General features: G+C 42.7%; 36 protein-coding genes and 1 pseudogene. 16 read left to right on the top strand and 21 right to left on the bottom strand.

The genetic code is table 11. The features are described 5' to 3' along the window. Nucleotides 1–1,594: hybrid sensor histidine kinase/response regulator (locus DP117_RS16070; RefSeq protein ID WP_169219299.1), on the top strand; the 1,594-nt coding region annotated here is incomplete at its 5' end. 497 nt (nt 1,595–2,091) lie between these two features. Here DP117_RS16070 and DP117_RS16065 read toward each other — a convergent pair. Continuing rightward, a complete protein-coding gene (locus tag DP117_RS16065; RefSeq protein WP_169219298.1) occupies nt 2,092–4,548 on the bottom strand; it encodes a hypothetical protein in 2,457 nt (818 codons plus the stop codon). 764 nt (nt 4,549–5,312) lie between these two features. On the opposite strand from DP117_RS16065, the gene DP117_RS16060 reads away from it, so the two are divergent. Then, complete coding sequence (locus DP117_RS16060) at nt 5,313–11,204, top strand: translocation/assembly module TamB domain-containing protein (RefSeq protein ID WP_248277681.1); 5,892 nt, start codon at nt 5,313–5,315, stop codon at nt 11,202–11,204. 115 nt (nt 11,205–11,319) lie between these two features. Here DP117_RS16060 and DP117_RS16055 read toward each other — a convergent pair. Then, a pseudogene (locus DP117_RS16055) lies at nt 11,320–11,844 on the bottom strand (MoxR family ATPase); the annotation flags it as partial. A 236-nt stretch (nt 11,845–12,080) separates the two neighbouring features. Here DP117_RS16055 and DP117_RS16050 point away from each other — a divergent pair. Next, complete coding sequence (locus DP117_RS16050; protein WP_169219297.1) at nt 12,081–13,370, top strand: RNA-guided endonuclease TnpB family protein; 1,290 nt, start codon at nt 12,081–12,083, stop codon at nt 13,368–13,370. A gap of 311 nt (nt 13,371–13,681) precedes the next feature. Here the strand turns inward: DP117_RS16050 and lepB are convergent, their stop codons facing one another. Beyond that, nucleotides 13,682–14,332, bottom strand: a complete 651-nt coding sequence (gene lepB, locus DP117_RS16045) for a signal peptidase I (RefSeq protein WP_169219296.1) — start codon at nt 14,330–14,332, stop codon at nt 13,682–13,684. Nucleotides 14,333–14,588: 256 nt separating this feature from the next. On the opposite strand from lepB, the gene DP117_RS16040 reads away from it, so the two are divergent. From DP117_RS16040 to DP117_RS16025, 4 genes are all read left to right on the top strand, one after another. Continuing rightward, nucleotides 14,589–15,911 carry a dihydroorotase gene (locus DP117_RS16040; RefSeq protein WP_169219295.1) on the top strand — a complete coding sequence of 441 codons (1,323 nt, stop codon included), beginning with the start codon at nt 14,589–14,591 and terminating at the stop codon, nt 15,909–15,911. Between the two features lie 48 nt (nt 15,912–15,959). Continuing rightward, complete coding sequence (locus tag DP117_RS16035; RefSeq protein ID WP_248277680.1) at nt 15,960–16,232, top strand: WD40 repeat domain-containing protein; 273 nt, start codon at nt 15,960–15,962, stop codon at nt 16,230–16,232. Nucleotides 16,233–17,014: 782 nt separating this feature from the next. Further along, the gene (locus DP117_RS16030) at nt 17,015–17,620 is read left to right on the top strand and encodes an HMA2 domain-containing protein (protein WP_169219294.1); all 606 of its coding nucleotides are present in this window, start codon (nt 17,015–17,017) and stop codon (nt 17,618–17,620) included. Nucleotides 17,621–17,786: 166 nt separating this feature from the next. Continuing rightward, nucleotides 17,787–18,899: a phosphatase PAP2 family protein gene (locus tag DP117_RS16025; protein WP_169219293.1), complete on the top strand. Its 1,113-nt coding sequence runs from the start codon at nt 17,787–17,789 to the stop codon at nt 18,897–18,899. On the opposite strand, the gene tsaE is transcribed toward DP117_RS16025, so the two are convergent. Both tsaE and DP117_RS16015 read right to left on the bottom strand, forming a co-directional pair. Then, a complete protein-coding gene (tsaE, locus tag DP117_RS16020) occupies nt 18,886–19,347 on the bottom strand; it encodes a tRNA (adenosine(37)-N6)-threonylcarbamoyltransferase complex ATPase subunit type 1 TsaE (RefSeq protein ID WP_169219292.1) in 462 nt (153 codons plus the stop codon). The two genes, DP117_RS16025 and tsaE, sit on opposite strands and share 14 nt — an antisense overlap. Before the next feature lie 143 nt (nt 19,348–19,490). After that, the gene (locus DP117_RS16015; protein ID WP_169219291.1) at nt 19,491–20,858 is read right to left on the bottom strand and encodes a gluconeogenesis factor YvcK family protein; all 1,368 of its coding nucleotides are present in this window, start codon (nt 20,856–20,858) and stop codon (nt 19,491–19,493) included. Between the two features lie 175 nt (nt 20,859–21,033). Between DP117_RS16015 and ruvC the strand changes: the two genes are divergently transcribed. Both ruvC and DP117_RS16005 read left to right on the top strand, forming a co-directional pair. Beyond that, complete coding sequence (gene ruvC, locus DP117_RS16010; RefSeq protein ID WP_169219290.1) at nt 21,034–21,525, top strand: crossover junction endodeoxyribonuclease RuvC; 492 nt, start codon at nt 21,034–21,036, stop codon at nt 21,523–21,525. A gap of 164 nt (nt 21,526–21,689) precedes the next feature. After that, nucleotides 21,690–21,845 (top strand): hypothetical protein, encoded by a 156-nt coding sequence (locus tag DP117_RS16005; protein ID WP_169219289.1) that lies wholly within the window; start codon nt 21,690–21,692, stop codon nt 21,843–21,845. Nucleotides 21,846–22,607: 762 nt separating this feature from the next. On the opposite strand, the gene DP117_RS16000 is transcribed toward DP117_RS16005, so the two are convergent. Further along, nucleotides 22,608–22,982, bottom strand: coding sequence for a DUF4870 domain-containing protein (locus tag DP117_RS16000; protein WP_169219288.1), 375 nt, complete (start codon nt 22,980–22,982; stop codon nt 22,608–22,610). A 354-nt stretch (nt 22,983–23,336) separates the two neighbouring features. Between DP117_RS16000 and DP117_RS36255 the strand changes: the two genes are divergently transcribed. From DP117_RS36255 to DP117_RS15985, 3 genes are all read left to right on the top strand, one after another. Next, a complete protein-coding gene (locus DP117_RS36255) occupies nt 23,337–23,525 on the top strand; it encodes a type II toxin-antitoxin system HicB family antitoxin (RefSeq protein WP_248277679.1) in 189 nt (62 codons plus the stop codon). Nucleotides 23,526–23,730: 205 nt separating this feature from the next. Continuing rightward, nucleotides 23,731–23,832, top strand: coding sequence for a hypothetical protein (locus DP117_RS36250; RefSeq protein ID WP_339381266.1), 102 nt, complete (start codon nt 23,731–23,733; stop codon nt 23,830–23,832). A gap of 418 nt (nt 23,833–24,250) precedes the next feature. After that, complete coding sequence (locus tag DP117_RS15985) at nt 24,251–24,517, top strand: hypothetical protein (RefSeq protein WP_169219269.1); 267 nt, start codon at nt 24,251–24,253, stop codon at nt 24,515–24,517. A gap of 22 nt (nt 24,518–24,539) precedes the next feature. On the opposite strand, the gene DP117_RS15980 is transcribed toward DP117_RS15985, so the two are convergent. From DP117_RS15980 to DP117_RS15940, 9 genes are all read right to left on the bottom strand, one after another. After that, entirely contained in the window at nt 24,540–25,205 is a 666-nt protein-coding gene (locus DP117_RS15980; RefSeq protein WP_169219287.1) for a CAP family protein, read from the bottom strand. Nucleotides 25,206–25,281: 76 nt separating this feature from the next. After that, nucleotides 25,282–25,446 carry a protease complex subunit PrcB family protein gene (locus DP117_RS36245; protein WP_169219286.1) on the bottom strand — a complete coding sequence of 55 codons (165 nt, stop codon included), beginning with the start codon at nt 25,444–25,446 and terminating at the stop codon, nt 25,282–25,284. 283 nt (nt 25,447–25,729) lie between these two features. After that, nucleotides 25,730–26,233: a ribonuclease domain-containing protein gene (locus tag DP117_RS15970; protein ID WP_169219285.1), complete on the bottom strand. Its 504-nt coding sequence runs from the start codon at nt 26,231–26,233 to the stop codon at nt 25,730–25,732. Between the two features lie 77 nt (nt 26,234–26,310). Then, nucleotides 26,311–26,703: a protease complex subunit PrcB family protein gene (locus tag DP117_RS15965; RefSeq protein WP_169219284.1), complete on the bottom strand. Its 393-nt coding sequence runs from the start codon at nt 26,701–26,703 to the stop codon at nt 26,311–26,313. Nucleotides 26,704–26,752: 49 nt separating this feature from the next. After that, complete coding sequence (locus DP117_RS15960) at nt 26,753–28,453, bottom strand: S8 family serine peptidase (protein WP_169219283.1); 1,701 nt, start codon at nt 28,451–28,453, stop codon at nt 26,753–26,755. Between the two features lie 177 nt (nt 28,454–28,630). Beyond that, a complete protein-coding gene (locus DP117_RS15955) occupies nt 28,631–29,212 on the bottom strand; it encodes a hypothetical protein (protein ID WP_169219282.1) in 582 nt (193 codons plus the stop codon). Nucleotides 29,213–29,565: 353 nt separating this feature from the next. Beyond that, nucleotides 29,566–30,180, bottom strand: a complete 615-nt coding sequence (locus DP117_RS15950; protein ID WP_169219281.1) for a hypothetical protein — start codon at nt 30,178–30,180, stop codon at nt 29,566–29,568. Between the two features lie 280 nt (nt 30,181–30,460). Then, nucleotides 30,461–30,985, bottom strand: a complete 525-nt coding sequence (locus tag DP117_RS15945; protein WP_169219280.1) for a hypothetical protein — start codon at nt 30,983–30,985, stop codon at nt 30,461–30,463. Between the two features lie 651 nt (nt 30,986–31,636). Then, entirely contained in the window at nt 31,637–32,173 is a 537-nt protein-coding gene (locus DP117_RS15940; protein WP_169219279.1) for an AraC family transcriptional regulator, read from the bottom strand. Between the two features lie 400 nt (nt 32,174–32,573). Here DP117_RS15940 and DP117_RS15935 point away from each other — a divergent pair, with 400 nt between their 5' ends. The 3 genes from DP117_RS15935 (at nt 32,574) to DP117_RS15925 (ending at nt 33,840) form a co-directional block, all read left to right on the top strand. After that, complete coding sequence (locus tag DP117_RS15935) at nt 32,574–32,768, top strand: hypothetical protein (protein WP_169219278.1); 195 nt, start codon at nt 32,574–32,576, stop codon at nt 32,766–32,768. A 68-nt stretch (nt 32,769–32,836) separates the two neighbouring features. Continuing rightward, the gene (locus DP117_RS15930; protein ID WP_211176144.1) at nt 32,837–33,310 is read left to right on the top strand and encodes a tetratricopeptide repeat protein; all 474 of its coding nucleotides are present in this window, start codon (nt 32,837–32,839) and stop codon (nt 33,308–33,310) included. A gap of 269 nt (nt 33,311–33,579) precedes the next feature. Continuing rightward, entirely contained in the window at nt 33,580–33,840 is a 261-nt protein-coding gene (locus DP117_RS15925) for a hypothetical protein (RefSeq protein WP_169219277.1), read from the top strand. 154 nt (nt 33,841–33,994) lie between these two features. On the opposite strand, the gene DP117_RS15920 is transcribed toward DP117_RS15925, so the two are convergent. Then, on the bottom strand, nt 33,995–34,627 hold the full coding sequence (locus tag DP117_RS15920) for a hypothetical protein (protein ID WP_169219276.1): 633 nt from the start codon (nt 34,625–34,627) through the stop codon (nt 33,995–33,997). Nucleotides 34,628–34,997: 370 nt separating this feature from the next. Then, nucleotides 34,998–35,324: a YbjQ family protein gene (locus DP117_RS15915; RefSeq protein ID WP_169219275.1), complete on the bottom strand. Its 327-nt coding sequence runs from the start codon at nt 35,322–35,324 to the stop codon at nt 34,998–35,000. 662 nt (nt 35,325–35,986) lie between these two features. Between DP117_RS15915 and DP117_RS15910 the strand changes: the two genes are divergently transcribed. Beyond that, nucleotides 35,987–36,607 carry a tetratricopeptide repeat protein gene (locus DP117_RS15910; RefSeq protein WP_169219274.1) on the top strand — a complete coding sequence of 207 codons (621 nt, stop codon included), beginning with the start codon at nt 35,987–35,989 and terminating at the stop codon, nt 36,605–36,607. 7 nt (nt 36,608–36,614) lie between these two features. On the opposite strand, the gene DP117_RS15905 is transcribed toward DP117_RS15910, so the two are convergent. From DP117_RS15905 to DP117_RS15890, 4 genes are all read right to left on the bottom strand, one after another. After that, nucleotides 36,615–37,466: an ABC transporter ATP-binding protein gene (locus DP117_RS15905; protein WP_169219273.1), complete on the bottom strand. Its 852-nt coding sequence runs from the start codon at nt 37,464–37,466 to the stop codon at nt 36,615–36,617. A gap of 115 nt (nt 37,467–37,581) precedes the next feature. Beyond that, complete coding sequence (locus DP117_RS15900; RefSeq protein WP_169219272.1) at nt 37,582–37,767, bottom strand: hypothetical protein; 186 nt, start codon at nt 37,765–37,767, stop codon at nt 37,582–37,584. 120 nt (nt 37,768–37,887) lie between these two features. Continuing rightward, a complete protein-coding gene (locus tag DP117_RS15895; RefSeq protein WP_169219271.1) occupies nt 37,888–38,763 on the bottom strand; it encodes a substrate-binding domain-containing protein in 876 nt (291 codons plus the stop codon). 26 nt (nt 38,764–38,789) lie between these two features. After that, nucleotides 38,790–39,638 carry a 3'(2'),5'-bisphosphate nucleotidase CysQ gene (locus tag DP117_RS15890; RefSeq protein WP_169219270.1) on the bottom strand — a complete coding sequence of 283 codons (849 nt, stop codon included), beginning with the start codon at nt 39,636–39,638 and terminating at the stop codon, nt 38,790–38,792. Between the last annotated feature and the right edge of the window lie 1,405 nt (nt 39,639–41,043).

Raw genomic sequence — 41,043 nt, 5'->3', positions numbered from 1 at the left:
CAGTTTTTCGCGCTTTATTAGCCCAACCCTTGCGGACATTTGTTTAGTTGATGTGGTTGAACCAAACTCGCTTGTGTTTGGTGAACCGATTGTGGCAGCATCAGAGCCAGCGCAAACAGCATTGCTCCTCGAACTTAGACGACGTTATCCACCACCTGCCGATGCAGATTATGGTTGTGCCAAGGTGTTACGCACGGGGCAATCCGAGTTAAGAACTGATATTGCTAACTCAGTCTTTGAACAAATTGCCCAAGATGCAGACCATCTTAATCTACTTCAACAGCTTGGGATCAAAGCCGAAATCATCGTGCCGATGATGATATCTGAGCGAAAATTTGGTATGATTGCCTTCGTCTTGACAAAGGCGAACCGTCGTTACGATCGCGCTGATTTGGAAATGGCTGAAGAATTAGCACGACGAACAGCGATCGCACTGGATAATGCCCGATTGTATCAGGAAGCCCAACAAGCGAATCGGGTTAAAGATGAGTTTTTAGCGATCGTTTCCCATGAACTGCGAAATCCGCTCAACTCAATGCTGGGGTGGTCTAAACTGCTGCGAAAGCGGCAATTTGAAGACCCAATTGTGAGTCGAGCACTCGAAATTATTGAGCGTAATGCTCAGCTTCAGAACAAGTTGATTGAAGACCTTTTAGACGTTTCTCGCATTATTCAAAATCGACTGCAAATTTCACGGGAGCCAGTTTATTTAGTTCCTGTAATTGATGCAGTGATTGAGACCTTACAGCCCAACGCCACAGCTAAAGCAATTCAAATTTCATCTCTGCTTGATCCCTGTACTAGACAAGTACTAGGCGATGCTTATCGATTAGAACAAATTGTGTGGAATTTGCTATCAAATGCTATCAAATTCACTCACTCTGGTGGACGGGTTGACATTCGACTCCAACAAGTCGGTTCTTTGGCTCAAATCACAGTGACTGATACTGGACAGGGGATACGTGCAGACTTCCTGCCGTTTATTTTCGAGCGGTTTCGTCAAGCCGATGCTTCTAGAACACGAGCACAAAGTGGTTTAGGATTAGGTTTGGCGATCGTCCGTCACTTGGTTGAACTGCACGGTGGTAGTATCTATGCTGCTAGTGCAGGCGTTGGAAAAGGCGCTACTTTTAGCGTACAACTCCCGACTCAAGAACCTTCAATCACCGCTGTTGAAGATTCAGCAACAGGGTCTCAAGAACTTCCGACATTGGTTGGGCTACGAATTCTGGTGGTCGATGATGACTTGGATAACCGAGAGTTTATTGCTTTTGTTTTGGACCAACAGCAAGCGCAGGTGACAATGGCAGCATCTGCGGCTGAAGCCTTCGATATTGTTTCGAAATCAGACATTGATATCTTGATTAGTGATATTGGGATGCCGGACGAGGATGGTTACTCACTGATCCGCCGAATCCGAGGACTCCAAAGAGTACCAAAGTGGCGTATACCTGCGATCGCCCTGACAGCCTTTGCCAAAGAGGAAGACCAGCAGGAAGCAACGGCGGCAGGATTTCAACGACATCTCTCAAAACCTGTTAACCCGGATGACTTGATTGAAGTGGTTGCCAGCCTCGCTAGCATCTTGCAGTAGTTGAGGAAAATATGAGGATATGAACGTCACATTCTGCTATGCACAGGTATAAGAACAACTGGTGACGCTTGTTGTTTGAGTACAGATGGTGAGAAAACTTGGAAATACTTGGGAAAGAGACTCAAAGAACTCGAAAAGAATGGATGCTACTTTTATCGAACACAAGCGGAATGTTTAATGTTTTGCAAAGGTGGACCACTTGCCAATACGGTTCGGATAAGCACCCGGACCGCAAACCCGGTAACTTTCGCGAAACCGGCTTTCTAAGCACCGAACTACCCTTAACCGAACCGTATTGGACCACTTGCTATCGTTTACCCAGAGGGTACATGGTATTATAGCGTTACACCTGAAGTATGTGAACGTATCATTCAAGAACACTTACTAAATGGTAAACCCGTTGAAGAATTTGCATTCGCACAAAATTCACTGATTCAAGTTGAAATGCGTTCAACAATAGAGGAAGACGAAGAACAAAGCTAAGAAAGCGAAGTGACTCACGGTTTCACTTCCTTCAACACCTCATCCATTGGATAATTTGGGTTATCAAACGCGAGCGACACTTCACATCTAGTTAACGGGAAAGGTTCCAAAAGCTTACCCTTTTCCCAACTTTCCAATCGCCACCAAAGAGTTTGTACAACTATCTCTTTACCATCAACAAATTCAAAAGTGATTTCACCGATGTTATTTAATCCTACAACTTCTTTACCTTTCCCTTTCTTACCTATATAATCGCGATAATTACTTGCCATTGCCAGATATTGTTCTAAAGGTTGCTTGCGGTCTTGTCCTGGTAGAGGTGCTTTGACAGAATATAATTGCTGGGGATTGTAGTTTCTGGGTTCATTAATTTCTTCTGGTTTCGCTGATAAAAAATCAATCCGATACCACCATTCAGGTTGTCTGGTGATTTGTAATGCTCTCAAAAAATCGCGTTCTTGCACTAAATCTACTTTAGCCGGACTACATTTTATCCTCCAAGGAAGATGTTGAACTGTTTGATCTACAAGAGTATAAAACCCACCAATTTTGAGTTCCTTTCCTCCTTTATTTTCCCAGCCGAGAATCTCTGCTGTTGGTAGAGACTTGATAATCCCAAAAGGAACAAAACCTTTTTTATGTAATGAATGACTTCCACCAAAACCCTTGACTTCATTCTTAAACGAACTACTCGTAAATTGAGCAACAATAAGTTCAGTTTTGAGATTTTTGGAACTTTGGAAAGGACGTATTGCTGAATATTGTAAGCGCGCTGCAAAACTATAATGAACATCACCAGATAAAATAATGACACGATTTTGCCTTGCAGATGATGTTCGTAGTGCGAGTCTAGCAAGCAGCCTTTCAAAAGCTGTTTCTTCTAAACCCCAAGCTTCTGGATCGAAACCCCAAGCAGCAGCGCCTAGTGTTTCTGCAACACTTTTCGCAATCTTTTGTACAGTTTCTAAAAAAGGTAAACCAATGAAGGGACCAGGTGATATAACTAAAGTGACTCGTGTATTTTGGGGACGAGCGACTTTTGATATTTGTTCATCACATCCTTGCGCGCTTAAAAGTCCGGGAAAATCAAAATCTTTGCCTGGAAATTCCCTCCATGTTCGCGTATCCAGAACTAAAACTTCATATTCTGGACCAGTCACAGTATAGTGCCATTTTAAAGAACTTTCTTGATGGGTGACTCGCCTTGGCTGACTTGTTCTAATATCTGCAAGGGATGGTAAACCAATACGTAAGGCAATTTCTTGTTCCTGCTGTGCGTTTATACTAAAAGAAGCTGACCACGCTTCGGCTGCTTTGAGTAGTGCTTCTCCTGGGTTTCCTTGTTCAAACTGTTCTGGTGTATTTCCCCAAGCTTGACAGATAGCACAAGCAAGTAAACCATTTTGCAGTACACGCCTACCGAGGGGTTTATTGAGAGTGCGATCGCACCACGCGATATTTAAAAACCAGTCATCTGTAATTTCATGATCATCAAATATCATGTATGTGGGAACATTTGCTAAAGCACGTCTAATCTCCTTCAGCGTTGACTGAAAATCTTGTAAATAGCCAACGTCTTCTTGAAATGAAGTTTGAACTCCTCTAGATTTTGGTGCATCGGGATGAACATCTTCAAATGTTGGAAAATCTTCGGGTTTTGTCCACAGCACATCACTCCAAGCAAATAAATACATTGCCAAGAATTCACCGAATGTGAATAAATGACTTTTGGCAAGATTAGAAATCGTGTTCATTTTGCTCAGACTTGCTGTAAACCCAGCGGTATGTGTTGCTAAATCATTACGCTTTCCTGAATTTAACTCGTCAATATTTTTGACATCTGGTAATGTTTCCGTCCATCCCAAAAGCGTGTGACTCGCATCCATCAACATGAAAAGTAAAGCATCAGCGACATCATCTACATAAATTTGGTCACCTGTGAGAAAGAGTTGATGCGGTCGTTTTTTTGGATCTACTTCTAGCGCTTCTCTAATCATTTTGTCTACTGTTGCAAGCGCATCAAGACTTTCACCGTGAGGCTTGCGACAGGAACCGTGAATAATTCGCACATCGTTTAAATGACTTGGTACAAGTGCGAAACTTGGCAAGTCATAGGTCGAATATGTAATGTCTTCAATTGACCCTTCTGGAGTTAATACACCAGGCTGAGTCAGCGTTTCTCCATGACCAAAATATAAATTGTAAAGATAATTTACTCCGTTGAAAAGTAGATTTGATGATGTTTTGGCAGTAACAGCAACGATGTGCAGATAAGTCCCAAATCGAGTCGTTCTTCTACTCCCACTAAATAATCTTTTTTTGTTAGTATCAAAGATTTCTAAGGTAACAGTACGACTTTCTTTCAAAGCCACCCATACTGTTACAGCATTGGGTTCTGTGCGTCTAAGAATTGGTCCGGCGAGAACAAGTGGCAGTTTATGAATCCGTTCTCTTAGAGGTGTCCATGTCATGGATTTTCTGCCATTAATAGTACACTTTGAGCATCTTTTTTCCCTAAAATATGTTCCCTTTAGAGAAGAGATATTCTACAATTGTAGGACGCAACGGCGAAAGAACTCTACGAGCAAATGCCAGCGTCCATCAATTTGTTCAACAACATCATGACGCCTCAGGGTATTCAGCGCTTTTTGTAAAGGGGCAATTTTTATGTTTATACGATGACATGACACCTCAATGGGCGCTTCATGCCTCTGGCTTATCGCCTTAAGTATCGCCTGCTAAGCAATAGCACTGCACCCCGTCTGACCCCAAACACCATCAAAGTAGTGGCGTCCCCTTGTATCATTCTAGAGGATTTAGACAAACAAGGGCACTTGAAGCGTCAGAAACCTCGCACTTAGCAACGCAAAGTGCATAGGTAGTTCATAAATAATTCTTGTTTCAGTGATCAATGAACACTGTTAAGTCTTCCTTCTGATAGTATCAAAATACTTCGGAAGTCAGATTTCTTATAAGATTTTGAATTTGACCACAAAATTTGTACCATTTCAGCTTGTCTTCTCGCTATAGTCGTTTCAGTATTGATATCATCACCGAACTTCGTCATCTTCATCAAAACTCGTAAATGTAGTTTCATAAACACGAAACTTTCTAGTAATATAAATTCTGTATTGTTTTAGAACCAAAACTTGAAACCATAGCTTTTGACTTGCTCTTGAAAACTGTAAATTGCTAATTTGACTGCCCACTTCAGCTAACAATACTGGTAACGACTATGACGCGTTCCCCAAATTCAGGAAATGAGCAGGAGCCTAAAAATCGTCGTTTGTGGCTCCTTGTGTTAGGAGGTACTGGTGTTGTTTTCGGAGCTGTTTTGATAGCTGGAATTATCGGTGGTTTTTTTTGGGCGAGGAATTATGTATATAAAAATTTAGCACCTTTGGTTGAAAAAAATCTTCAGGATCTGCTAGGAAGACCTGTTAAGGTGGGAACTGTTGAGCGGTTTTCGCTGTCTAGTATAAGATTTGGTTCACTTTCCATTCCAGCAACTCCCACTGATCCAGACAGAGTTGCAGTCAAAGCTGTAGATGTAGGATTTTCCCCCTTGCGACTCCTCACCAATAGAACATTGGCGTTAAATGTAACTTTAGTTCAACCGGATGTTTATCTTGAACAGGATAAGCAAGGAAGCTGGATAAGTACTACAATTAAGACGGGAGAAGGAAAAGGCGTTATTCAAACTGAGTTGCAGACAATCAGGGTTCAAAATGGAGATGTGGTGTTAGTACCAAATCCTACACCAACGAAGCCCAAAGGCTCAGTCACGTTAGACCAAGTGAATGGAACTGCCCGACTTTTGCCTCAAAATAAAGGAATAAACTATGATATTGGTGCTCAACCAACCACAGGAGGAACACTCAAAATAGCTGGAGAAACACAATTACCAACACTACAAACGAACCTCAAGCTGCAAACACAAAATCTACAAGCATCTGATGTCAGTCGGTTAATTGAGCTACCAATTGTTTTGGAAACAGGTCGTGTGGATGGTGATTTAGCAGTACAATTACAACCTGATCAAGAACAACCACAAAAGCAGGACATTGCGATTAATGGAACTGCTGTTGCGAATCAAGTCACGGCTCAAATTCAAAACGTTCCCCAAAAGTTTATCAATTCCAACGGGAGATTAATCTTCCAAGGGCAGACAATTGCCCTTGAAAATCTGAGTACGAATTATGGCAAAGTTCCCACTCTGGTTAATGGAGCTCTCAACACTCAAACAGGTTACAATATTACGGCTCAGGTAAAACCAGTCAGTGCGAAAAATGTCTTAGATTCGCTCAAAGTTAATTTACCTGTTCCAGTGACTGGAGAAGTACAATCAAACATTCAGTTGCAAGGACCAATTCAACAACCAATCTTGAGTGGAACCGCAAGCAACACAAAACCTGTTCAAGTTGACCGTGTTCTCTTTAACACTATTAGCACTGGCTTTCGTCTGAGTGTATCTCAAGCAGCATCTAGTCTTGCAGTTTCTAATCTACAGTTAATCCCTGCTACAGGTGGACGAATTGCAGGTAGCGGTCAAATTCCACTCGGAGCGAATTCCCAACAGGGTGGAGTGAAATTTGATATCCAAGCCGAAGGTCTCTCAGCAGATTTACTGGCAAAAAGTTACGGCTTTACTCCTCCCACAAGTATTGGTCCTGTATCGGCAAAAGCAGAAATTTCTGGTTCCCCTGGTGGTAAACTGCCTTTAGCAATCAATATTGCCAGCATTCAAGCGACACCACCAGCGGGAGGGCAAATTATCGCAAACGGTCAAATTCAACTTGCTCCTCAAGGTAACGTTTTGTTAAATGTGCAAGCTCAAGATTTACCAGGAAATGCGATCGCCCAAGGTTATGGCGTTTCAGTTCCCTTCAATATTGGTGGTATATCAGCCAACGCCAAAGTCTCTGGTTCTCTTGGTAAGCAACCGTTACAAGTAGATATCGCCAGTGTTCAAGCTACTCCAGAAATAGGAGGAAAAGTCACCGCAAACGGTCAAGTTCAGTTAGCACCTGGGGGTAGAGTTTCGTTAAATGTTCAAGCTCAAAATTTACCAGGTGATGCGATCGCCAAAGCTTACAAAGCTTCACCCAATTTTACCATTGGTAATGTATCGGCAAACGCTAAGACTTTTGGCTCACTCGGCAATCTGCAAACAGTCGCACAAGTACAAGCACCCACAGCCACTTACCCCACCACTGGACAAGTTGTTGTGAATCAACGAGGACAAGGCCTTGTACTCGCAGATGCTCTTGTGAAACTAGCAGGTAGTACAATTAGGGGGAGAGGTCAGGTAGCACAAGGTCGCTGGCAAGCTTCGGTTGATGCCAAGCTTATTCAATTAAGTCGTTTTGCACAGGTACCACCGCAGCTTCAAGCTGGAGTCTTAAGCAGTGAATTGAATTTATCCGGAACGACTGCTTCTTTCCAACCTTCAACCATTCAAGCTTTTGGACAAGCAAACCTTAGTGGTGTCGCAGGTGGTACGGTAAATATCAGAAATATTAATCTGAATAATGGTCGTTGGCGAGCTTTTGTTAATGCTCAACAAATTCAATTAAGCCGTTTGGCACAGGTACCATCTCAGCTTCAAGCCGGAGTCTTAAGCAGTGAGTTGAATTTATCGGGAACGACTGCTTCGTTTCAACCATCAGACATTCAAGCTTCCGGACAAGCAAACCTGAGTGGTGTCGCAGGTGGTACAGTTAATGTCAGAAACATTAATCTGAATAATGGTCGTTGGCAAGCAGTTGCGAATATTTCCCAAGTTCAACTCAACCGTTTCTCCGAACAACTGCAAGGGCGACTCAATAGCAGCTTGGGTTTAGCAGGAACAACGAAATCTTTCGCGCTTTCCAATATTCGAGCCGCCGGACAAGTAAACTTATCACAAGGATTATCGCTGCTTGCACAACCAATCACAGCACAAGTTCAGTGGAATGGACAACAGATTATTCTTCAACGCGCCACATCTCCCGGATTAAGTGCTAACGGTGTTGTTGCTGTTCAAGTACCGCAAACAGGTACACCTCAAGTCACTGGTTTCAACCTCAATGTCCAAGCGCGGAATTACAATTTACAAAGAGCGAGCTCGAACCTTCCTAATAATGTCGCCTTAAAAGGGCAACTTGATTTTACAGGACAAGTCAGAGGTACCCCAACAACACCTCAGGCTTTTGGAAACATTCGTCTGGAAAATTTGAATGTCAATGGTTTAGCGTTTGACCCTGTGTTGGCTGGGAATGTAAGATATCAGGGAGGGCAAGGCGGACAATTGCGACTGGCAGGTAAGCAAGACCAAGTTGCAGTTGATATTAGTGCGAACAATCGCCCAACTTCATTTTTATTCCGACGTGGTGAAGCAGTTGCAACCGGGAGAACAGAGGGAGACAACTTGCTTGTCAATGCGCGCAGTTTTCCTGTCGCTCTTGTTGAGGGACTCATTCCTAACGATACTTTGAAACCTCTCGCAGGACAAGCATCTGCCAACTTGACTGTGAATCTGAATAACTATAGTGCGGCGGGAGATGTGGCGATCGCCAAACCTCGCGTCGGTAGAGTCACAGCAGACGAATTTCGAGGTAACATCAGTTATGCCGATGGTACTGCGAGCTTAACGAATGGTCAATTGCAAATAGGAGACAGCAGTATAGCCCTGAGTGGAAAAGTGCAAACAGGAAACAATCCTCAATTTCAATTTCTCGCTAGTTTTGACCAAACCAGAATCCAAAGACTCCTACAAGCATTCAACATCTATGACTTTCAGGATTTTGGTGGAGGATTGCAGTCTCCGGAATTAGCAGGCGCTGAAGTTCTGAAAACTCAGCCTGTCAGTTTACCAGACACAGATTTGCTCACACAGATAGATTATTTCTTAAAAATTGCAACCCAAGTCAGACAACAGCAAGCACAGCAAAAAGAACCAACGACTTTACCTACACTTGCAGAATTACGAGGTGTCTTGAGTGGAGCGATTGAAGTAGCTGGCTCTTTACAGTCGGGGTTAAATGCCAGCTTTAATTTTCTGGGTAACAACTGGCAATGGGGTAACTACTCTATTAAGGATGTCATAGCTAGAGGCACTTTTGCAAATGGTGTTGTGACATTATCACCATTCAGTGTGGATTTGAATCCAGGAGTTTTGGCTTATTCCGGACAATTAGGAACAGAACAACTTTCCGGACAGTTGCAACTGACAAATTTACCTTTATCACTTGCACAGCCTTTCATTGATAGATTACCAGTTGATGTCACAGGTCAGTTGAGTGCAGTTGCGAACCTAGGTGGTAATCTCAAAGACCCCAGTGCTTCAGGAGAACTGACGCTGGTGGATGGTACGATTAATGAAGAACCAGTGCAGACAGGACGAGTTAATTTTAATTATGACAAAGCTCGTTTGAATTTTGCCAGTACCCTGTTGTTGACTGGGACACAACCTGTGAATCTTACAGGAAACATACCTTTTGCTTTGCCCTTCGCTTCAGTTCAACCAGATAGCAATCAAATCAGTATTAACGCCAAAGTGCAAGATGAAGGCTTAGCGCTGTTAAACTTATTGACTAATAAGCAAGTGACTTGGGTGGGTGGTCAAGGACAAGTCAATGTCGATATCCAAGGGACTTTAGACCAGCCAATTATTAACGGAGTCGCCACAGTCAATAATGCGACTTTTGAAGCTGAAGCTTTAGCCGACCCCTTGACAAATGTCACAGGAACTCTCCAATTTAACGGCGATACGCTGACAGTTGAAGGTATTCAAGGGCTATATAATCAGGGTAACGTGACTGCTGCGGGAATTCTTCCGATTTTTGCAAATCAAGCAGCACAGCAGCAAGCCTCCGCAAATCCCTTGACTGTATCAGTGAACAATCTGAATTTGAATGTTCAAGGATTGTATCAAGGAGGTGTCACGGGTGATGTTGTGATTCGTGGAAGTGCGCGATCGCCTGACATTGGTGGCAAAATTCAGCTAAATAATGGTCAAGTTGTCATCGGACAATCCAATACAGCTGATGCAAAATCATCAGCGACAAAAAAGACAACCGATAATGCAACCAATAATACAACAAAAACTTTCAGCGTACAACGAACAGAAACAGAAGAAGCTAGTACACCTGATAGCGCAACAACGACTTTTGACCTAGAACCAGAAGGTACAGAAGGTAACGCAGCAGCCGGTGCGACTCCACCAAAGCTACCCATAACGTTTAACAATTTACAGATTGTTCTAGATAAAGGTGTTCGTGTCTCCACTCAGCCGATACTCGGCGGCTTTGTACCAGGAGGCGAACTCAGTCCTTCCATACTTAGCTTTGATGCAAAAGGTGATTTGACTATCAACGGTCCATTAGCCAAGCCTCGTCCTGAAGGAGTGATTCGTCTGACAGGAGGACAAGTCAACTTATTTACTACTCAGTTTACCTTAGAACGGGGTTATGAACATACTGCGGAATTTACCCCCAGTCGAGGACTTGACCCCGATTTAGATGTCCGACTTTTAGCAATTGTACCAGAAGCAACAGGGGTAACAGCTAATCGCGTTTTGGCTTCTCCTTTTTCTAGCGAAATTAGCGATGTTTCTGCAACTAACCTTGGAACTTTACGTACCGTTCGTGTTCGTGCCAGAGCAACAGGACCAGCGAGTCGATTATCTGATAATCTAGAATTAACTAGCGAACCTAACCGCTCTGAAGCAGAAATTATTTCCCTCTTAGGTGGTTCAATTATTAATAGTCTTAGTAGCTTAGGGCAATCAGACGCAACAACTGGAATTGCTAGCTTAGCTGGTTCAACTATATTTGGTAGTTTGCAAGGAACTATTAGTTCGGTTGGACAGGCGATCGGTTTTAGTGAGTTTCGTATTTATCCTACCTCTGTTTCCAACCAGGGGAAAAAAGAACAAGAAGCATCAACTTCAGTTCTCGGTTTGACAGCAGAAGGTGTGTTTGATTTAAGTCGGAATTTCTCCCTTTCCCTCTCGCGGGTTTTCTTGACTGATGAGCCTTTCCGTTATAACGTTATCTATCGAGTCAATGATGATGTTCTTGTGCGAGGTTCAACCAGTTTATCAGACGACAGTCGTTTGCAAGTTGATTATGAGACACGATTTTAACCGTTTCAGTTCACACGGCAGCACACGCAACACGAAAACCGCAGTAGCTGATCCTGACGCCCGCATCGACGTAGATACGACAAGCCGAACGGCAGAACGCGGGAGAGCTTCTAGCCCCTTCTTCAAAGATGTGCAGTAAGTCATTAGGTAAATCGATATCGCTTTTGTCAATTTCATCAATCAGCAATATTCGCGGCTTTTCCGAGGGAAGTAGAGCTGTTCCCAGTGGACCTAAGTCAATATACTTACCAATTTCTTCCAGATGATCTTGAACTGCACCTTTTGCATCCTGCAACCGCCCGATCGCATCGTAGCGATAAAGCCCATCCTTAAGTGTAGTCCGATTTGTAATCGACCAGTGTAGCACTTCTCCCAACTGCAGTTCATGAGCAACTGCATAAGCTAACGATGTTTTACCAGTTCCTGGTTTACCAGTCAATAATAAAGGTCGTCGTAAATATAAAGCTGCATTGACTAATTCAATTTCTTCAGGACGTCCTTGGAATGTCTCGCCCCGTCTTTGCTTTTTACTAGCCCCGCCGTCAGTATCGCTGCTGAAATTTCGCCAACTTGGTGGTTCTGGAAGTTTCCAGTCTTCATGTTGCTTTCCGTCTCCCTTAAAGATTTTCCAATCATTCATAAATTAGGACACAGATTGTGGTAAAGAATAAAAGTATTCTGCATCAGGAGTCAGACGCTCAGGGTCTTCCCAAACCAAGGAAAGATGATGTCCTATCAAAAACAATATGGGAGAGTGAGAACCCCTGGTTTGAAACCAGGGGATGAAACTCGACGCAACAGGTTTTAACCTGTTGTTTCTCTTTAGTCTACTAACTCCTACAAAATATGGTATTATTTTGTAGGAGGTGAGGAACAGTGTTAACTTTAACTTACGAGTACAAAGCAAATCCCACAAAAGAGCAAATTAACCTGATTGAACATACATTAGATGTGTGTCGTAAAGTCTGGAACTTTGCTCTGCGTGAACGCAAGGATTGGATCAATTCTCGATCTGGTCCTGTTAATGCTTGTTCTTTAGTCTCTGAGTACATCATTCCAGCAGACGAGCCATATCCAAATTACAACGCTCAAGCTAAATCTCTGACCTTAGCTAAGAAGCAATATCCAGAACTTAAAACTGTTAATGCTCAAGTGCTACAACAGGTATTGAGAAAACTGGAAACTGCATTTATCGATATGAAACGCAAAGGAATGGGTTTTCCTCGTTTTAAGAATCGGTACAGAATGCGTTCTTATGTGTATCCTCAATTGGGAGAAGGTCAGATTCTAAAAGGCAATCAAATTAAGTTGCCTCAAATTGGGTGGATGGAGTATGTAAAATCGCGTGAAATTCCTGATGGCTTTACAGTTAAACAAGTTCGTGTTGTTCGCAAAGCTTCTGGATATTTCCTGATGCTCACGTTGGAATGCAATGTTGATGTCCCTGATATAGTTCCTGCTGGGCATCCTGTAGGTTTGGATTTGGGACTAGATAAATTTGTTGCAACTTCTGATGGTGCTTTGATTGAACATCCTCGTTTTCTTCAAACACTACACCGCAAGCTTAAATTGCTGCAACGTAGATTGAAGAATAAGCAAAAAGGGTCAAGAAATAGGCACAAATTAAATAAAAAGATTGCAAGATTGCATCAACGCATTTCTGATACTCGTAAAGATTGGCAATTTAAATTAACTCACAAACTTTGCGATGATATTGGGATGATTTTTGTTGAAGATATTGATTTCCGTGTATGGGCTAAGGGGATGTTTTGTAAACATACACTTGATGCTGGGTTTGGGCAATTTGTCTCAATTCTGCAACGGGTATGTTGGAAGCGAGGAGTGTATTTCGCGAAAGTGAACAAAGACTACACCTCGCAGGTTTGCCCCCAATGTGATGCTCACACTGGGAAAAAAGAATTAAAGGACAGGATTCACTCTTGTCCTGAGTGCGGCTACACAACACATAGAGATGTTGCTGCTGCACAAGTGATCCGAAACAGAGGAGCCAGTGCTGTGGGCGGGTCTCCCGACTTGAGGCATCTGGCGTGGATCAACGCGCTGGGACGCAGCGTGGATCAAATTGCCTGTGGAGACGGTCTGACGGGGACTGGCAACAGTCTAGTTAAGAGTCAAAGAAGCAGGAAGAAAGGTGGAGAGGCATGACTTTAGTCTGCCTCGTAACATCTTTTAAGAATCCCTGTGCATTTATGCCAGGGAGTACGTCAAAGTGATACCAATTTGCGTTCTGTTGTAGTGTTCAGGTTTATGAGATTGCTTCCTTCCACTTTGTTCCAGTCGCAATGACAGGATACCATGTTTGACTGCAACTTGGTATGAATTCAGGAATTTAACTAATTCCGCGAAATTCCCCATCCGCCTGTTCTGAATGAGAAATTAAAGTTTTTAACTGTCATCTGGTGTATGCGCTTTGCGCACGCGTCTGCAGGACATATTCTGGCTCCTGAATTCTTAACTTACTGCGGATACAAGGGCTCCTTATCTATTGTCCCAATTCTCTGAACAGGCCAAAAGCGAACAATTGCACGTCCTATGATATTTTCACGGGGAACAACACCCCAGCAGCGGCTATCATAGCTGCTTTTACGATTATCCCCTAACACTAAGTATGAATCAGCAGGTATGGTGACTGGTTGCGCCAGAAAAGACGGTTGCTGACCTGAAATGCAAACATCCATAACTGCTGTACGTTGTTTTTGTGCTAAATATTTGCTTTCTGGCAATGGTTGATTATTGATATAAACTTGACCATTTTTCAGTTCTACTTTTTCTCCTGGTAAGCCAATCACACGCTTAATAAAAGCATCTTGAAACTGTTCTTTTTGTAGCTCTTTAGTAGGAGAAAATACTACAATATCTCCGCGTTTCGGTTCAGAAAACCTGTAACTTAATTTATCGACAATAATTTTGTCTGCTTCCAACTGATTTGGATCACCATGCAAGGTTGGTTCCATCGAACCAGAAGGAATCCAACGAGCTTCGGCAACAAATGTACGAATTCCTAATGCTAGAACTATGCTTAATATAACTGTCCTACTAAGTTCTGCAATCCAAGAGTTATTGGGTTGTTTCTGGCTAGAGTTGTTATCAGACACTTGATTTTGCATGAAATTACAAAAGTAATTGCTTGAGATGCGCTTTATTGACTTGCGGCAATAGGGATGCTGTGTTTGTTTATTTTAACTTTACAAATTAGCGATTGAGATCTGTAATCATTTTAACTAAGTATTTCCGAACATTATGAATCATCAACTTTATTTGTAACAAAAGACACAAAACCTCCGCAAAGAGTCCAACTAAGTTTAACCTATTATAAATAGTGATCTCTCACACTCAGTCCTTTGTTTAAACGCAGTTAACCCGATGTCATCTTCTATGAGTTTACTGATTCGTCGCGCGAGAATAGTTTTACCCAATGGTGAATTACTTGTTGGGGATGTGTTGATGAGCGATCGCACGATAGTCGAAGTCGCACCAGAAATTTCTGCCACACCCTCAACTACAGAAATTGACGCAGACGGGTTAACTTTGTTGCCAGGAGTAATCGATCCACAAGTCCACTTTCGCGAACCAGGACTGGAACATAAGGAAGACTTATTTACCGCCAGTTGTGCTTGTGCCAAAGGGGGAGTGACTTCCTTTTTGGAAATGCCGAATACGCGTCCTTTAACGACTACCCAGCAAGCTCTTGATGATAAGCTACAACGAGCCTCACAAAAGTGCTTGGTTAATTATGGCTTTTTTATCGGGGCAACTGCAGACAATCTGCCTGATTTACTTTTGGCAAAGCCAACTTGTGGAATCAAGATTTTCATGGGTTCAATGCATGGACAGTTACTGGTTGACCAAGACGCTGCCTTGGAGGCTATATTTTCTAAAGGCGAACGTTTGATTGCTGTTCATGCTGAAGACCAAGCCAGAATTAACGAACGTCGCAAGGAATTTGCCGGAATTCATGACGTAGCAGTTCATTCTCAAATTCAAGATAATCAAGCAGCGCTACTCGCAACGCAGCAAGCATTAGGACTTTCTAAAAAATATCAACGTCGTCTACATATTCTGCATATGTCAACAGCAGAAGAAGCAGACTTACTGCGTCAGGATAAACCGAGTTGGGTGACAGCAGAAGTGACGCCCCAGCATTTGTTACTCAATACCAGTGCATATGAGAAGATTGGTACCTTAGCGCAGATGAATCCACCTTTGCGATCGCCTCACGATAACGAAGTCCTTTGGCAAGCTTTACGTGATGGAGTTATTGATTTCATCGCCACAGATCACGCGCCGCATACTTTGGAAGAAAAAGCTCAAGAGTATCCAAATAGTCCCTCTGGAATGCCTGGTGTAGAAACTTCTCTACCTCTGATGTTAACCGCTGCAATGCAAGGACAATGTACCGTTGCTCAAGTCACTGAGTGGATGTCACGAGCCGTAGCTAAGGCATATGGTATCCCAAATAAGGGGGCGATCGCTCCTGGTTATGATGCCGATTTAGTTCTTGTCGATTTAAATACTTATCGTCCTGTGTTACGCGAGGAATTGTTAACCAAGTGTGGTTGGAGTCCTTTTGAAGGCTGGAATTTAACTGGATGGCCTGTGTTAACTATAGTAGGTGGTCAGGTTGTGTATGAAAAAGGCAAGGTACTAAAAGAGGTGCGAGGTCAAGCTTTAACTTTTAGTCATTAGTCAAACCATTGTGGTTTGCTCTGTAGAATTAAGAGTCGATATAAACCTTTGGCAAAAGGATTATATCGACTGTCAGCAATGCCTGATACTTTTTGGACTAGCCTCTTTGGGCATACAAGCACGGTTTTTGGCACTCGCTTCAGCCCGGATGGCAAAATGCTGGCAACGGCAAGTGGTGACAAGGCGGTGAGACTGTGGAGATGGAATTTTGATTATTTACGTAGGGAGGGGTGTGCGTTCATGGGTGAGTATTTCAAAACTAACCCCAATGATGCCGATGCTGAAATTAGCAGTATGTGCGATCGCACAGTCAGTCGTTAGGAAGCAGGCTGAAAATGTTTACAGCAATTTTCAGGTAAATAGATCACAGTGATTAAACCAGCCAAAGGTATTATCTTCTGTAATACAATGACGTATATACTCAGCTTTCTGTCAATGTGTAAGTCCTAACTTCTACTGAACAAATCTCAGTTTTTGCAATACAACTAGGAGATTAATGTCATCAAAACGTTATTGGTAGAGTATGACTCAATACGGTTGCTGTTAAAGATTGTTTTCGGAGATTTCACAAGTGTAGAGACGTTGCATGCAACGTAAGATTGCATTGGTTACCGTTCTTGCCAATTATCTTATCAGCAACTGTATTAGAGTATGACTACAGTTAGATATAGCAATGCTTTTTGAGTTGTAAGATAGGGTGTTATGGTCGTTATTTGTCCTTTGTTTTGAGTTCTCTGTAGCTAGAAATTACAAATGATAAAGGACGAAGCCGATGCAATTAGTAGGTAGGTCAAAGTTAACAAAACTATGTAAAGATTTCTTAACTAGGAAAAAAGCTTAATTTAAGTTAAGCTAAGTAAGTCGGCGTAAAAATTTCAAGGTATGTCCGCAGCGAGTGGAACGCAGTGAAACGAAGCAATCACAAGGATTTGGCGTACTTTACATTCTGTTACATGCTTCGGTTTCTTTGTGCCGACTTACTTAAAACTATTTATAAAACTAAACATAGTTGGCTTTTGTAACACTTACCAACTTTATGACAAATTATAAAAAATTAGAAATTTCAAATATCTTGTTTCCTTTTTTAAACTGAAACTTTTAGTATGACTTCTAGAAAACGCTCTAATTCCAATAAGCATCAACAAGCGAAAAAGACAACCTCAAGTGTAGCTCAAAAAACAGCGCCACCTGAAGAGGTATCTTATAGCGTTGCCCATGCAATTCCTGGACGAATTCGTTTTCGTATTCCTCGGCTAGTCAAAGATTCTGAGTATGCGAATAAACTCAAGCAGGTGATAGAATCTGACTCTAGGATTACGAATGTCCGTGTTAACCCGACAGCTGCATCTATTGTCGTCAGTTATCAACGAGGCGTGATTTCAGATAACCAAATGCGATCGCATCTGGTCAATGTTATTCAAACCGCCCCAAATATAGTTTTGCCACCACAAGTAACAACAAAATCTATTATGAGAGCTATCTTTGATGCTCTCATCAACCTAATTGACAGTACACGTAACATCAACCAAGCGCGTAACGCTATTGTGTATCGGCGGTTTAGGACGGACATTTGGGAACGACTGCTCAAGAGCGCGAAAAGCATGATCAAGAGACTAAAATCTGCTACCATGTTTATCTTGCCTAACAAGCGATGGCGATTGCCTTCTCCGGATGGAGACGCTACGGGAACAGCACTGCGTTCCGCGTAATCGCAAAGCATAACGAATCAAGGGTAAGCCGTGCGTAGCGCGGCTTCTCACAGAGTAGCTGGCGTTGTGTCGTTTTTGCCAACACAGTTACCATTGACATCGTTTCCGGTTCATGTCCCACCTGTCAAATTTAGATACAGTTTGACTGAAATCATAAGTTAGAAAAATGAGCATTCATTTCCATAACCACCTCAATCAAAATCCTTTAGTTCGGGCAATACACACTGCTGTTAAAGGAAGAGCGAGATACAAAGTCAATGGACTTTATGGTTCGGAAAATCTCAAAAAATATCTGGAATCGAAATTATCACAAAAGAAAGGCATTGGACAAGTTCGTGCCAATCATGATACAGGAAATGTTCTTGTTCTTTTCCATTCAGATTTCAGTCCAAATGCTATAGCCTCGCTTCTTGAAAGAATTGTCTTGGATTACAGAAAACAAGGCACAAAATTACCTGTAAGGACAACTTACATAAGCACAGCGCCAGAAGAAGCAAAAATTTTACCTATAAACAAAAGAAAATTAAATCAGCTGACAGCCAGCGTTCAGAAACAAGAAAGCACCCAAACGCATGTGAAAAAACAATTAGAGCAAGCGGGCAGTCAACTTATTTTAGTATCAGGAACTGCTGTTTCTACTCTTGTTCTATGCACAGGGCTGCTACACAGATATGGACTTGACGAACGCATTTTACTAGCAATTCAGAAGCTACATACGCCACTTCTTGATCGCATCATGCTTGGTATCACTTTTCTTGGCGATCCAACCTTTTTGCTGTTGATTTGTTTGGGATTGGGAACAGGACTGCTGCGTTATAAACGTCGCACTCAAGCAACGACCTTGAGCATCGCTGCAATTGGTGCTGTAAGCTTAAATTGTTTTTTAAAACTGCTGTTTGGTAGAGCACGTCCAGACCTATGGGACTGGATAATTAATGTAGGTCACCACAGCTTTCCTAGCGGTCATGCAATGGTGTCAATGGTGATTTACGGCTTTTTAGGCTATATTTTGGCAAAGGAATTTCCGAAATGGCGAGGACGAATTTTTGCCTTGACGGTTGTCTTAATTGTTGCGATAGGTTTTAGTCGGCTTTATCTTGGTGTACACTGGCCTACTGATGTGGTAGCTGGCTATGCTGTAGGTTTAGTGTGGTTGCTTGCCTGTATTAAAAGGTTGGAACTCAGGGAAAAATACCACTCATCAGCTATATATTTACACACAATATCAGGACTTATACATTCACAAAAAACAGAGAAAGTACAAACTATATACGCATAGTAGCGATTTCTTCGCTGAGAGCGCAATTATACGGTGTTATTTCCACATTCCGAGTGTTTTCATCTCCATAAGTTAAGCGTACGCTAAAATAGCTATCTGGTTTATAGGGCATACGTTGGGCCCACTCAATTGCGACAATTCCTGGTGTCATCTCAACACCTTCCCAATAAGTTTCTAGATTTAAGGCGGTGACTTCATTGGGTTCCAAACGATATAAATCCAGATGGTAAAGAGGAAGGCGTCCTTCTGTGTACTCGTTAATGAGGGTGAAAGTTGGGCTAACAATTGGATCACTGATACCCAAACCTTCCCCAATACCTTGCACCAAAGTCGTTTTGCCAGCACCCAAATCACCTTGTAGTAGAATGACACTACCAGCCTTCAGCGATTGACCAAGAATAATTCCAAGTTTTCGCGTTGCGGTTGTATCTGCCAGAAAAAATTTCATTATCAGTCACCCCCTTGAGGGGAATTCAAAATCATGAATATGTCCTATGGGGCGCTACGCGCAATTCGCATTTCCTCCACATATTTTTTTTGACCTTTGAATTTTGAATTTTGAATTTTGAATTTTGAATTGGTTTGTCCTCCTCACTTTTTATGATGCGCTCCACTATACCACCGCCACAACACTCGTGCTAGTCGTTGGGAGTTGTGACGCACACAACCTGTTTCATCTTCATGCATAACATTCGCGATCACAATTCGCCGTCCCAACTGGGCTATGGCTTCTCTATCTAAGAAGACAGGATGGGACTGTTGTTGGGCGTAGCGGATCAGTGCGCGGGCACTAGGAGATTTTTTGTGTACCAGTACAGCATTAAATAAGGGTCTACCGCAAGCAGTATCAATCGCCCTGATATGGTCAGCTACAGTGTAGCCCTGAGTTTCTCCAGGCTGTGTCATGATGTTGCACACGTAGATACGTGGTGCTTCTGAGGCGGCGATCGCATCAGCAATTTCTGGTACCAACAAATTGGGAATCACGCTGGTGTAAAGACTACCAGGACCCATAATAATGTAATTAGCTTCTTTAATTGCTTTAATAGCTGCTGGCAAACCAGGCGGATTTGCAGGAATGCAGCCAATCTTGACAATAGTACCACCCGCTTCAGTAATTTTAGATTCCCCTTCTATACGGCGACCATCAGCTAACTCAGCCCAGAGGCGCACATCGCTAAGGGTTGCTGGCAAAACTTGTCCCCGGATTGCTAGGACTTTAGAACTGGCGGCGACACCTCTTTCTAAATCGCCAGTAATGTCACTCATCGCCGTCAAGAACAAATTGCCAAAACTATGACCAGTTAAACCATCCCCAGCTTTAAAGCGGTACTGGAACAGTTCTGTCAGTAACTTTTCTTCGTCAGCTAGTGCTGCTAAACAATTGCGAATATCTCCTGGTGGTAGCACACCAAATTCCTGGCGTAACCGTCCTGAAGAACCGCCGTCATCGGCTACAGTGACAATGGCGGTAATATTGGCGCTGTAAACTTTCAAACCTCTAAGCAATGTGGAAAGTCCCGTACCACCACCAATAACTACAATTTTCGGTCCCCGGTACAAGCGGCGATGTGCTAAAAGAACATCAATAAGCTCTTCATCACCTTCTGATCTCAATACCTGAGTAATTGAACTTACTGTCCGAGTTTGTCCCCATAAAAGCAACAACAAGCCACCTACTACCACCAAAGGTCCGCTAATGTAGTACGGTACAATCTCGGTGATGACTCCCAGAATGCTCCTCAAAAACTTAATTGCCCAAAAAATTGGCGTTAGCCTAATCGAGATCGCAAATCCCAGACTTGCTAAAAGTACGCCTCCAGCACTAATGAGCAACCACCGTTTCACCGATAGCCCAGGAGATAACCATTTGAACCACTGGTTTACTCGATGGGAAGTGCGAGTGCGTGACTGCTTTTGCAGGGCTTTAAGGGCAAGTCTTAGAAAACCAAATGACATACCTGATCCACAGCAGTACTACTAACAATGTGATTAACAGAAAATGTACACCACCTGGTTGAAATCCAAGTGTGGAATTGTTACACTTTTCAATCCGATTGGATCAAAATGCGTAGTCTAAATTGCCAGTATACCGAGTCAATAGCCTTTTTGGTCAAAAAAAAACAACAAGTCAATGGAACAGCGAATTTTAGGAATAGATCCGGGACTAGCAATTTTAGGATTTGGAGCGATTATATGCCAAAAACATCAAAACAGGGTGCAACATGATTCTGTAAACCTACTAGATTTTGGTGTTATCAATACGCCAGCTAATACGGAAATCGGACAGCGGCTATGTACGTTGTACGACGATTTGCACACCCTGATCAAAGAGTTTCAACCCGATCTGGTAGCAATCGAGAAGCTCTTTTTCTATCGTATGGCAAATACTATCCTCATTGCGCAAGCGCGGGGAATAGTCATGTTGGTGTTGGCGCAGCATCATTTACCAACAGTGGAATTTAACCCTGCCCAAATTAAACAGGCGTTAACGGGATATGGTAACGCCGAAAAACACGAAGTTCAGCAAGCAGTGGCGCGGGAGTTGGATTTAGACTACATTCCCCATCCGGATGATGCGGCGGATGCATTGGCTGTGGCGCTGACTGCTTGGTTTCAGATTTAGAGTAGACCTCTCCAAAAATGGCTATGAAACCTTTACGGCGCTTGCACTAAAAATCGATTTTTGGAGAGGTCTATTTGCTAATTGGGCGCTTGCCTCAATCTGGTGCTGATCAAGTGAATGCAGATATGATGATTCAACTTTCAAAACCATAAACACCCAAAATTATGCCAGCGTACAAAACTCCTGGCGTTTACGTAGAAGAGATTTCAGTTTTTCCACCCTCAGTAGCAGAAGTGGAAACAGCTATTTCGGCTTTCATTGGTTGTACCGAAATTGCCAACAAGAATGTCAATGATGACCATGACCTGACGCTGATTTGAGATTTCGGATGGAGGGGCGATAGCATCCAGGAAATAAGTTAGTCGGCACGTTCAAGCAGTACACAGTACACAGTACACAGTAAACAGTAAACAGTACACAGTGAAGGAGTCAGGAGGAGCCAGTGCGGTGGACGGTGACGACAACAGAAGTGCGGGAGGGGAGCCACTGCGTTGGACGGGTTTCCCGGCTTAAAGCATGTGGCGTTTTCCCGACAACAGGCAACTGGCGGAACGCGCAGCGAGACCGGAGGTCTTCCCCGAAGGGGTCCCACAGGCTACAGCACCTGGCGTTCAGGAGTCAGGAGCGGAGCAAGGAAAGCTCCGCCTCCGGTCAGGAGTCGCAATTCTTTATTTATTTCTTCTGAATACTGAATTCAGAATTGCTGTTAGCGTAGCGGGGCGTTTGCGCAGCGCCCCCTAAGGGGGCTAGCCCATTCTTCTTCAAACTGATAACTGATAACTGATACTGCGGGTACTTGGTAACTGGATAAAACCAATGTATGTTGAGTTTTGTAAAACCTGTTAAATAACGAGGCATTTTTATGCTATGTGCTTATGTTACATTTTGTAACGTAAGTTGATTTTTTAACGCCGACTTACTTACAGCAGCAATTTTTGAGCGTTTCCCCTACCTACTCCGGAGTTCCACTCAGCAGAATATGCCCAGAGGCACAACACGCAAGCGACAGAAGTAAAAATGGCTTTCTGCCTGGCTTTTAGACAAAAGTGCTGTACCTCAATGACTTGCAATGCGCTGTATGATTAGAAAAGTCGAAAAATAAATGGATAACGAAACGGTTCATCAGATTTGGTGAAGCAGTGCAACAGCGCCCAAATTGTCAGTCCCCAGTGCAGTGCAAAGCCAAAAGCAACAACGGGAAAGAACAAAATTCCGCCAATGCCAAAGGTGAGCCAAGATAGAATTCCAATTGGAACTCCAATTAGAATTGCCCAGAACCAAACATTGAAGTGAAAATTAATTGATTCTTTAGCGTTGCTTTTAACAACTGGATCGTCAGAAATTAAATTAATTGCAATTGGAATCCCAATAGACAACAATGCTGTACTAAAGAAAATCGCCCCATGACACAGAGATGATAGCAGTTTGCGTTTATCAGAATCGTATGTCACTTGCATTTTGGTGGCTCCTCAGTTTACTTTTTAGTTTTAATTTTAACGGTTACATAGTAAATTTAGCATTGCAGATTACCGTACTTAGAAAACTTCAGGTTTTTCCTTGAGTATAGATTAACTTTAGAATGCGACTCAACAACTGCTTTTGTATCGTTGCCATCAAAAATATCTTCAGTGCCTTTGTCTTTAAATAAAATGCTCATATCAGCATGATATTCGTGTCATCATGCTACAAGCAACAAAAATGCTGTAACCTTCCCTATATCTTGGCAAGGTGTGAAATATGCATCCATTTCAAATGCTATTGTATGTGCGATCGCCGTTTGTTGAGTTTCGGGACATTAACCCAAACTACAAATGAGCGATCGCACTCCTGTAATCGTGAGAGAATGGAATAAAAAGCAAGGGCAGCTAATCATGAAGCGAGAATTTAATGTGATTATCGAGCGACATGCGGATGGCTACTTTGTCGCTTCGGTTCCAGTTCTTGCAGGATGTCATACGCAAGCCAAATCTTTAGATGAGTTGATGGAAAGTATCCCTTGAAGCTATCGAACTCTGTTTGGAATTTGAGGAAGAACAGGATTCATTGGATTTTGTGGGCGTCCAACGAGTTGCGGTTGAAGTATGAGCCAACTGCCAAGTTTAACAGGACGCTAGTCAATTGCAGCACTTGGTAAAATAGGTTTTGAAGTTGCTAGGGTGCCTTGGAAGTCATCATATTTTGATACATAGTGATGGGCGTCGAACGGTGGTTCCAGAACATTCTGGTGAAACAATTGGTCGGGGTTTACTAGCACAAATACTGCGCGATTGCCAGATAACCCGTAACGAGTTTAAGTCCCTGTTATGATATAAAGCGAGCGCCCTTGGACGAACAGACATCGCACGCTCATCAACCTTCCTACACTCGCTTTCGCCTGACTTTTAAGATAATCTCGGCAAAATTAGCGCTCGCACTTGGACGAACAGACATCGTACGCTCATCAACTATCATACACTCGCTTTCGCTTGACTTTTAAGACTGTCGCTACAAGAAAGCGCGATCTGCTTGCAGCAGCGCTTCGCTATCGCACTCTTGAGAACATACATCGCACGCTCATCAACCGTCCTACACTCGCTTTCGCTTGACTTTTAACACAGTCCCTACAAGAAAGCGCGATCTGCTTGCAGCAGCGCTTCGCTATCGCACTGTAAGAGCAGACATCGCACGCTCATCATCCTTCCTACACTCGCTTTCGCATTCCTTTTAAGACTGTCTCTACAAGATCATGCGATCTGCTTGCAGCAGCGCTAGCCCCGATAGGCGAAGCCGTGCCGTTAGCGGAGCGTGTCCGCAGGACATAGGCATAGGGGGCGCTACGCAAACGCTATCGCACTTGGACGAATATCCTGAACTGGCTCAATTGCGGTCTTTTAGTCGTTTTGGAATAAATTTGCAATTTGTTGAACCAGATAGCATCTTGCAAGATAGTGATGAGGTGGTATCAGCTGCTAGTAAGTGGCGGTTTATGAAATCCGTAACGCATTATTATTAAGGGTTTGGTGCGTTACCACCGCTCAAAAAACTTTTTGCCCCGAAACATTCCCCGCTGGATTGTAGTGACAAACTAAATAATCTTGTCCATGACGACTAGCCAAAGCGCAACCTACTTCTGTCGTGTTTCTCCAAACTATTTGGGTGTAGTGACCGACATCTCCGAATTTACCAGTAGTGGAGAAATTGGGGCTAGGACGGTTGACAAAATATTTCTTTTCATTACCCCAACTATTTATCATCTGCGTGTAGGAAAAACGTCCTGAGGGTCTTCCGCTCCAGAGGTTCTCTCCAGACCTACTATGTTGAAGACCTGAACCTCTTGAAGCCAGTCGATTTGCCCATTGCTGAGCGCTTCTAGCCAAAGTGTCTGACCATTTGAGGGGAGGAACACCTACCTCTGATCGATACTTATTATGAGCTGCTAAAATCTCTTGAATGTTGAGTCTCGATTGGGCCGTTGCTGGCCTCACCGGCCGACCTGGCCGACGCCGTGCCTCCAACCCAGCTCCTTCAACACCTCCCTCGAAATAAGCTTCCAGGTCTTTGGCTACTTCCTCGAAAGATATACTGTCCAAGTCGGGAACTCGCTCTGCTTCAATGGCTTCTAATTCCTCTGGCACGAACTCTAGGCTCTCGAGTTCTGCTTCTGAAAAAGCCTCAACTTGTTCGACTATCTGTGCTTTCATGATTTTTGCTCATGTTGTTGATGTGTATTGAATTGGGATCGGATGACGGTGATGCCCTTGCAAACGACGTGCTTGGTTAAATGTGTTTAAGGACGACCTTGCCATCAATTTTGGCAATCCTAATCATGTGATACGGATAGGTAAGCGCCTCTGTCACCAAGTCTCCAGCTTTAGGCTGGCGATACTGAACGGTAATCGCGATCGCCGGTTGCTCCTGAGTTTGGGAGCCACTGGTTTCCACAAAGATGGTAGTGGGAGCATCTTGCTCCCCGTCCTACACTCGCTTTCGCTTGACTTTTAAGACTGTCTCTACAAGATTAGCGATCGCTCTTTTGTGTTGGTTGGGTTTCGCGATCACGAAACCCAACATTAAGTTACAATTTGATTTCTCTACAATCCACCGCCATATAAGACGATAGTTGGTTTGTTGAGTTTCGTGCCTTAACCCAACCTACAAGATCAGGCGATCGCACTACGAAAATCTGTAGTTTAATTAACTGAAAATAGCTGTAAATACGCTGATTTTACCTGATTGGAGTAAAGGAAGTGTAATGATTGTTGGTGTAATACATTTTTTCGACGGATCTTCTGTCTGAACCGATCAATACAACGAGACGGTGCTTGCCACGCGAACCATCATTAGCTTGACCAAGATCGTACTCTCGATATTCCTGCCCCTTTCGAGCGGGAGTTAATCGAGTACCCCCATGACCTCCTGCATTGTTATATACTCTGCCACCAAGTCTACCGTTTGTAATATTGTCTTTGATATCTCTGATTTGATTTCGTTCAGCTGGACTAGGTTTGCCCTTGCCGCCACGCCTGCCGCCACGGCTTTCTAACGCAGCCTCTTCAACGCCTCCCTTGAAGTAAGCTTCCAAGTCTTCAGCAATATCCTCAAAAGATATACTTTCCAAATCAGGAACGCGCTCTGCTTCAATGGCTTCTAATTCCTCTGGCACGAACTCTAGGCTCTGGAGTTCTGCTTCGGAAAAAAGCTCAACTTGTTCGACTATCTGTGCTTTCATGATTTTTGCTCATATTGTTGATGTGTATTAAATTGGGATCAGGTGACGGTGATGCCCTTGCGAACGACGCGCTCTCGTTAAATGTCTTTAAAGACGACCCTGTTTGCATCAATTTTAGGAATCCTAATCATGTGATATGGGTAGGTAAGCGCCTCTGTCACGAAATCTCCAGCTCCAGGCTGGCGTTGCTGAACGGTAATCGCGAGTTGCTTCTGAGTTTGGGAACCACTGGTTTCAACACTCAGAATCTCAACCGAGTAACCGCCAGTCGGCTTCTCTCCAGCAAAGACAGCAACTACGCTGTAACGGGTAAAATCCACTTGAGGAACGGGTGGCGGTGGTTCAGTATTATAGGTGTGCTGTTGCCAAAGATCGATCCATTGCTCTGAGTTATTAATCACCATTATTTGACTGGCGCTTTGATAACCACTATCATTACCCCGTGCAATAGTGGTGAAACTGATGTTCATTTTGAATTTGAACCTCCTTGTTAAGTTTTCGTTCTGCTGACACAACGTTCTAGCGCCGAAGACTGGGAACTTGATGCGTTAGCTTGTAAGAGCAAGTCTTCTTCTTGCCACTTGGTGTCGTGAAATTGAGGTTTAAAGTCAGCTTGTATTGAGGCGACTTGAACTTTGAAGGCACTTCAATTCCAAAGTCGCGGGTTGTCTCTGCACCGACTCGCAACGTGCCATAGTCTTGTTCGGCACTCGTCACTTTAATACCTAATGGTCCAACTAAGCTCGCTTTCACGGCTTGCATTGTTTCATCCCCCGTATTTCGCACGGCAATGTTGACCTGCTCCAGCAGTTTCCATTCTTTAACCGATGGTCTAGGCGTCACCTTCTCTGCTTCTGCAAGCGGTTGTCCTGCAATCTGCAACGCTTTAACGGCATCCACCAATCCTACCCCTTGGGCATTTTCATCGAACTCAGAAGAAGCCAGTTTCTTGGCAGATTGCATCAGAATTCTCTTGACCTGCATAGGTTGAAGCTTTGGATAACGCTCCAAAATCAAGGCAGCTATCCCGGCAATATGGGGAGATGCCATACTGGTACCCGACTCCCTCCGATAGCTGCCACCAGGCTTGGCAGACGTAATCAATTCACCAGGAGCCAAGATATCCGGCTTGGGTCGCCCGTCGCTCGTTGGACCCCGGCTGCTAAAAGGCATGACCTTTGTACTATCACGGTTAGACGCTCCTACCACAATCACATCACCTCTGGCATCTGCCGGGAGAGTAATGCTTCCGGGTCCAGGTCTTTTAGTACCATCATTGCCTGCGCTTTTCACTAGCACTAAGCCTATTTTCGTCGCTCGTTCAGCGGTTTCGGAAACAACGCTATTGCCATCAAGTGTTGGGCTGGGCGATCCCCAACTACAGTTAGCAATCCGTAATCGTTTCTCTTGCTGCATATCCTTTACGACATCTTCAATCGCATCAGCACCCCTCGATTCGGTCGATTCTCCAGGTTGAGTAGGGAAAATTTTATAGTTCCAGATTATTGCCCCCGGTGCCATGCCTTTGTACTTGGAGCCGTTACCTGCAATGATGCCCGCCACATGAGTTCCATGGGGATGAGGATTGCCCCACTCTTCGTTGGTGTAGTTCCGCTTGTGAACTACACGACCCTTGAGGTCAGGATGGTTAATATCAACTTCTCCATCTAGAACAGCAATGATCACGCCTTTGCCTGTGCCAACCAGTCCTTGGATTCTAGCATCAACCACACCCACGGCTGTAGCACTCTGGTCGAGTTCCAAGTTCAGTGGCTTATCAAATTCTATTTGTTCTACATCACTACGACTAGCAATTTGTTTAATCTGGGCAGGGGTGAGGTTTGCAACGACAGCATTCCCCAACCTTAAATGTTCCCCAGTCTCTGCGTTTGGCAACTCTTCCAAGAGTGACTCAATCGATTCATTTGCTAAGCTTTCAAATTCATCGAACACTTGGAATTCAACGTCTTCTCCGCGTTTCTGATATGAGTCCTCCAAGTCCTCGAACTCGTTCAGGCAATTGTCGAACGACTTAGTTGGTTTATAATGAATAATCACCCGTTGGCGCTCAGTAGACTCAATTGCGCCTTCTTCAGCCAGGATCTGATACTCTAAGAGATTTTCAAGTTTGTCGTCAATCTCGGCTCCCCACTGGTCGCGGACTTTGTTTGAAGCGCTATCGAGTTGCTCACCTGTTAAGTAAAAATCATCTAAACTCATAGGGTTTTACTTCTTGTATTGATGAAAGAAAATCAGATCTCAGCCTCCAACTTCCTAGATCGGGAGAGGAATCGGAGGGCGGATGCAATGCACTCAGTCGTCAGCCCTCGCCTCCTTCAGGGAAGGCAATTAGTTTGTTTCAAGCAAGGCGAGGGCTGGCGTAGAGTGAGTCAAACCTCATTTTTGACGACGAGGGATAAGCGATGGTATTGTTGAAAGAAAACTCAACAACAAAGGAAGAAATTCTGGCTGTGCTTCAACTTCCTCTGCTTTGACTCCGACCTGTTGGCAAATGGGGTAGAACAGGGCAAGAGTAACCGGAGGGACGTAAATAGGAGCCATCCAGCGGAAATACGTTGGCAATACCTTAGCCACGCTGGGTGTAATCAGTTGAGCAACCGCAGTTGGACCTTTGCGAGTGGCAGCTTGCAATTTGATACGAGTTCTAGAGTTGCTCATGATTTTCTTCACCAATTTCTTGATGATAATTGTGAAGGTCTTCAGCAACTGCTTGTTCACATAACTGCTAGGATTGGGGCGGGTATAGCCATTCCCATAGCCATTTGCTTCTGCTCCTTCCGCTCCCTCCATCAAACCCTCCAGCGATTCGGCTACGCTCTCAGGCTTGACATCTTCCAAGCTGGTGCTCTCCATTGACTCAGCTTCAAGACCTTCCATGTCTTCGGTCATGAATTCCAGGCTCTCAGCATCTGCTTCAGTAAATTGTTCTAGATCTGCTTCGATTGTGTATGTTGCCATGATTGTCTCCTTTGAGAAATTGAGGATTTGTGACAAGTCAAGTTTAGGAAGCTGTTGACTCATCCTGTTTATCATTAGAAAAAAGCGGCTCCCTGGAGCTCCTGCCTCTTGAGGGCTTGGGGAAACTTAGACAAAATTGGACAACCTTCCCCCACGAGTACTCGTGGAGGCTTCACAAGTACTCGTGGAGGGGGCGAAAAAGGCGGTTATTCTCAATTATTTTTACTTGTTGACATAAAAAACCGCCTTTTTCGCCCGATTCGTAGCGTTGCCGTTAGGCAATAGGTTGTCCAATTTTGGAAAGGATTAATGAAGCGGCTATGTCAGGGAGAATTCAGTTGCGATCGGGCTGATTACTTTTGCCCAGGCAAAAATTTGGTACCTATATCAATAGCCGTCAAGAGATTATTGACGCGATCCGATGTAGGTTTGGGGAAGCGCCGTTTTTTAGCTGCTTCTAATTCTTTTACTTCTTCTACTTTGACCCCGACCTGTTTGCAAATGGGAACGAACAGGGCAACAGTCACCAAAGGGACGTAGATAGGAGCCATCCAGCGGAAATAACTGGGCAACACCTTAGCCACGCTGGGCGTAAGCAGTCGGGCGACCGCAGTTGGACCTTGGCGAGTGGCGGCTTGCAGTTTGGTACGAGTTCTAGGGTTGCTCATGATTTTCTTCACCAATTTCTTGACGATAATTGTGAAGGTCTTCAGCAACTGCTTGTTTACAGAACTGCTAGGACTACGGCGGGTATAGCCATTCCTATAACCATTTGCTTCTGCTCCTTCCGCTCCCTCCATCAAACTCTCCAGTGATTCGGCGACGCTTTCAGGCTTGACATCTTCCAAGCTGATGCTCTCCATCGACTCAGCTTCAAGACCTTCCAAGTCTTCCGTCGCGAATTCCAAACTCTCAGCATCTGCTTCAGTAAATTGTTCTAGATCTGCTTCAATTGTGTATGTTGCCATAATTGTTTCCTTTTTTCAGTTAAGTTTTTTGCAGGTTAATTTGGGACTGACACAACGAAATGTCATTCTTTGTTGAACAGAAAATTCAGTGATGATAGTTTCTAGGAAACGGGCAACAGAGCTAAAAACCTTCTAGTTCTGTTGCCCGTATTGAGGGAAAGATGCTTCCCTCTCTTCAAAAGGGTAGTTGAGGTAGAGTAGTGCAGACGGTGTTAAGTCTAACTGAAGCCTTAATCGGCAAGGCGTTTTAATTACCCTTTTTTATCCCTCGTCCTGAGCCTTAGAAGTTGCCAAAACCATTCCACTCAGGCGCTGCTTCAACTTGCTCTGCTTTGACCCCAGCCTGTTTGCGGATAGGGCTAAACAGGACGCGAGTAACCGGAGGAACGTAAATAGGAGCCATCCAGCGGAAATAGCTAGGTAATACCTTAGCCACGCTGGGTGTAATTAGTTGGGCGACCGCAGTTGGACCTTTGCGAATGGCCGCTTGCAATTTGGTACGAGTTCTGGGGTTGCTCATGATTTTCTTCACCAATGTCTTAACAATAGTTGTGAAGGTCTTGAGCAACTGCTTGTTCACAGAACTGCTAGGACTGCGGCGGGAGCCATATGCTTCCGCTCCTTCCGCTCCCTCCATCAAACCCTCTAGCGACTCAGCTACGCTCTCAGGCTTGACATCTTCCAAGCTGGTGCTTTCCATCGACTCAGCTTCTAGACCTTCCAAGTCTTCCGTACTGAATTCCAAACTCTCACCATCTGCTTCAGTAAATTGTTCCAGATTTGCTTCGATTGTGTAGGTTGCCATGATTTTCTCCTTTGAGAATTTGAGTTTTGTTGTTTTAAAGATTTCGTTGAAGGAAAGTTGTCATTAAATAGGTTGAGAAATTATGCGTTGAGAAAAGTAGGACTTACGCATCATACATATGTACTATACTAAATCTAGGCTTTTGAGCCACACATAACACCCAACACAGTCAATATGCGACCAAATCAGGGTTGTGTTCAGCGCCGGAAACGTTGATTTGGCATAATGCATATTATGGTTAATTTGTGAGCGTGCGTAAGTCCTAAAAAGTTTTCGTCTTCGCGTTCATTTATACCTGATTTAATTGAAAGAAACTTGACCTTGAGGGCTAACTCTTTCGTCCTTTCCTAATACCAATAGTATTCTTGATTGACTTTATTGCTAATTCACTATCTTTATTTATTAATTCACTATTTTTATTTATTTCTATAAAAACAATTAACTATTTTTAGGTATTCATCATTTTTGAAATTTCAGAAATTGTAGTTTATTCAGACATGATAAATGTCTTTTGTGAAACACTTCATAAATAAATAGCAGTAAGTGATCGCTTCGGCGGTCACTTACTGCTGTTTGGAAGCATGTCATCTTTATCGCTGACACCCTATTCGTGTGCAGCTATACATACAAAGCTCCGAAGTTCCCTTTTATTTACTTATATATTTTGTTCTGACTGACTTGACAACGCTGTGCTTTTCTCCAAGCATGGGGAGTATTTTTATGGTACTTGCGAAACTGAGAGTAAAAATGATTGATGTTTTTATAGCCTACTTGTAAAGCAATCTGATTAACAGAGTCGTTAGTTGATAAAAGTAAGGTGCATGCTTCGGCTATCCGACGCTCAATAATCCAATCATTTACCGTTTTTCCAGTAAGATTTCGTACCAAGTTGGTTAAGTAAGCTGACGAATAACCAACTGCTTGAGCGACTTGTTTGAGGCTAATACTTTGATGATAGTTCAATTCAATAAACTCGAAAACTTCATGTAGTTGAGGAATTGATGGAAATCTAGACTGAGGAGTATTCGATTTTTCACATTCCTCATCTGTAGACAACTTCTCCTGTCCTAGCTGAACATTAAAAAAATGATTGCCTGTGCAAATTACTTCAAAACCTGCTGCCTCTAAGCATTTAATTAAGTGTTTTTTACTTTCAGGTTTATCATCTATCACTAAAATTTTTTTCATTTTTCATCCCAAGATTTAATACATTTTTACTTGGTAATCTTGCATCACTTGTGACTCATTACATATGAACTTTTAAGCTGAAAAATTTATAGTGACTTTGGTTGATTCACTGTGGTAAATCAGAGGCTTTTAGCTTTGCCTTCTGATGAGGACTTACGCATTGATAAAAATCGATTTTGTGAATCAGACTTATTTGCTGCCCTTCCTTCTTTAATTAAGTGCAAGCAAAATCAACTTATGCACCAGTGAGATAGAAATGGGAAATTCTTGCGAAATCTGACTATTGCAGAACCGCACGGAAGTTGGCACTCTTTGCGTTCTGCTAAGCATGATGACACGGATATCATGCTAAAAACAACAAAAATGCTGTAACCTTTCCTGTGTCCCACCCAAGTCAGAATTGCTGGAAGTTCTAGCACAAACTCTAGAGATTCAAGGCGGACTGCAACTGTCACAAGGACAAGCAGATGTCTCTCTAAAAACATCACAGCAAGCAGAGCAAATTTGGAAGCGATTAGGTAAACAATACAATAGACCTCTGTTGGAAAACAATGTAGAGACAGTACTGTACGGTCTCTACAAGAGTTTCACGTAACGCATAATAGGGACTAAACCCCATCCTTAAGGACGGGGTATTTCCTTATTAATTTCTGGAGATGTCTATTGAATACAGTCTCCCAACAGTTACAAACCCAACCTGACTCACTTGAAAAAGTGACTGCTTTACGCTCTCTCGGTAATGCCCAGCAACAATTAGGTGACTTAGAACAATCAAAAGAAAACTTACAACAAAGCTTAGAAATTGCCCAACGTCTGCAACTGCCTTTAGAAATTAGCTTAACAGAATTTTCCCTTGGTAATACTGCTAGAGTTTTAGGTAAAATAGAAGACGCAATAACTCATTATGAAAATGCAGCTTTAGTTGCATCCAACCCACTCACCAAAGTTCAAGCCCAAATCAATCAACTCAGCTTGCTTGCCTTGAATGAACGAATAGCAGAAGCCCAAACATTAATACCCACAATCCAATCTCAATTAGCAACTGTGCCTACCACTCAAGTTGGTATCTATGCACGTATCAACTTTGCTCGCACCATAAGCAAAATTGGTAATCAAAAAAATATAGCCGAGATTTAAAACAACAATTTCGCCACAACCAACAGCAGTCTCAAATACTCCCAAAGTTGCGGCTGCGACAACTCAAATTGTGGAAGCTACTGGTTGGATAGTTGATAGCAATGGAAATATAGAACTCGTAGCGCAATCGAGTCATGTCAACCCTCACAGCCCTTGACAAACACCTGCTTCTTGTCCTGTATCTCGGTAATGATGAACTGCACATGAAACGGATAACATAAAGTAGGGGAAATCCCTAACTTTAGATTACTAAACAAAGGCAGTAGACAATGGGCAGACTCAATCCCTACACTCTACAAATGGAGATTACCCGGATGTTTGAGAACGGGCAATCGTTTTTCGCGACAACAAAAGTGTATGATTGGCTAAAAGAGCGCAATCATAACCCAGCAGATTACGATATTCTTTTCCATCAAAAACCTGCACCTCCTGGTTCAAAATCAGTTATGGTTGTTGAAATCGAGTTACGTCGAAAAGATGGACAACCTGTTGATCCGTGGTTGCAAGAGCAAGCGAATCTTCATGCATGAGCTTATAGCAAGAGTCCTCTTGAGAGGACTCAATACTGATTATTTAGAATTTCAGTCCACAATTAGTATACTTAAACTCTGAGTTCGGAAATTCATTTTTCGGTGAGCTATGGGCTGAGTTGAGAATCATGCAGGATTCAATCTAGACAAATTTTTAGACGTAATGATTATTGCGTGGACTGCGACTTCCTGTAGCAGCTCCAACCATTGAAGCAAGTAAACCTAACAAAGAACCAAATACAAACCACCACAATCCTGAACGTACATTTGCTGCAATTTGACGAGCTTCTTGCGCACTGACGTTAGTTGTATTTCTTGGTACAGGAACGCCTCCTTGCTGTTGCACCTGGTTAATGACTTCTCCAGCATTAGAAGCAGCAATACCAAAAGCACCAGATACTCCACTAGCTAGTAACCAAGAGCTGACTGCCAAAGTTGTTGCCCAAAGTATTGCGCCGTTGAGAAGAGCTGTATTGCGGTTCATTGGACCACAAGCACGAGCCATAACCCAAGCACCAGTAAATAGCGAAATCAATAAAGCAATGGTTGACCAAATACCAATATTCCCAGCCACATCTGGAGCAATTGTTCTCGGTCTACCTGAAGCTTCAATGCTACCTGCTCCTATTGCAGCAAAAATAGAGCTTAAAACCAATTGAGTTGCTAAGGCAATCAACAAACCAGAAATGATAGGACCCCAACGAACGAGATCGTGATAATCAGTAACTCTAGCTACTACTGCAGGGTCGGTAATCACCTCATTTCCTGCTCGATTAGTATATGACATAGACTACTTTTTCCTTTCCACTCCAATAAAGTTTTTTCTTCAACTATTCATGCTAATGATTAAAATTAAATTGCCTATTATAGTTTTTAATATCTATCAGCGGAAATAGTTCATGACTCTATCCTAAGTCATAAAAAAAATCTGTTATTTTTCACAAATTTTTGTGACTTTTTCTGAAGTTTTCATTGCTTAACAAAATTAATAAATAAAAGAAGAAAAGTCACAAAACGACACAATCAGAATCAGGTTCATTTCACTATAATTGAACGATATCTTGAATCCTTCAATGAAATTTTATCATTCTTATCTTTCATCAATATCGAAACAGTTATCAGTGAACTGTTCACTGATAACTGATAACTGCTAACTGCTAACGTAGTTTGACAGCAGTACCTGTAGCAGTAATTAGTAGGAGAACACCTGATTGGTCAACATTGATTGTGCCAGTATCGATTTCAATGCCGACAACAGCATCTGCCCCTAGACGTAATGCTCGCCGCTCTAATTCTTCTAAAGCTTTACGTTGACCTTCTTCAAATAGGCGTTCGTAACTGCCTGTGCGTCCACCTATAATATCTCGGATGCTAGCAAAAAAATCTCGTAAAAAATTACTGCCGTAGACAACTTCTGCCGTTACAATGCCTGAATATGATTGAATGATAGCTCCTTGAATGACATCAGTCGTAGTTAAAATCATGGATTTGCCTCAAAAACACAACTATAGCGATCCTATTTGAGTTGTAAGATTTTGTTGAACGTTCGGGAGTACGTCACGCATATCACAAAGGATACGTAGACGCTTGGAGGGCGGCAAACCAAAGATTACTTTCTTACCACCATAAAATTACCGTTCTTCTTCTCTTGTTTGTTTGTGTACTTTGTGTGTATGTCCCTGAGTTCTTACGGGCACGCGCAAAGCGAACGGGACACACTCTTGCTAAGCGGTTCATTCAAATAGGTATTTCTTCTAGCACCGAAGGGAGTAGACGTTGAAACATCAAGCAGATAATTGAGAAGCAGATTTTCTGAGGAAAAACTGTTAAATTATTGTAATACTAATTTGAAAAGTGATTGCGACAGATAGAGCGCTAAAAGCGATTACTAGTAACACTTTCACAATTCAAAATCTAGAATCTAAAATCCAAAATAGTATCAGTTCCCAGAAATAAAGAAAATTTATCGTAAATATTTTGTAAAAGTAAACAAACAGAGTTTGCAAAATCAAATATATCTGTTTTAATGGACAAGCATCCACGGAGATTGTGGGAAACAGTTGCAGAAACTTTCAGGGAACTAACTGTGTACAATCGAACATCATTTCTAGTAAGTGTTCTCCTATTAGGGAGCTTTGTAGTAACAATGCCTTTAGTTACTCAGGCTCAAGAAGCAGTACCACAACAAAGTAGTCAGGAATTAAAAGGACTTTTGGAGGAAGGGCGGAGGCTGGTAGATAGTGGTGATTATAATGGAGCGATCGCCATCTATCAAAGAGCAGCTGCACTGGAGCCAAAAAACGCTACGATTTCTTCAGGTATTGGCTACCTCTACGCCTTACAAGGGAATTTTTCCGCAGCACTACAGGCTTACCGTCGTGCTGTTGCTTTAAATCCTAACAATAGCGATTATCAGTATGCTTTGGGTTACGTCAGTGGTAATTTGGGAGATAATAAGGGAGCAAAAGAGGCTTACCGTCGTGCAATACAAGCTAACCGCAGTAACGTCAACGCCTATATAGGGTTAGCGACAGTTCTGTTGCGTTTGGGAGAAAACAACAATGTGAAATGGGCGTACGAACAAGCTGTCAGTCTTGATCCTAAAAATCCCCAAGTTTATGAATTGCGGGGTAATATTTTAATGAAACAGGGCAAATCAAAAGATGCGATCGCAGCGTTTCAACAAGCCCGTGATTTGTATGAAAAGCAAGGCAAGCAAGATAGCGTCGGAAGAGTAGAAGACTTACTACGAACTTTGAGAGGATAAGATAAGACTAGTCCAACTTGCGTCCGGTGAGTTCTACGAAAATATCTTCCAAGTTAGAGGGACGAACCATCATTCCTGTTTTATCTTGTTGTTGATTGAGGTAAGAGTTTGCATCTTCTAAAGTTGGGAAAAAAAGATATTCCCAACGATCTCCCACTTGCTTGATCACTAAACCCTCGCCATGAGCAGAGCGTAATTCTTGTAATGTGCCAAGAGAAATTAACTTACCACTATCCATAATACCAATGCGATGACACAAATACTCGACCTCATCCATATAATGAGTCGTCAGCAGCATTGTCATCCCTTGCTTGTTTAAATCTCGAATAATTTCCCAAAGACGTCGCCTTGTTTGAGGATCTAGTCCGACTGTTGGTTCATCTAAAAACAGAATTTGCGGTTGATGTAACAAAGCTCTTGCTATCTGTAACCGTCGCTTCATACCCCCAGACAGACTTTTTACCAAATTATCACGTCTGGTTGCCAGTTCAACATACTCTAGCCATTGATGAATCAGTTTCTGTCGCCCAGGATTGGCAATGTGATGTAGCCTTCCGTGCAGCTCCATATTCTCCCATACTGTTAAATCGTCATCAACACTAATTTGCTGTAACACAACACCTAGACATTGTTTTGCTAGTATGGGTTGGCTCACCACATCATGTTCAAAGACGTGTATCTGTCCCTGAGTTGGTTTCGTGAGTGTGGTTAACATCCGAATTGTAGTAGATTTACCCGCACCATTCGGACCAAGTAAACCAAACATTTCTCCCGCATTTATAGTGAATGAGAGGTCATTCACCACAGGAATATTATTGTAAAGTTTGTAGACGTTTTCTAGATGAACAGCAACACTCATGAGTCGTTTGGCAACAGAGAAGTTGATCGCTTGTTGTGACTATTGTGCCAGATGAAAACGCGATCAAGATTTTCCGGGCGCGCATTTGGGTAGTTGCCATTGCGTTTGCTAGTATTTAGTGGGATTGCTTGACATCTGAATTCTCATCCTCACCAGAACAAGTACTTGTTTTTGGCAATATCTGTATGGGTGCAGAGGGTTCAAGTAACTTGAGATGATTCGTGTTCGGCGCAGATTCTACTCTTGAAATGATATTTCTGAGTCGCTCATTGACGACTGTTACTCGATGTTCTTTTTTCATAAATTCCACTCCTAAAATAGTAGATCACCCAAATGACATCAAATAGTGGAAACTTTTATTATATAGTAATTCAAATCATAAAAATAGAGTTGTTGACAAAAATTAAATAACGCATATACCCTAATAGGTAGATGACACAAAAGCGGACTTACGCAGTGCTAAAGCTGCTTGTTTGCTATTAGTAAAATTAATAAAAGCCTCAATAGCCTCAGAAGTCGTCTTTTTCGAGACAAGACGTATAGTACGTACCATTTGATACCGACCACTTTGTACATTTTCTGGAGTGGCTTCTACACCATTTAAGCTAAGAAGGTTGACGGCTAGATGGTGAGAAATAGCGTAGCCTGAAGAGAAAGCACCAATGCTATAAGGTGTGTTTTGTAACGCTGTGATAATATCTTTCTCATCCTTCAAAATCACTGCTTGCGGCGAATTTTTCAAATCCTTACCTTGGTAATATTTCCGTAGAAGGCGTTTAGCTGGCTCATTATCTGGTAAGTCTAGTACTATAATTTTGGCATCAGGACCGCCTATTTGCTGCCAATTCTTCATAGCACCACTGTAAATTGCTTTGAGATTTGCTGTTGTCAAGTTAGTAATGCCTTCAACACTCGGATGTGTGGCTAGTAAAAGGGCGTCCTTAGTGACTACTCGATAGTCCAGTGTGCCATCATTTTCTTCTGAGGGAAGTTCCTCACTCATGCTACAAATATCAAGTAGTCCTTCTTTAACAGCAGCAATAGCAATTTTCAGTTGATTCGGTGGGACGAAAGACACTGGAATGTTTTTAACTTTGGCTGTGTAGACATCAGCTAGTATTTTCATAGTCGGATAAGTGCTACTTTGACCACCGATGATAATCTCTTGTTGTGCTTGGGTATTTGCGATCTCCTTATTCTTCACAAGAGTGCTGGTGTTAGTTGTACAGCCGTAAAGTTCTCCAAAAATAATACTCGCACTCAAAATCACGATCAACCATTGGGTATTCAGCTTCATCGAATTTGTTTTGTATTGAAAAACATTTAGTGACTTTCAAACTGTGCTAATATTTTTTCTGCTTCCTGACAAAGAAATTGGTGATACTGACCGTTACTCGCAAGTAAACCACCCCACTGATTCACATCACCAGTGTTATATTGCAGCGGTGTGCCATCAAAATGAGTAAACTGACCACCAGCTTCTGTTAAGATAAGTTCTGGAGCAGCTATATCCCAATCTTTTGGGGCAGACTTACCAGAAAGAGAAATGTAGACATCTGCTCGTTGTTCGACAATTGCAGCAATTTTACCGCCCACACTGCCAACTGCTTTCTGATTTTGACATGGTAGATGTTGCAGCAAGTAATTTAATCTTTCATTACGGTGGCTACGACTGACGACTAGAGTTAAATCTTCCAGGCGTTCTCGTGATGACACTCGTAATGATAAACTTTTCGCCTCACGGGTTTCCACAAAAGCACCGCTTCCCTTGATGGCATAGTACAATTTTTCTGCTTCAGGTACTGCGACGACTGCAAGCACCGGACGTGTTTCGTGTACTAACGCGATGTGAATTGCGTACTCCCCAGTTTTTTCGATAAAATCTCGTGTACCATCCAAAGGGTCAATGATCCATACCCATTCTTGCGGAGTTTGTTGTCCTGTGTAAGTTTCTTCGCTAATGTAAGCAAAATCTTTATCACCCAAAACTCCTTGCAGATTCTCCAGGATGTAATGATTGACATTTACATCTGCAATCGTGACAGGCTCATTTTGTTTATACTGTACTTCTAGGTTGTCGTCGCTCGTCTGGTGGTAGTAAGACCGTAATCTATCTGTTGCTCCCCAAGATACGGAACGAGCTAATTCTAAAATGTTTTCTAAGTCTTTCATTTATTGCCTTGTCCCCTTGGGTGTTTAACTGCTAGTCATGAGCGATCGCTTTGTGCAGTCGTATTTAAAAACCGAGGAGTGTTGTACTGCACACTGCAATCTTGAGATTTGCACAGGAGGCTATCCCACGAGTTGTAGAATAGCACGACAAGCTAACGTATAAACCCCGTCCATTCACCTTTTGGTCAGAGCCTGTCAGCCCAATTTGGCTCTTTTTCGTATAACGCAGTTTAAACGATAGTTCACTTACGTTCACCATTAGAGGATACCCCTTCCAATACTGCTCGGTTAAGGAAATTAGGTGGGGCTAAAACTATTGAAATGTCGTTGTCTATGGTGTTCAAAAAAGTCTTAACCGAGTAGTATTGATACCCCTTCGCTCCTTAACCGCTTTAGGGCTAGCAGTTTTGGTTTCTTTCGTGGTCTGCACTCCACCTCGTTCATTACTTACTTGAGGCGTGACCGGACTCTTATGAGTTTTTTACGTAGGGGTAGCGGGTGTGAGTCCACTAGGGAAGTAGGCTTCCCGTCCTAAACGACCTTTTTCAGGTCGCGCCAGCTACCAACGAACCGCACTTCTACATCCCGTGAAAGGTCAGAATAACTAACAAGGGGATATTGTATCAAATTTATAGCTAAAGGACTAAAATTTTTGCGTTTACTTTCCGTCTTTTGACAGATGTGTAATTAAATTAAAAACTTCAACGAGCATTTGGGATATTTTCTTTGACTTTTTTGGGCTGTTAATTACTTGGTGACTGCATAAATGAGTTAAGCCTTCACCCATTAAATAAGTAGAACATCATATACCGACTTTAGAGAACACAAAATGACTCATAAGCAGATAGGCGCTATTAAACCGAACTATGTAACGTTTTGTAAGGGAAAAGGGGAAGGTGGGGTCCCCTCTGGGGATAAGGGGCAGGGTTAAAGGGTAAAGGTTTTTCCCTTGGACCGTTACCCTTTACCCTTATTAATATAGTTGTGTTTATTTTCACTGACCTACTTAGCAGGGGCAAACGCATCTAAATTTGGTGCATAGGTAATTGACGAAAAGTCTGATTTATGTATTTAACGAGAAAATCAGATTTATTACTGAAGGTCTTTTGCTTACTTGTACAAATTAAGTCAAAAGTAAAACTCAGTTTTAAGTCAATAAGCATTTTTTAGAGACTCGCTAGAGAAGAGAGTCTTGTGAATGACAAGATTCATTTGCTCCGTTCAAAGCACAATGACGACTCCATGCAAGAAACCACGTAATCGAGAATTAACTCTTGAGTTGGTAATGTCTATATTTATACACAAATCAGATGGATGGAGAATGGCATGACAAATTATTTATCTGAGTTGCCAGATACTCTACTTGATTTTTCGACGTTAGCTTCTTCGCGCCCTCGCCCCGCAC

This window comes from Brasilonema sp. UFV-L1 (assembly GCF_012912105.1).
GTDB lineage: Bacteria > Cyanobacteriota > Cyanobacteriia > Cyanobacteriales > Nostocaceae > Brasilonema.
The sequence above is the reverse complement of the archived record's forward strand: the minus strand, read 5'-3'. Positions and strand labels throughout refer to the sequence as shown.

Coding starts and splice junctions, on each gene's coding strand:
- DP117_RS16005 (WP_169219289.1), top strand. CDS start 21,690: ATGCCAGCGTACAAAACTCCTGGCGTTTACGTAGAAGAGATTTCAGTT.
- ruvC (WP_169219290.1), top strand. CDS start 21,034: ATGGAACAGCGAATTTTAGGAATAGATCCGGGACTAGCAATTTTAGGA.
- lepB (WP_169219296.1), bottom strand. CDS start 14,332: ATGCAAAATCAAGTGTCTGATAACAACTCTAGCCAGAAACAACCCAAT.
- DP117_RS15905 (WP_169219273.1), bottom strand. CDS start 37,466: ATGAGTGTTGCTGTTCATCTAGAAAACGTCTACAAACTTTACAATAAT.
- DP117_RS16015 (WP_169219291.1), bottom strand. CDS start 20,858: ATGTCATTTGGTTTTCTAAGACTTGCCCTTAAAGCCCTGCAAAAGCAG.
- DP117_RS16040 (WP_169219295.1), top strand. CDS start 14,589: ATGTCATCTTCTATGAGTTTACTGATTCGTCGCGCGAGAATAGTTTTA.
- DP117_RS16065 (WP_169219298.1), bottom strand. CDS start 4,548: ATGACATGGACACCTCTAAGAGAACGGATTCATAAACTGCCACTTGTT.
- DP117_RS15915 (WP_169219275.1), bottom strand. CDS start 35,324: ATGATTTTAACTACGACTGATGTCATTCAAGGAGCTATCATTCAATCA.
- DP117_RS15940 (WP_169219279.1), bottom strand. CDS start 32,173: ATGAAAAAAATTTTAGTGATAGATGATAAACCTGAAAGTAAAAAACAC.
- DP117_RS15980 (WP_169219287.1), bottom strand. CDS start 25,205: ATGAAAGCACAGATAGTCGAACAAGTTGAGGCTTTTTCAGAAGCAGAA.
- DP117_RS15890 (WP_169219270.1), bottom strand. CDS start 39,638: ATGAAAGACTTAGAAAACATTTTAGAATTAGCTCGTTCCGTATCTTGG.
- DP117_RS15950 (WP_169219281.1), bottom strand. CDS start 30,180: ATGGCAACATACACAATTGAAGCAGATCTAGAACAATTTACTGAAGCA.
- DP117_RS15895 (WP_169219271.1), bottom strand. CDS start 38,763: ATGAAGCTGAATACCCAATGGTTGATCGTGATTTTGAGTGCGAGTATT.
- DP117_RS15925 (WP_169219277.1), top strand. CDS start 33,580: ATGGGCAGACTCAATCCCTACACTCTACAAATGGAGATTACCCGGATG.
- DP117_RS16025 (WP_169219293.1), top strand. CDS start 17,787: ATGAGCATTCATTTCCATAACCACCTCAATCAAAATCCTTTAGTTCGG.
- DP117_RS15965 (WP_169219284.1), bottom strand. CDS start 26,703: ATGAACATCAGTTTCACCACTATTGCACGGGGTAATGATAGTGGTTAT.
- DP117_RS15900 (WP_169219272.1), bottom strand. CDS start 37,767: ATGAAAAAAGAACATCGAGTAACAGTCGTCAATGAGCGACTCAGAAAT.
- DP117_RS15910 (WP_169219274.1), top strand. CDS start 35,987: ATGCCTTTAGTTACTCAGGCTCAAGAAGCAGTACCACAACAAAGTAGT.
- DP117_RS15955 (WP_169219282.1), bottom strand. CDS start 29,212: ATGGCAACATACACAATCGAAGCAGATCTAGAACAATTTACTGAAGCA.
- DP117_RS15920 (WP_169219276.1), bottom strand. CDS start 34,627: ATGTCATATACTAATCGAGCAGGAAATGAGGTGATTACCGACCCTGCA.
- DP117_RS15970 (WP_169219285.1), bottom strand. CDS start 26,233: ATGAAAGCACAGATAGTCGAACAAGTTGAGCTTTTTTCCGAAGCAGAA.
- DP117_RS16030 (WP_169219294.1), top strand. CDS start 17,015: ATGACTTCTAGAAAACGCTCTAATTCCAATAAGCATCAACAAGCGAAA.
- tsaE (WP_169219292.1), bottom strand. CDS start 19,347: ATGAAATTTTTTCTGGCAGATACAACCGCAACGCGAAAACTTGGAATT.
- DP117_RS16060 (WP_248277681.1), top strand. CDS start 5,313: ATGACGCGTTCCCCAAATTCAGGAAATGAGCAGGAGCCTAAAAATCGT.
- DP117_RS15985 (WP_169219269.1), top strand. CDS start 24,251: ATGCGATCTGCTTGCAGCAGCGCTAGCCCCGATAGGCGAAGCCGTGCC.
- DP117_RS15945 (WP_169219280.1), bottom strand. CDS start 30,985: ATGGCAACCTACACAATCGAAGCAAATCTGGAACAATTTACTGAAGCA.
- DP117_RS36255 (WP_248277679.1), top strand. CDS start 23,337: ATGAGCGATCGCACTCCTGTAATCGTGAGAGAATGGAATAAAAAGCAA.
- DP117_RS15960 (WP_169219283.1), bottom strand. CDS start 28,453: ATGAGTTTAGATGATTTTTACTTAACAGGTGAGCAACTCGATAGCGCT.
- DP117_RS16000 (WP_169219288.1), bottom strand. CDS start 22,982: ATGCAAGTGACATACGATTCTGATAAACGCAAACTGCTATCATCTCTG.